This is a genomic window from Streptosporangium sp. NPDC049046 (genome assembly GCF_040649155.1).
Classification (GTDB): Bacteria; Actinomycetota; Actinomycetes; order Streptosporangiales; family Streptosporangiaceae; genus Streptosporangium.
The window spans coordinates 173,015-229,149 of record NZ_JBEZEZ010000009.1; the positions used below are offsets into that span (position 1 = coordinate 173,015).

At 70.0% G+C, this 56,135-nt stretch carries 50 protein-coding genes and 2 pseudogenes (2 of these 52 running past the window's edge); 24 read left to right on the top strand and 28 right to left on the bottom strand.

The annotated features are described in order from the left end of the window. The 7 genes from AB0B96_RS15125 to AB0B96_RS15155 form a co-directional block, all read right to left on the bottom strand. Positions 1 to 628: the 5' portion of a succinate dehydrogenase/fumarate reductase iron-sulfur subunit gene (locus AB0B96_RS15125; protein WP_350947944.1), read on the bottom strand. It extends 134 nt beyond the left edge of the window; 628 of the gene's 762 nt are visible here — the first part of the coding sequence; the start codon lies at positions 626 to 628; its stop codon lies beyond the left edge, outside the window. A gap of 2 nt (positions 629 to 630) precedes the next feature. After that, entirely contained in the window at positions 631 to 2,538 is a 1,908-nt protein-coding gene (locus AB0B96_RS15130) for a fumarate reductase/succinate dehydrogenase flavoprotein subunit (RefSeq protein WP_350947943.1), read from the bottom strand. A gap of 9 nt (positions 2,539 to 2,547) precedes the next feature. Next, on the bottom strand, positions 2,548 to 3,333 hold the full coding sequence (locus tag AB0B96_RS15135) for a hypothetical protein (protein WP_362898988.1): 786 nt from the start codon (positions 3,331 to 3,333) through the stop codon (positions 2,548 to 2,550). Between the two features lie 394 nt (positions 3,334 to 3,727). Next, entirely contained in the window at positions 3,728 to 4,177 is a 450-nt protein-coding gene (locus tag AB0B96_RS15140; protein ID WP_350947941.1) for a response regulator, read from the bottom strand. Beyond that, a complete protein-coding gene (locus AB0B96_RS15145; RefSeq protein ID WP_362898991.1) occupies positions 4,170 to 5,825 on the bottom strand; it encodes an ATP-binding protein in 1,656 nt (551 codons plus the stop codon). Before AB0B96_RS15145 ends, AB0B96_RS15140 begins: the two co-directional genes overlap by 8 nt. Then, complete coding sequence (locus AB0B96_RS15150) at positions 5,825 to 6,976, bottom strand: SpoIIE family protein phosphatase (protein ID WP_362898993.1); 1,152 nt, start codon at positions 6,974 to 6,976, stop codon at positions 5,825 to 5,827. Before AB0B96_RS15150 ends, AB0B96_RS15145 begins: the two co-directional genes overlap by 1 nt. 162 nt (positions 6,977 to 7,138) lie before the next feature. Then, on the bottom strand, positions 7,139 to 8,071 hold the full coding sequence (locus AB0B96_RS15155) for a LysR family transcriptional regulator (protein WP_362898995.1): 933 nt from the start codon (positions 8,069 to 8,071) through the stop codon (positions 7,139 to 7,141). Between the two features lie 282 nt (positions 8,072 to 8,353). On the opposite strand from AB0B96_RS15155, the gene AB0B96_RS15160 reads away from it, so the two are divergent. From AB0B96_RS15160 to AB0B96_RS15170, 3 genes are all read left to right on the top strand, one after another. Beyond that, a complete protein-coding gene (locus AB0B96_RS15160; RefSeq protein ID WP_350947937.1) occupies positions 8,354 to 9,118 on the top strand; it encodes a succinate dehydrogenase cytochrome b subunit in 765 nt (254 codons plus the stop codon). Between the two features lie 139 nt (positions 9,119 to 9,257). Next, positions 9,258 to 11,204, top strand: a complete 1,947-nt coding sequence (locus AB0B96_RS15165; protein ID WP_362898997.1) for a fumarate reductase/succinate dehydrogenase flavoprotein subunit — start codon at positions 9,258 to 9,260, stop codon at positions 11,202 to 11,204. After that, on the top strand, positions 11,201 to 11,938 hold the full coding sequence (locus AB0B96_RS15170; protein WP_350947935.1) for a succinate dehydrogenase/fumarate reductase iron-sulfur subunit: 738 nt from the start codon (positions 11,201 to 11,203) through the stop codon (positions 11,936 to 11,938). Before AB0B96_RS15165 ends, AB0B96_RS15170 begins: the two co-directional genes overlap by 4 nt. Positions 11,939 to 12,104: 166 nt before the next feature. Here AB0B96_RS15170 and AB0B96_RS15175 read toward each other — a convergent pair whose 3' ends face one another. From AB0B96_RS15175 to AB0B96_RS15185, 3 genes and pseudogenes are all read right to left on the bottom strand, one after another. After that, positions 12,105 to 12,419, bottom strand: coding sequence for a Clp protease N-terminal domain-containing protein (locus AB0B96_RS15175; RefSeq protein ID WP_362899198.1), 315 nt, complete (start codon positions 12,417 to 12,419; stop codon positions 12,105 to 12,107). An 81-nt stretch (positions 12,420 to 12,500) separates the two neighbouring features. Continuing rightward, a pseudogene (locus AB0B96_RS15180) lies at positions 12,501 to 12,686 on the bottom strand (Clp protease N-terminal domain-containing protein); the annotation flags it as partial. 2 nt (positions 12,687 to 12,688) lie between these two features. After that, a complete protein-coding gene (locus tag AB0B96_RS15185) occupies positions 12,689 to 12,922 on the bottom strand; it encodes an RNA polymerase subunit sigma-70 (protein ID WP_329085846.1) in 234 nt (77 codons plus the stop codon). A 115-nt stretch (positions 12,923 to 13,037) separates the two neighbouring features. Between AB0B96_RS15185 and AB0B96_RS15190 the strand changes: the two genes are divergently transcribed. Together AB0B96_RS15190 and AB0B96_RS15195 are read left to right on the top strand one after the other, a co-directional pair. Further along, positions 13,038 to 14,726 (top strand): ABC transporter ATP-binding protein, encoded by a 1,689-nt coding sequence (locus AB0B96_RS15190; RefSeq protein WP_362898999.1) that lies wholly within the window; start codon positions 13,038 to 13,040, stop codon positions 14,724 to 14,726. Continuing rightward, a complete protein-coding gene (locus tag AB0B96_RS15195) occupies positions 14,726 to 16,471 on the top strand; it encodes an ABC transporter ATP-binding protein (RefSeq protein ID WP_362899001.1) in 1,746 nt (581 codons plus the stop codon). The genes AB0B96_RS15190 and AB0B96_RS15195 overlap by 1 nt, the downstream gene beginning before the upstream one ends. 404 nt (positions 16,472 to 16,875) lie before the next feature. Here the strand turns inward: AB0B96_RS15195 and AB0B96_RS15200 are convergent, their stop codons facing one another. Beyond that, the gene (locus AB0B96_RS15200) at positions 16,876 to 17,397 is read right to left on the bottom strand and encodes a hypothetical protein (RefSeq protein WP_362899003.1); all 522 of its coding nucleotides are present in this window, start codon (positions 17,395 to 17,397) and stop codon (positions 16,876 to 16,878) included. 68 nt (positions 17,398 to 17,465) lie between these two features. After that, a complete protein-coding gene (locus AB0B96_RS15205) occupies positions 17,466 to 17,858 on the bottom strand; it encodes a VOC family protein (protein ID WP_362899005.1) in 393 nt (130 codons plus the stop codon). 60 nt (positions 17,859 to 17,918) lie between these two features. Between AB0B96_RS15205 and AB0B96_RS15210 the strand changes: the two genes are divergently transcribed. Continuing rightward, a complete protein-coding gene (locus AB0B96_RS15210) occupies positions 17,919 to 18,542 on the top strand; it encodes a TetR/AcrR family transcriptional regulator (protein ID WP_362899007.1) in 624 nt (207 codons plus the stop codon). A 225-nt stretch (positions 18,543 to 18,767) separates the two neighbouring features. On the opposite strand, the gene AB0B96_RS15215 is transcribed toward AB0B96_RS15210, so the two are convergent. Then, positions 18,768 to 20,828, bottom strand: a complete 2,061-nt coding sequence (locus tag AB0B96_RS15215; RefSeq protein ID WP_362899009.1) for a prolyl oligopeptidase family serine peptidase — start codon at positions 20,826 to 20,828, stop codon at positions 18,768 to 18,770. A gap of 106 nt (positions 20,829 to 20,934) precedes the next feature. On the opposite strand from AB0B96_RS15215, the pseudogene mshB reads away from it, so the two are divergent. The 4 genes and pseudogenes from mshB to AB0B96_RS15235 form a co-directional block, all read left to right on the top strand. After that, a pseudogene (mshB, locus tag AB0B96_RS15220) lies at positions 20,935 to 21,426 on the top strand (N-acetyl-1-D-myo-inositol-2-amino-2-deoxy-alpha-D-glucopyranoside deacetylase); the annotation flags it as partial. Between the two features lie 539 nt (positions 21,427 to 21,965). Beyond that, on the top strand, positions 21,966 to 22,676 hold the full coding sequence (locus AB0B96_RS15225; protein WP_362899011.1) for a DUF6113 family protein: 711 nt from the start codon (positions 21,966 to 21,968) through the stop codon (positions 22,674 to 22,676). Positions 22,677 to 22,741: 65 nt separating this feature from the next. Further along, positions 22,742 to 23,176 (top strand): hypothetical protein, encoded by a 435-nt coding sequence (locus AB0B96_RS15230; protein ID WP_362899013.1) that lies wholly within the window; start codon positions 22,742 to 22,744, stop codon positions 23,174 to 23,176. A gap of 58 nt (positions 23,177 to 23,234) precedes the next feature. Continuing rightward, positions 23,235 to 24,542, top strand: a complete 1,308-nt coding sequence (locus tag AB0B96_RS15235; protein WP_362899015.1) for an MBL fold metallo-hydrolase — start codon at positions 23,235 to 23,237, stop codon at positions 24,540 to 24,542. Between the two features lie 218 nt (positions 24,543 to 24,760). On the opposite strand, the gene AB0B96_RS15240 is transcribed toward AB0B96_RS15235, so the two are convergent. The 3 genes from AB0B96_RS15240 to AB0B96_RS15250 all read right to left on the bottom strand — a co-directional run bounded on the left by AB0B96_RS15240 (position 24,761) and on the right by AB0B96_RS15250 (position 29,246). Then, the gene (locus AB0B96_RS15240; RefSeq protein ID WP_362899200.1) at positions 24,761 to 27,301 is read right to left on the bottom strand and encodes a penicillin acylase family protein; all 2,541 of its coding nucleotides are present in this window, start codon (positions 27,299 to 27,301) and stop codon (positions 24,761 to 24,763) included. Positions 27,302 to 27,519: 218 nt separating this feature from the next. Further along, on the bottom strand, positions 27,520 to 28,437 hold the full coding sequence (locus AB0B96_RS15245) for an aldose 1-epimerase family protein (RefSeq protein ID WP_362899017.1): 918 nt from the start codon (positions 28,435 to 28,437) through the stop codon (positions 27,520 to 27,522). A gap of 248 nt (positions 28,438 to 28,685) precedes the next feature. After that, positions 28,686 to 29,246 (bottom strand): hypothetical protein, encoded by a 561-nt coding sequence (locus AB0B96_RS15250; protein WP_362899019.1) that lies wholly within the window; start codon positions 29,244 to 29,246, stop codon positions 28,686 to 28,688. A 652-nt stretch (positions 29,247 to 29,898) separates the two neighbouring features. On the opposite strand from AB0B96_RS15250, the gene AB0B96_RS15255 reads away from it, so the two are divergent. The 3 genes from AB0B96_RS15255 (at position 29,899) to AB0B96_RS15265 (ending at position 32,026) form a co-directional block, all read left to right on the top strand. Then, on the top strand, positions 29,899 to 31,251 hold the full coding sequence (locus AB0B96_RS15255) for a helix-turn-helix transcriptional regulator (protein WP_362899021.1): 1,353 nt from the start codon (positions 29,899 to 29,901) through the stop codon (positions 31,249 to 31,251). Between the two features lie 113 nt (positions 31,252 to 31,364). Beyond that, positions 31,365 to 31,601, top strand: coding sequence for a hypothetical protein (locus AB0B96_RS15260; RefSeq protein ID WP_362899023.1), 237 nt, complete (start codon positions 31,365 to 31,367; stop codon positions 31,599 to 31,601). Further along, positions 31,598 to 32,026, top strand: coding sequence for a type II toxin-antitoxin system VapC family toxin (locus AB0B96_RS15265; RefSeq protein WP_362899025.1), 429 nt, complete (start codon positions 31,598 to 31,600; stop codon positions 32,024 to 32,026). Before AB0B96_RS15260 ends, AB0B96_RS15265 begins: the two co-directional genes overlap by 4 nt. Before the next feature lie 69 nt (positions 32,027 to 32,095). Here AB0B96_RS15265 and cysS read toward each other — a convergent pair whose 3' ends face one another. From cysS to AB0B96_RS15300, 7 genes are all read right to left on the bottom strand, one after another. Beyond that, positions 32,096 to 33,484 (bottom strand): cysteine--tRNA ligase, encoded by a 1,389-nt coding sequence (gene cysS / locus AB0B96_RS15270; RefSeq protein ID WP_362899027.1) that lies wholly within the window; start codon positions 33,482 to 33,484, stop codon positions 32,096 to 32,098. 136 nt (positions 33,485 to 33,620) lie between these two features. After that, positions 33,621 to 35,450, bottom strand: coding sequence for a sigma factor-like helix-turn-helix DNA-binding protein (locus AB0B96_RS15275; protein ID WP_362899029.1), 1,830 nt, complete (start codon positions 35,448 to 35,450; stop codon positions 33,621 to 33,623). A gap of 61 nt (positions 35,451 to 35,511) precedes the next feature. Continuing rightward, positions 35,512 to 37,569, bottom strand: a complete 2,058-nt coding sequence (locus AB0B96_RS15280) for a UvrD-helicase domain-containing protein (protein ID WP_362899031.1) — start codon at positions 37,567 to 37,569, stop codon at positions 35,512 to 35,514. 3 nt (positions 37,570 to 37,572) lie between these two features. Next, a complete protein-coding gene (locus AB0B96_RS15285) occupies positions 37,573 to 40,134 on the bottom strand; it encodes a hypothetical protein (protein ID WP_362899033.1) in 2,562 nt (853 codons plus the stop codon). A 111-nt stretch (positions 40,135 to 40,245) separates the two neighbouring features. Further along, positions 40,246 to 40,998 carry a methyltransferase domain-containing protein gene (locus AB0B96_RS15290; RefSeq protein ID WP_350947919.1) on the bottom strand — a complete coding sequence of 251 codons (753 nt, stop codon included), beginning with the start codon at positions 40,996 to 40,998 and terminating at the stop codon, positions 40,246 to 40,248. 137 nt (positions 40,999 to 41,135) lie between these two features. Then, positions 41,136 to 42,197, bottom strand: a complete 1,062-nt coding sequence (locus AB0B96_RS15295; RefSeq protein WP_362899035.1) for an ABC transporter substrate-binding protein — start codon at positions 42,195 to 42,197, stop codon at positions 41,136 to 41,138. A 268-nt stretch (positions 42,198 to 42,465) separates the two neighbouring features. After that, positions 42,466 to 42,666 carry a hypothetical protein gene (locus tag AB0B96_RS15300; protein ID WP_350947917.1) on the bottom strand — a complete coding sequence of 67 codons (201 nt, stop codon included), beginning with the start codon at positions 42,664 to 42,666 and terminating at the stop codon, positions 42,466 to 42,468. 160 nt (positions 42,667 to 42,826) lie between these two features. On the opposite strand from AB0B96_RS15300, the gene fdxA reads away from it, so the two are divergent. The 3 genes from fdxA to AB0B96_RS15315 all read left to right on the top strand — a co-directional run bounded on the left by fdxA (position 42,827) and on the right by AB0B96_RS15315 (position 45,173). Further along, positions 42,827 to 43,153: a ferredoxin gene (gene fdxA, locus AB0B96_RS15305; RefSeq protein WP_344902423.1), complete on the top strand. Its 327-nt coding sequence runs from the start codon at positions 42,827 to 42,829 to the stop codon at positions 43,151 to 43,153. A gap of 251 nt (positions 43,154 to 43,404) precedes the next feature. Then, positions 43,405 to 44,484, top strand: coding sequence for a succinyldiaminopimelate transaminase (gene dapC, locus AB0B96_RS15310; RefSeq protein ID WP_362899037.1), 1,080 nt, complete (start codon positions 43,405 to 43,407; stop codon positions 44,482 to 44,484). A gap of 11 nt (positions 44,485 to 44,495) precedes the next feature. After that, positions 44,496 to 45,173 carry a DUF4178 domain-containing protein gene (locus AB0B96_RS15315; protein ID WP_362899039.1) on the top strand — a complete coding sequence of 226 codons (678 nt, stop codon included), beginning with the start codon at positions 44,496 to 44,498 and terminating at the stop codon, positions 45,171 to 45,173. Between the two features lie 177 nt (positions 45,174 to 45,350). Here AB0B96_RS15315 and AB0B96_RS15320 read toward each other — a convergent pair whose 3' ends face one another. Continuing rightward, the gene (locus AB0B96_RS15320; RefSeq protein WP_362899041.1) at positions 45,351 to 46,175 is read right to left on the bottom strand and encodes a hypothetical protein; all 825 of its coding nucleotides are present in this window, start codon (positions 46,173 to 46,175) and stop codon (positions 45,351 to 45,353) included. 68 nt (positions 46,176 to 46,243) lie between these two features. Between AB0B96_RS15320 and AB0B96_RS15325 the strand changes: the two genes are divergently transcribed. The 4 genes from AB0B96_RS15325 (at position 46,244) to AB0B96_RS15340 (ending at position 50,000) form a co-directional block, all read left to right on the top strand. Continuing rightward, positions 46,244 to 47,092 carry a 2,3,4,5-tetrahydropyridine-2,6-dicarboxylate N-succinyltransferase gene (locus AB0B96_RS15325; RefSeq protein ID WP_362899043.1) on the top strand — a complete coding sequence of 283 codons (849 nt, stop codon included), beginning with the start codon at positions 46,244 to 46,246 and terminating at the stop codon, positions 47,090 to 47,092. A 210-nt stretch (positions 47,093 to 47,302) separates the two neighbouring features. Further along, positions 47,303 to 48,364: a succinyl-diaminopimelate desuccinylase gene (gene dapE / locus AB0B96_RS15330; protein ID WP_362899045.1), complete on the top strand. Its 1,062-nt coding sequence runs from the start codon at positions 47,303 to 47,305 to the stop codon at positions 48,362 to 48,364. Positions 48,365 to 48,580: 216 nt separating this feature from the next. Further along, complete coding sequence (locus tag AB0B96_RS15335) at positions 48,581 to 49,375, top strand: TIGR00730 family Rossman fold protein (protein ID WP_362899047.1); 795 nt, start codon at positions 48,581 to 48,583, stop codon at positions 49,373 to 49,375. 37 nt (positions 49,376 to 49,412) lie between these two features. Further along, positions 49,413 to 50,000 carry a TIGR00730 family Rossman fold protein gene (locus tag AB0B96_RS15340; RefSeq protein ID WP_362899049.1) on the top strand — a complete coding sequence of 196 codons (588 nt, stop codon included), beginning with the start codon at positions 49,413 to 49,415 and terminating at the stop codon, positions 49,998 to 50,000. Here AB0B96_RS15340 and AB0B96_RS15345 read toward each other — a convergent pair. Further along, a complete protein-coding gene (locus tag AB0B96_RS15345; protein WP_362899051.1) occupies positions 49,977 to 50,555 on the bottom strand; it encodes a hypothetical protein in 579 nt (192 codons plus the stop codon). The genes AB0B96_RS15340 and AB0B96_RS15345 overlap by 24 nt on opposite strands. A gap of 41 nt (positions 50,556 to 50,596) precedes the next feature. On the opposite strand from AB0B96_RS15345, the gene AB0B96_RS15350 reads away from it, so the two are divergent. Both AB0B96_RS15350 and AB0B96_RS15355 read left to right on the top strand, forming a co-directional pair. After that, complete coding sequence (locus AB0B96_RS15350; RefSeq protein ID WP_362899053.1) at positions 50,597 to 51,346, top strand: hypothetical protein; 750 nt, start codon at positions 50,597 to 50,599, stop codon at positions 51,344 to 51,346. Between the two features lie 50 nt (positions 51,347 to 51,396). Then, positions 51,397 to 51,981: a DNA-3-methyladenine glycosylase I gene (locus AB0B96_RS15355; protein WP_362899055.1), complete on the top strand. Its 585-nt coding sequence runs from the start codon at positions 51,397 to 51,399 to the stop codon at positions 51,979 to 51,981. Positions 51,982 to 52,101: 120 nt separating this feature from the next. On the opposite strand, the gene AB0B96_RS15360 is transcribed toward AB0B96_RS15355, so the two are convergent. Further along, positions 52,102 to 52,884, bottom strand: a complete 783-nt coding sequence (locus tag AB0B96_RS15360; RefSeq protein ID WP_362899057.1) for a PaaX family transcriptional regulator C-terminal domain-containing protein — start codon at positions 52,882 to 52,884, stop codon at positions 52,102 to 52,104. Between the two features lie 190 nt (positions 52,885 to 53,074). Between AB0B96_RS15360 and AB0B96_RS15365 the strand changes: the two genes are divergently transcribed. Both AB0B96_RS15365 and AB0B96_RS15370 read left to right on the top strand, forming a co-directional pair. Then, positions 53,075 to 53,242, top strand: coding sequence for a DUF3117 domain-containing protein (locus tag AB0B96_RS15365; protein ID WP_084195322.1), 168 nt, complete (start codon positions 53,075 to 53,077; stop codon positions 53,240 to 53,242). Between the two features lie 207 nt (positions 53,243 to 53,449). Then, positions 53,450 to 54,949 carry a leucyl aminopeptidase family protein gene (locus AB0B96_RS15370; protein WP_362899059.1) on the top strand — a complete coding sequence of 500 codons (1,500 nt, stop codon included), beginning with the start codon at positions 53,450 to 53,452 and terminating at the stop codon, positions 54,947 to 54,949. Positions 54,950 to 55,155: 206 nt separating this feature from the next. Here the strand turns inward: AB0B96_RS15370 and AB0B96_RS15375 are convergent, their stop codons facing one another. After that, positions 55,156 to 55,380 carry a hypothetical protein gene (locus tag AB0B96_RS15375; RefSeq protein WP_350947904.1) on the bottom strand — a complete coding sequence of 75 codons (225 nt, stop codon included), beginning with the start codon at positions 55,378 to 55,380 and terminating at the stop codon, positions 55,156 to 55,158. 337 nt (positions 55,381 to 55,717) lie between these two features. Further along, positions 55,718 to 56,135: the 3' portion of an O-methyltransferase gene (locus tag AB0B96_RS15380; protein ID WP_350947903.1), read on the bottom strand. The gene runs 233 nt beyond the window's last position; only the last 418 of its 651 coding nucleotides appear in the window; its start codon lies beyond the right edge, outside the window; its stop codon occupies positions 55,718 to 55,720.

Below are 56,135 nucleotides of genomic sequence, written 5' to 3' on the forward strand. Positions count from 1 at the left end.
CGGTGCAGCACTTGGTGATGTTGCAGTAGCCGAGGCCGTGCTCCTCCTGGGCGGAGTCCTTGCGGTCGGCCACGTCGTACGGGTGCATGTCCAGCTCGGCGATCCGCATCAGGAAGCGCGGACCGGCGAAGTTGGTCTTGTTCTCCTCGTGGTCGCGGATGACGTGACAGACGTTGTTGCACATGAAGCACTCGATGCACTTGCGGAACTCCTGGGACCGCTCGACGTCGATCTGCTGCATGCGGTACTCGCCCGGCTTCACGTCGGCCGGAGGGGTGAAGGACGGGATCTCCCTGGCCTTCTGGTAGTTGAACGACACGTCCGTGACGAGGTCCTTGATCACCGGGAACGTCCGCATGGGCGTCACGGTGATCGTCTCCTCCTCGGTGAAGGTGGACATCCGGGTCATGCAGCCCAGCTTCGGCTTGCCGTTGATCTCCATCGAGCACGAGCCGCACTTGCCGGCCTTGCAGTTCCAGCGGACGGCGAGGTCGGGAGCCTGGGTGGCCTGCAGCCTGTGGATGATGTCGAGGACGACCTCGCCCTCGTTCACCTCGACCGTGAAGTCCTCAAGCTTGCCCTCGCCGCCCTCGCCCCGCCACACGCGGAACTTCGCCTTGTAACTCATGGTTACTCCTCGGCCAGCGCGTCAAAGGCGGCCAGCTCTTCCTCGGTGATGTACTTCTTCAGCTCGTCCCGGTCGAACAGCGTGATGAGGTCGTCCCGCATCGGAGGCTGCACCTTCTCCTCCACCGTGATGCCGGAGGCGTCCGGGGTGAGGGAGCAGCGCAGGATCTTGGCCCGCCACTCGGGCGACATGCCGGGGAAGTCGTCGCGGGTGTGACCGCCGCGGCTCTCCTGGCGCAGCAGCGCCGCCTTCGCGACGCACTCCGAGACCAGGAGCATGTTGCGCAGGTCGAGGGCGAGGTGCCAGCCCGGGTTGTAGATGCGGTTACCGGCAGCGCCGACGCCCTGGGCCCGCTCCTTGAGCTTCTCCACCGCCTCCAGCGCCTCGGAGACCTCCTCGGCCTTGCGGATGATGCCGACCAGCTCGTTCATCGTCCGCTGCAGCTCGTGGTGGACCTCGTACGGGTTCTCGCCGGTGCGCTCCAGTGGGGCGAGCGCCTCCGCGCTCGCCTCGGCCACGGACTCCTCGGAGATCGTCGGCCGGGCCGCGAGACCGTCCACGTACGAGGCCGCTCCGGCGCCCGCGCGGCGGCCGAACACCAGCAGGTCCGACAGCGAGTTGCCGCCCAGCCGGTTGGAGCCGTGCATGCCGCCGGAGACCTCACCGGCCGCGAACAGGCCGGGCACGTCCGCCGCACCGGTGTCGGCGTCGACCTCGACGCCGCCCATGATGTAGTGGCACGTCGGGCCGACCTGCATGGCCTCCTTGGTGATGTCGACGTCCGCCAGCTCCTTGAACTGGTGGTGCATCGACGGCAGCCGCTTGACGATCTCGGCGGCCGGGAGACGGGTGGAGACGTCGAGATAGACGCCGCCCTGGGGTGACCCGCGGCCCGCCTTCACCTCGGAGTTGATGGCCCGCGCGACCTCGTCGCGGGGGAGCAGCTCCGGAGGGCGGCGGTTGTTCGCCTGGTCGGTGTACCAGCGGTCGCCCTCCTCCTCGGTGGTGGCGTACTTGTCCTTGAACACGTCCGGGATGTAGTCGAACATGAAGCGCTTGCCCTCGGAGTTTCTCAGCACCCCGCCGTCACCGCGGACGGACTCGGTGACGAGGATGCCCCGCACCGAGGGCGGCCAGACCATCCCGGTGGGATGGAACTGGATGAACTCCATGTTGATCAGCTTCGCGCCGGCGAGCAGGGCGAGCGCGTGGCCGTCGCCGGTGTACTCCCACGAGTTGGACGTGACCACGTACGACTTGCCGATGCCGCCGGTGGCGAGCACGATCGCGGGGGCGTCGAACAGGATGAGCTTGCCGTTCTCCCGCCAGTAGCCGAAGGCCCCGGAGATCGCGCCGCTCCCGCCGGGACCCGTCTCCTTGAGCAGGCGGGTGACCGTGCACTCCTGGAAGACCTTGATGTACGCCTCGGCGTCGCCGTGGGTCTTCTCGTCCTCCTGCTGCAGCGCGACCACCCGCTGCTGCAGGGTGCGGATCAGCTCCAGGCCCGTGCGGTCGCCGACGTGCGCGAGCCGCGGGTACTCGTGCCCGCCGAAGTTACGCTGGCTGATCTTGCCGTCCTTGGTGCGGTCGAACAGCGCGCCCCACGCCTCCAGCTCCCAGACCCGGTCGGGGGACTCCTTGGCGTGCAGCTCGGCCATCCTCCAGTTGTTGAGGAACTTGCCGCCGCGCATGGTGTCGCGGAAGTGCACCATCCAGCTGTCGTCGCTGTTGACGTTGCCCATCGCGGCGGCCGCGCCGCCCTCGGCCATGACCGTGTGCGCCTTGCCGAACAGGGACTTGCAGACGATCGCCGTCCGCTTGCCCTGCTGGCGGGCCTCGATGGCCGCCCGCAGCCCCGCACCGCCGGCGCCGATGACGACGACGTCGTATTCGTGACGCTCGATTTCCACAGGTGATCCTTATGCGAACGGGAAGGCGATGATGCCCTTGGCGACCAGGCGCACGTACAGGTCGGCGCCCATGACGGAGAACATGGAGATCAGCGCGAGCTGCGAGTGCTTGGCGTTGAGCTTGGAAACGAATCCCCAGGCCCGGTAACGGATCGGGTGCTTGGAGAAGTGGTTCAGGCGCCCGGCCGTGATGTGCCGGCAGGAGTGGCACGACAGGGTGTACAGGTTGATCAGCACCGCGTTGACGACCAGGATCCAGGTGCCCAGACCGCCGGGCCTCTCGATCAGCGACTTCACCGCGTCGTGCGCGAGGACGAGGCCGATGACGATGGCCGCGTAGAAGAAGTAGCGGTGGACGTTCTGCAGGATGAGCGGGAAGCGCGACTCACCGGTGTACTTGCTGTGCGGCTCGTTCACCCCGCAGGCCGGGGGCGAGAGCCAGAACCCCCGGTAGTAGGCCTTGCGGTAGTAGTAGCAGGTGAAGCGGAAGCCCGCGGGAAGGCCGAGGATGAGCAGGCCGGGAGGCAGGGTGTACCAGTCGCCGAAGGGCGCGAGGCCGAACAGTCGTGCGCCCGGCGGACAGCTCGTCGCCAGACAGGGCGACGCGAACGGCGCGTGGTACGGCGCCGTGAAGTAGCTTGTATCGAAGATCGCCCACGTGGCGTAGACGAGGAATGCCGTGAAGATGATGAAAGTGACCAGCGGATAGCGCCACCACTGGTCCGTTCGCAGAGTGCGCTCCTTGATCTGCGCACGTTGCCTTCTGGCCGGGCTCTCGGCCGTTGTCTGGGTCATCGAGACCTCTCCACCTCCCGCGGACCCCGCTCGCCCAGGTGTCCGGGTTGTATCAGTCGTGCCGCGTGTCCGGGCCATCGTCGCGCCGGGCTCACACGTGCGCGCGCTTATTGGTGGGGGATACGTTACGACGGACCCCAGGGGTTGTGTGCAAGGGGTCTCTCACAATTTCACTACCCCGGTGTGATTCCTGTCACGTTCGTCTGCCAAGGGTACCTCGCCTGCGACGTCTCACGAGGTGGACGATCACAGGGAGGTCTCGGCGGGCCGGAGGCACAGGTGTGGCGAAAGGACAACCCCTGACTTCGTCCATCCCCGCGCCCTCGCGGGCCGTCGGACGGGTACGCGGCACCGGCGACCGATGCGATCCCCACGCCCGCGCCCTCGCGGGCCGTCAGTAGTGCTGGTTGGAGCTGGGCAGTTTGACGACGGTCACGAAGAAGTCGTCGATCCGCCGGACCACGCTGATGAACTGGTCGAAGTCGACCGGCTTGGAGACGTAGGCGTTGGCGTGCAGGTTGTAGCTGCGCAGGATGTCCTCTTCGGACTCCGACGTGGTGAGCACGACCACCGGGATCCCGCGGAGCTTCTCGTCGGCCTTTATGTCCTGGAGCACCTCCCTGCCGTCTTTTCTGGGCAGGTTGAGGTCGAGCAGGATCAGGTCGGGCCTGGGTGCGTCGGCGTAGTCGCCCTCCTTGCGAAGGAAGGCCATGGCCTGCTCGCCGTCGTTCACCACGTGCAGCTTGTTGCGGACCTTGTTGAGCTCGAACGCCTCCCGCGTCAGCAGGACGTCGCCCGGGTCGTCCTCGACCAGGAGCACGTCGATCCAGCGCAGGTCATTCATCCAAATCTCCTGTGGGAAGGGTCCAGCGGAAGGTCGTACCCCGTCTCGGGGCCTTCTCGACGTTCTCACCGGGCTCGGTGACTTCGGTGGTTCCGGCGCTCTGGGTGCTTCCCCCGTTTTCCGAGTCGACCCAGATCCGGCCACCGTGATATTCGACGATCTTCTTGCAGAGTGCCAGCCCGATGCCCGTGCCCGCGTACACGTCCCGTCCGTGCAGGCGCTGGAAGATCAGGAAGATGCGGTCAGTGTACTTACTGTCGATGCCGATGCCGTTGTCGGTGCAGGAGAACTCCCACATGTCCCCGTCGCGCCGCACCCCGATGTGGATCACCGGTGGGTCCTGCGAATGGAACTTGATCGCGTTGCCGATGAGGTTCTGGAAGAGCTGGGTCAGCTGAGGGCGGTTGCCGAGCACCTCGGGCAGCTCGTCGTGGGTCACCGTCGCGTCGCTGTCCTCGATGGTCGCGCCGAGGTTGTTCAGCGCGGCCCTGAGCGGCACGGTGGCGTCGATCCTGGTGCGCTCGCCGCCCATCCTGCCGACCCTGGAGAAGTCGAGCAGGTCGTTGATGAGCATCTGCATGCGCTTGGCGCCGTCGACGGCGAAGGCGATGTACTGCTTGGCGCGCTCGTCGAGCTGGTCGCTGTAGCGCTGGTCCAGCATCTGGGTGAAGCTGGCGACCTTGCGCAGCGGCTCCTGCAGGTCGTGGCTGGCCACGTAGGCGAACTGTTCGAGCTCGCCGTTGGAGCGCTTCAGCTCCGCGGCCTGGTCCTCCAGCTTGCGCTGCGTCTCCGAGGACAGGCGCCACTCGGCGAGGATGCGGCGGCGCATCGCGTCGACGTGGCCCGACAGCTCCGACAGCTCGGCGGGGCGCTCGACCTTGAGCCTGTGGTCGAAGTCTCCCTGGGCGACCGCGCGGACCTGCTGGTTCAGCTCCGCCAGCGGGCGGAGCACCGCGTACCGCACGATGAGCACCGCGGCGATCCCGGCCACGACGAGTGCCGCGGCCACCCCGACGAGCGCGACGTAGAGGGCCTGCCAGCCGGCGTCGAGCCGTACGACACCGGCGTCGTGCAGCTGGTTCAGGTGTCTCTGGAGCACCGCGAGGGACTGGCGCACCTCGTTGAAGCGGGTGGCGTTGACGGGGGCGTTCTGCCGGGCCGCGTCGGTCTTGAGGGTCGGCACGGCGGCGATGACCTTCTCGGCGTAGTCGCGCCGCCAGGCGTCTCCCGCGGCCTTCAGCCCGGCCACCTCGGCGCCGACCGCCTGCCCCTCCGGCATCCGGGGGAGCAGCGCGGTGAGGGTGCCCAGCGCGCTCTCCTCCGCGGTGATCGCCTTGCGGTATTCCTGGAGGGAGATCTCCTCGTTGGTCCTGCCGTAGGCCCGTACCGAGCTCTCCTGCGAGGTCAGGGTGTTGGAGATCTCCAGCAGGCGCAGCGCCGCCGGGTCGACGACGTCGACCAGCGCCTCCTTCGCCTCCCGTGTCTCCTCGATCGCGTTGACCGTGACGGCGGCCGAGATCATGAAGACCAGTGCGACGCCCACCCCGGCGAACGCGAACCAGCGTCCGACCGGCAGGTTCCCGAACCCGCGACCGGGGGTGAACGCGGGCAGGGGACGCGGACTCGAACGGTCGGAGCGGTCGGCCATCACTTCCCGTTCCTGGAGATGAGCACGGTCGCCAGGTCGTCGCTGAGCGCGTCGCGGTTCAGCTCGACGACGCGCTCGATGAGGCGGTCGAGCTCGATCCCGCCCTGCTCCTGGACGAGGCTGAGCAGGCCCTCGGTGCCGAGCAGGTCGGGTCCGCCGCCCACGGTGGCCTCGATCAGGCCGTCGGTGTAGAGCAGCAGCGACCAGTCGTCGCCGAGTTCGACGTCGATCTCCGACCACTCGATGCCCTGGAAGATCCCCAGCGGAGGTCCCGAGGGGGTGCCCGGCACCACGCCGATCTCGCCGTCGCGGATGAGCAGCGGCGGCGGATGGCCGACCACGTGCATCCGCGCGGTGCTGAGCGTGGGATCGATCGTGGCGATGCACAGGGTGGTGAAGATCTCCGCGGACTTGCGTTCCAGGCGGAGCACCGACTCCAGGGTGGTGAGCAACTCGTTGCCGGTGTGCCCGGCCAGGACCAGGGTCCGCCAGGCGATCCTGAGCGCGACCCCCAGCGCGGCCTCGTCGGGGCCGTGCCCGCACACGTCGCCGACCACCACGTGGACGGCGCCGTCGGGGCTCTGCACGGTGTCCCAGAAGTCACCGGCGAGAAGGGCGCGTCTGCGTCCTGGCAGGTAGCGGGCGTGGTGGTCCAGGACCGTGGTGGTGAGCAGCGGGACCGGCAGCAGCCCGCGTTCGAGGCGGGAGTTCTCCTTGGTGAGCAGCTCGGCCTGCACCAGCTTGCGCTGGGCGAGGTCGGCGCGCTTGCGCTCTATCGAGTAGCGGATCGCCCGCGCCAGCAGGCGGGCCTCCACATCCTGCTTGACCAGGAAGTCCTGCGCGCCGGCGGCGACGGCCTCCACGCCGACGTGGGTGTCGTTCAGACCGGTCAGCACGAGCACGGCGGCGTGCGGCGCCATCGACAGCACCTGTTCCAGCGCCTCAAGACCGGTCGCGTCGGGCAGGGAGAGGTCGACGAGCACGCATCGCACGTCCTCGGTGAGGCGCTCCCGGCTCTCGGCCAGGCTGCGCACCCAAATGATCTTGGGTGGGTTGTCCGCCTCGCTGAGCAGCTCCTCCACGAGGAAGGCGTCGCCCGCGTCGTCCTCGATGAGGAGGAGCGTGAGCGTTTCATTGGCGGGGGCGGTCACTGACGCCTCTTCGTTGATCGGGAGAACCTGTCGACGCTACGTAGAATAGTGCGACACCGGCACTTGGAGGGTGTTGATCAGTCACCTTGATCCACCGGCCGCCGTCGTGCCTGCTCCGCACATGGGAACGCGGCAAAGCGCCCGCCTCCTCCTCCCGCACCGTCAGCTCTCGGTGATCAGGTCGACCCCCTGCGGAAGGCTGCCGTCGCGGGCGGCCTCGGTGAGGAAGCGGAGCAGGGTCGCGCGGAAGGCCTGGGCGGCCCGGGTGGGCTCGACGTCCTTGCGGTGCGCGATCGCTATGGTGCGGCGCAGTCCGGGGGGCGCCAGGGGGGTGCCCGCCAGTCCGGGACGACCGTCCAGCACCATCGAGGGGACCAGGGCGACGCCCAGCCCGGCCTCGACGAAGCGCAGCACGGCGTCCATCTCGCCGCCCTCCACCGCGAACATGGGCTCGAACCCGGCCTGTCTGCAGGCGCTGAGCGTGGCCTCCCGCAGGTCGTACCCGCGCCTGAACATCACCATCGGCCGCCGCCGCAGCTCCTCGATGCGCGCGTACGGCTTGCGGGGGTGGTCGTTGGAGGGGGAGGCGACGACGAGGTTCTCCCGCAGGATCTCCTCGGTGACGAGGGCGGGATCGTCGTTGTGCAGCGGCATGATGATCAGCGCCAGGTCGAGCTGGCCCCGGGCGAGGGTGCGGACCAGGTCGCGGGAGCCGCCCTCCTCCACGAACAGCTCGATGCCGGGGTAGGCGTGGTGGAACCTGGCCAGCGCGTCGGCGAGCAGCCCGGCGCAGAGCGAGGGGGTCGCGCCCAGCCGGACCCGGCCGCGGCGCAGTCCCACCAGCTCGCCGACCTCGCTTCTCGCGGTCTCGGCGTCGGCCAGCATCCTGCGGGCCAGCGGCAGCAGGGCCTCGCCCGCGGGGGTGAGCGTGACGTTCCCCCGGGCGCGGCTGAACAGCGACGCGCCGAGTTCGGCCTCCAGGGCCTTGATCTGCTTGCTCAGCGAGGGCTGGGCGACGCGCATCCTCTCGGCGGCCTGGGTGAAGTGGCGGGCCTCGGCGACCGCCACGAAGTAGGCGAGTTGCTGGAGCTGCACGTTTCCCAAGCGTAGGGGGTCGCCGGGGGCGGATGCCTGCCGGGACATATCGGACGCGCGGGTATTTATAGCGCATGGATCCTCCGGCCTTGGATCCGGGGCCGATGGCGACACGGGAGAAAATGGGAGATTGCCCCATAAGGAAGTTGTGAGATTGCTCGCACAGCGGGGCGGTCGCGCCTCCGGAAGCAGCAGAAGCGCAGAGGTGATAGCCACAGGCTATGGAAACCACATCCTCGATGACTTGGACGGTGGTAAACCCTCCTACCTAGCGTGATGGACGTGACTGCCACGATTGAGCGCGGATCCGCCACCGCGCCGGTGAAACCTTCGGCGGACGCCCCCGCGAAGTCGACGCGACCCAGGCGGCGGGGCGGTTTCCTGGGTTCCACCAACGGCAAGAAGGCCGTGATGGCCGTCACGGGTGCCGTGATGGTGCTCTTCCTCGTCGGGCACATGGCCGGAAACCTCAAGAGTTTCTTCGGCGCGGAGTCCTTCAACTCCTACGCGGCCTTCCTGCGGACCATGGGCGAGCCGATCCTCCCGCACCGCACCCTGCTGACCGTCGTCGAGATCGGACTGGTCGTCGCGGTCGGCCTGCACATGTGGGCGGCGATCTCGCTGGCCAGACGGGCGCGCAAGGCCCGCCCGGTCAGGTACGCGGCGAGGCGCAAGTCCCGGGCGAACGGCTACGCGGTCCACACGATGCGCTACGGCGGCGTCGTCATCGTGCTGTTCGTGGTCTACCACCTGCTCGACCTGACGTTCGGCGCGGCGAACCCGGCCGGTGCCGGCTCCACCCCGTACGAGCGCCTCGTCGAGGGCTTCGCGCCATCCCGCTGGTGGGTCACCCTGTTCTACGTGTTCGCGGTCGTCATGGTCGGCCTGCACCTGCGCCACGGCCTGTGGAGCGCCTTCCAGACGCTCGGCCTGGCGAGCCGCCGAGGCTACCGCTCGCTGAGGGCCGCCGCCACGGGGCTGTCCGCCCTGCTGGTCGTCGGCTTCCTCGCGGTCCCGGTCGCGGTCGCGGTCGGAGTGATCAAGTGAGCGGAGCCGGGCGTGGCGGCGTACGGGGAGCCGATCTCCGGTGCGACGGACGAGAGGCGGGTCCTTCGCGGGGTGTGCGGGGAGCCGGCGTACGAGGAGCGGATCTTCCGCATGGTGAGCGAGGAGCGGTGAGCGGGGCATGAGCACGGGACACGCGGGATATCCGGGATATACGGAGGGCGCGCCGATCCGCGACACCAAGGCTCCCGAAGGCCCGATCGAGGACCGCTGGGAGAAGCGCAAGTTCGGCGCCAAGCTGGTCAACCCGGCCAACAAGCGCAAGCTCAACGTCATCGTCGTGGGCACGGGGCTCGCGGGCGGTTCGGCCGCCGCGACCCTCGGCGAGCTGGGCTACAACGTCAAGTCCTTCTGCTACCAGGACACGCCCCGCCGCGCGCACTCCATCGCGGCCCAGGGCGGCATCAACGCGGCGAAGAACTACCGGGGCGACGGCGACTCGATCTACCGGCTGTTCTACGACACGGTCAAGGGCGGCGACTTCCGCGCCCGCGAGTCCAACGTCTACCGGCTCGCCCAGGTCAGCGTGAACATCATCGACCAGGCCGTGGCCCAGGGCGTGCCGTTCGCCCGCGAGTACGGCGGCCTGCTCGACACCCGCTCCTTCGGCGGCGCGCAGGTCTCCCGCACCTTCTACGCGCGCGGCCAGACGGGCCAGCAGCTCCTGCTCGGCGCGTACCAGGCGCTGGAGCGGCAGATCGCGGCGGGAACCGTCGAGATGCACACCCGCCACGAGATGCTCGACCTGATCGTCTCCGACGGCCGGGCGCGCGGCGTCATCGTCCGCGACATGGTCACCGGCGAGATCGAGCGGCACCTGGCCGACGCGGTCGTGCTGGCGAGCGGCGGGTACGGCAACGTGTTCTTCCTCTCGACCAACGCCAAGGGCTGCAACACCACGGCGATCTGGCGGGCGCACCGGCGCGGCGCGATGTTCGCCAACCCCTGCTACACCCAGATCCACCCGACCTGCATCCCGGTCAGCGGCGACTACCAGTCGAAGCTGACGCTGATGTCGGAGTCGCTGCGCAACGACGGCCGCGTGTGGGTGCCGCTGGAGCGGGGCGACAGCCGTCCGGCCTCGGAGATCCCCGAGGAGGAGCGCGACTACTACCTGGAGCGCATCTACCCGGCGTTCGGCAACCTGGTCCCGCGCGACATCGCCTCCCGCGCCGCCAAGAACGTCTGCGACGAGGGTCGCGGCGTCGGCCCCGGCGGCCTGGGCGTCTACCTCGACTTCGCCGACGCGATCCGCCGCCTGGGCCGCGACGCGGTGGAGAAGAAGTACGGCAACCTCTTCGAGATGTACGAGCGCATCACCGGCGAGGACCCCTACGCCCAGCCGATGCGCATCTACCCGGCCGTCCACTACACGATGGGCGGTCTGTGGGTGGACTACGACCTGCAGTCCACGATCCCCGGCCTGTTCGTGATCGGCGAGGCCAACTTCTCCGACCACGGCGCCAACCGCCTCGGCGCGTCCGCGCTGATGCAGGGCCTGGCCGACGGCTACTTCGTGCTGCCGACCACGATCGGCGACTACCTCGCGAACGGTCCGTACGGCGAGGTCGACGAGGAGGCCGTGGCGGAGGCCGAGGTCGCGGTGCGCGAGAAGATCGCCAGGCTGCTGTCGAACGACGGCGACCGCACCGCCGACTCCTACCACCGCGAGCTGGGCAGGCTCATGTGGGACCACTGCGGCATGGAGCGCACCGAGGAGTCGCTGCGCAAGGCCCTGGAGCGGATCCCCGAGCTGCGCGAGGAGTTCTGGAAGAACGTGAAGGTCTCCGGCGAGGCCGGGGAGCTCAACCAGGCGCTTGAGCGGGCCGGGCGGGTGGCCGACTTCTTCGACCTGGCCGAGCTGATGTGCATCGACGCGCTGCACCGTACCGAGTCCTGCGGCGGCCACTTCCGCGCCGAGTCTCAGGACGCCGACGGCGAGGCCCTGCGCGACGACGAGCACTTCGCCTACGTCGCCGCCTGGGAGTACGGGGAGCAGGGCCCGATCCTGCACAAGGAAGATCTCGACTACGAGTACGTCAAGATGAGCCAGCGGAGTTACAAGTGAACCTCACTCTCAAGATCTGGCGGCAGAAGGGGCCCGAGGACAAGGGCCGTATGGTCAACTACCGGGTCGAGGACGTGTCACCGGACATGTCCTTCCTGGAGATGCTCGACGTCCTCAACGAGCGGCTCATTCTGGAGGGCGACGACCCGATCGCCTTCGACCACGACTGCCGCGAGGGCATCTGCGGCATGTGCGGCATGGTCATCAACGGGGTCGCGCACGGCGAGCAGGTGGCCACCACCACCTGCCAGCTGCACATGCGGCACTTCGAGGACAACGCGGTCATCACCATCGAGCCGTGGCGCGCGGCGCCCTTCCCGGTGGTGAAGGACCTGGTCGTGGACCGCTCGGCGTTCGACCGGATCATCCAGGCGGGCGGCTTCGTCTCGGTCCCCGCGGGATCGGCCCCCGACGCGCACAGCGTCCCGGTGAAGAAGGACGACGCCGACTCGGCGTTCGACGCGGCCACCTGCATCGGCTGCGGCGCCTGCGTCGCCGCCTGCCCGAACGGCTCGGCCTCCCTCTTCACGGCTGCCAAGATCACCCACCTCGCCCTGCTGCCGCAGGGCCAGCCCGAGCGCGACTCCCGCGCCAAGGCGATGGTCGAGCAGATGGACGCGGAGGGCTTCGGCGGCTGCACCAACACCGGGGAGTGCACGGCGGTCTGCCCCAAGGGCATCCCGCTGGACACCATCGCCCAGATGAACCGCGACTACCTGCGAGCCGCGAAGTAGATCTCCCGGAAGCGGGAGCCGCCCCACACCGGGCGCGGCTCCCGCTTTCCCGTTTTCCCTGACCGGTGTGGTTTCCGCCTTTACCGTTCCAGGCCGTCGGTGTCCGGGTGTGGCCGCCTTCACCGTCCCGAGCCGGTGACGTGCCGGGTGTGGTTTCCGCCCCCCGTCAGGGCCGGTGTCCTCCGGGTGGCCGGCCGAGCTCGCTCACGATCTCCCGTCGCAGGGTCGCGGCGTCGATGCCCGCGTCGGCCAGCACCTCGCCGCCCCGCCCTCCGCCGTCGCGCAGGATGCCCAGCAGGATGTGGCCGTCGCCGATGTAGTTGTGCTTGAGGTTCACGGCCTCGCGCAGGGACAGCTCCAGGGTCTTCTTCGCCCGAGGACTGAAGGGGACGTGGAAGCCGAACAGCCGGCCCCGCCGCTGGATGTCGGGTTTGCGGTCCAGCGCGCCGGGTCCGAAGGTCGCCTCGACCTTCTCCCGCACGGCGGACAGGTCGATGCCGATCGACTCCAGCGCCTCGGCGTCGAGCGCGTCGCCGGGCTTCTGGGGGGTGAGGCGGGTGACCGACCGGTAGGCGCGGGCGTGGTCGAGGCCGTGGCGGCCGAGCACCCGCGCCGAGACGCTTTCCGGCTGGGCGAGCAGGCCGAGCAGGATGTGCTCGGTGTCGATGACGTCGTGCCGCAGTTTGCGGGCGTTCTCCTGGGCGAGGACCACCGCCTGGCGGGCATCGTGATGGAACCGTTCGAACATCGCTATCTCTCCCGTCTCAGTAAACCTCGGCCACCCGCGTACTTCTTGTGCACCGCCTGCCGGGTGACCTCCAGGCAGTGCGCGATCTCCTGCCAGGACCAGCCCTGCTCGCGTGCGTTCTCCACCTGGAGTGCCTCCAGCCGGTCGACCAGTGTCCGCAGCGCTCGCACGGCCCGCAGGCCGACGGCAGGATCGCGGCTGCCGGCGTCGGATGCCAGTTGTGCCGTATCGCTCATGTCTGTCAATTTAGGTTGACGTGATGCGCCTGTCAACCCCAATTGACGGCGACACGCCGGGAAGGCCGAAAATGGTTTGCCGGGCCTGGTCGAAGTTTGTGACCCTTGCTGTGAGATGCGCTCCCTACCTGTCGCCGACCCCGGCGTTCCCGATGCCCGCAGCCCTTTCGGATACCTGTGGTGGGTGGCCCGCGCGCAGATGGGCCCGCTGCTCCTCGGCATCGCCTACGCCATCCTGTGGTGGCTCGCGATGGCCCTCGTGCCGTACGCCATGGGCAAGGGGATCGACGCCATCACGGCGAAGGACGTGCCTTCCCTGACCACCTGGGGCGGGGTGGTGCTCGCCCTGGGCATCACCCAGGCCGTCGCCGGCATCCTGCGCCACCGGATGGCCGTCTACAACTGGCTCGCCGCCGCCTACCGGACCGTCCAGGTCACCGCGAGGCAGGCGACCAGGCTGGGCGCGACCCTGCCCAAGCGCATGTCCACCGGCGAGGTCGTCAGCGTCGGCAACTCCGACATCGCCCACATCGGCAACACGATCGACATCCTCATCCGGGGCGGCGGCGCGGCCGTCGCCGTCGTCGTCGTGACCGTCATCCTGCTGAGCAGCTCGGCGCCGCTCGGCCTGATGGTGCTGGCGGGCCTGCCCGTGATGGCGGTCGCCGTCGCCCCCCTGCTCAGGCCGCTGCACCACCGCCAGAACGCCCACCGCGACCTGCAGGGCGACCTCTCCACCCGCGCCGCGGACATCGTCTCCGGCCTGCGGGTGCTGCGCGGCATCGGCGGCGAGCGGGTCTTCGCCGACCGCTACGGCGCCGAGTCCCAGCGGGTGCGGCGGGCGGGGGTGCGGGTGGCCTCGGTGGAGTCGATGCTGGAGGGCGCGCAGGTCCTGCTGCCCGGGCTGCTGGTCACCGCGGTGACCTGGCTCGGCGCGACCTTCGCGACGCGCGGCGAGATCAGCGCCGGCCAGCTCGTCGCCTTCTACGGCTACGCGGCCTTCCTCATCGCCCCCGTACGCACCCTCACCGAGGCCGCGGACAAGCTGACCAAGGGGCACGTCGCCGCCCGCAGGGTGGTGCGCATCCTCTCGCTGAGGCCGGAGGTGGAGGGCGGCACCGGCCGCTCGGAGGGCGGCCTGCTGCGCGACGTCGCCTCCGGGGTCGCCGTGCGTCCCGGCATGCTCACCGCCGTCGCGGCGGCCGTCCCCGAGGAGGCCGAGGCCATCGCCGACCGGCTCGGCCGCTACGGCGAGGGCGACGTCGACTTCGGCGACGTGTCGCTCGCGACCCTGCCGGTCTCCGAGGTGCGCCGCCGGATCCTCGTCGCCGACAACGACGCGAGACTGTTCGCCGGAGTGCTCAGGGACGAGCTCGACGTCACAGGCCGCGCCACGGACGAGGAGCTGGGCCGGGCGCTGTGGGTCGCGTGCGCCGAGGACATCGTCGAGGCGCTGCCCGGCGGCCTCGGCGGGCGCGTCGCCGAGGCGGGCCGGGAGTTCTCCGGCGGCCAGCAGCAGCGGCTCCGGCTCGCCAGGGCGCTCACCCTCGACCCGGAGGTGCTCATCCTCATCGAGCCCACCAGCGCGGTCGACGCCCACAGCGAGGCGCGCATCGCCGACCGGCTGGCCAAGGCACGCGCGGGCAGGACCACGCTGGTCTGCACGACGAGCCCGCTGGTGCTCGACCGCACCGACCACGTCGTCTACGTCGAAGGAGGCGTCGTGCGCGCCCAGGGCACGCACCGGGAGCTGCTCGCCGCCCACCCCGGTTACGCCGCCGTCGTCACCCGGGGAGAAGCGTGATGAGCAGGCAGATCCTGCCTGTCGCCGACCAGTCGCAGGTCCGCGCGTACGCCCGCAGGCTCACCCTGAAGTACCCCCGCGACCTGACCGTGGCGCTCCTCCTGCACGCCCTCGCCGCCGTCGCGGGCCTGACGGCGCCGTGGCTGCTCGGTGGCCTCGTCCAGGGCGTCCACGACGACTCGGGGATCGACGTCACCGGGGTGTCGCTCGCCATCGGCGGCTTCGTGGTCGCCCAGGCGGTGCTGGTCAGGTTCGCCGTCTACTTCTCCTCCAGGCTCGGGGAGAAGGTCCTCGCCGAGCTGCGCGAGGAGTTCGTCGGGCGGGTGCTCGGCCTGCCGCTGTCCACGGTCGAGCGCGCCGGATCCGGCGACCTGATCTCCAGGACCTCCCGCGACGTCGACTCGCTGTCGCGCACCGTGCGGCACGCCGTGCCGGAGACCCTGATCGCGCTCGTCACCTGCGTGATCACCGTCGGCGCGCTGCTGCTGGTCGGGCCGCTGCTCGCGCTGCCCTCGCTGCTCGCCGTCCCCGTCCTGTGGATCTCCACCCGCTGGTATCTCAAGCGGGCCAGAGACGGATACCTGCGAGAGAGCGCGGCGTACGCCGACATGACCGACGGCCTCGCCGAGACGGTGAACGGCGCCCGCGCCGTGGAGGCCCTGGGCCTGCAGGACCGGCGCCACCGCCGCACCGACGCCGACATCGCCGAGTCGTGGGCGGCCGAGAGATACACGATGGGGCTGCGCACGGTCTGGTTCCCCACGGTCGAGCTCGGCTACGTGATCCCGATCGTGGCGACGCTGGTCATCGGCGGCCTCTTCTACACCCGGGGCTGGGTATCGCTGGGGCAGGTCACCGCCGCCACACTGTACGTCCAGCAGCTCATCGACCCGCTCGACCGGCTACTCATGTGGATCGACGAGCTCCAGGTCGGCGGTGCCTCCATGGCCCGCCTGCTGGGCGTCGCCGAGGTGCCCGACGACCGCGAGGCCACCTCCGCCGCTCCCGAGGGCAGCGAGCTGAGGGCCGACGACGTCCGCTACGCCTACCGTGAGGGCCACGACGTGCTGCACGGCATCGACCTCACGATCAGGCCGGGGGAGCGGCTCGCCATGGTCGGCCCCTCGGGGGCGGGCAAGTCCACGCTGGGACGCCTGCTCGCGGGCATCCACGGTCCCCGCACCGGCTCGGTCGCGGTCGGCGGCGTCCCGCTCGTCGAACTCCCCCTGGACGACCTGCGCGGCCACGTCGCCCTGGTGACCCAGGAACACCACGTCTTCCGCGGCACCGTACGCGAGAACGTGCTGATCGCCAGGCCCGACGCCGACGACGCACGGGTCCGCGAGGTGCTGGAGGCCGTCGACGCCTGGGAGTGGGTCGAGGCCCTGCCCGAAGGGCTCGACACGGTCGTCGGCTCCGGCGGCGAGGCCGTCCCCGCCGCCCAGGCGCAGCAGCTCGCCCTGGCCCGGTTGGTCCTCGCCGATCCGCACACCCTCGTCCTGGACGAGGCCACCTCGCTGATCGACCCCCGCGCCGCCCGCCACCTGGAGCGCTCACTCGCCGCCGTCCTCGAAGGACGTACGGTCATCGCGATCGCCCACCGCCTCTACACGGCCCACGACGCCGACCGGGTCGCGGTGGTGGAGGACGGCCGCGTCAGCGAGCTCGGCTCGCACGACGAGCTGGTCGCGGCCGGAGGCTCGTACGCGGCACTGTGGAGCAGCTGGCACGGCACCTCCAGGTGAGAGCGTGTCCCTGCGGCTCTCACCCGGAGGTCGCGGGGACGGGTCCTTGCCACACCTTGGTGAGCGGCGGAACGCGACCGTCGGGTCGTTCCTGCCGCGCCGGAGACCTCCGCCCCCGCCAGGCGCTCCTCGGCGCTGAAGACACCGGCGTCGCAAATCGGGTCGAGCTGGACGTTGGTGGCGTTCTGGTCACGGGTGACCGCTCCGCCATAGCCGGTCATGACGATCTGGGCGTGGGGGCTGCGGCGCTTGATCTCGGTGAGGAGGCCGCTCAGGGGCTGCCTCAGTGCGGGAATTCGGTCGAGGATCGCCGTGGTGGGCGCGCTCGTGCAGTCGGCCTGGATGCACACGCCGCCATACCCGGCGAAGCCGATGTCGTTGCCGCCCCCTACCTTCCCGCTCTCTCAGGGGTAGCTCACGTAGAGGGTCTTCCACCCGCTGTCCTCCAGGCAGTGCAGCGATGGCTTGGTGCCTTCCGGGCGCTTGCCGTCGGTGCACGCTTTGGCTTCGAGCCGGTGGACATTCGGGTGGGAGAAGTCGAAGGCCAGCTTGGTCTTGCCCTTGCAGTTCCGGTAGTACTTCATGGTGGAAAGCAGGTTTCCGTCGGTGGCGAGATAGGTGATGCGGAAAAGTCCGAAGGCGCAGCGAAAGTCGCCCGCGACCTGGTTGATCACATTTCCTTTAACGTGGGCGGTGCCTACCGGCTGGAAGAGGTCGGGATGGATGTCGGTGATTTCGTAGGTGCCCTTCATCGAGGCCTCGAACTTGCCCGTGGCGAGATTGTGGTCGTACCTGAGGAACGAGCCGGATTCCGGCCAGTTGGCCGTCGCGGCCAGGCGCTGTGCGTCCGCGTGGGCGGTGACGGGCGCGGGTGCGATGATGGCCGCAGCCATGGCGAGCCCGGCAAGGAGGGGGGTGCCGATCATGGTAGGTCCTCTTTTCTATGGCTTGGGGATACGCCGATAGCCGGCCCCTACGGGCGGATGGAAAGCGTTCATGGCCGCTTCTGCTGGGTGTAGAGCCGGATTTCGATGCCGTCGGGGTCGATGACACCGCCGATCAGCCATCCCACGCTCCCTTCGGCGATGCCGGAGTGATTTACGCCGAGGGCATCCAGATGATCGGACCAGGCGTGGAGCGCTTCCACGGTTGGCACGGCCAGTGCGACCGGATCGAACCCGCCCAGGGTGGCGGCCCGCTCGGGCTCCTCGCGTAGCGCGAGCATCAGCGTCTGGTCCGTGTCGTTCAGCGCCACGCCGCGCAGCACGCCGTCCTCGACGAACTCGATCGCCACCTCAAGGCCGAGCACGCGCCGGTACCACTCCAGACTCTTGTGCACGCTCGAGACGGGCAGCTTGACATGGTGGAATCCACCCAGGGCGATCATGAACCATCTCCTTTTATAGTGATACTTTAAGGTGCCACTCTAAAGTGGTACTCTAAATGAATGGAAGACGTCAAGAGCCCCAAGCGGCGTTCGGCACAAACCAGAAGCCGTATTGTGAACGCCGCGAAAGGGCTGTTCGTGGGGCGCGGCTATGCCGGGGCGACCTTCCAGCAGATCGCCGACGCGGCCGAGGTGTCGGTGCAGACGGTTTACTTCCACTACGGGACCAAGAGCCAGCTACTCAAGTACGTGGTCGATGTCGCCTCCACCGGAGACGAGGAGCCCGTGCCGCTGCTGAAACGGCCCTGGTTCGCCGCCTTGCAGGCGGAGCAGGATCCGATGGCGGTGGTGCGGGGATGGGTGCACCATAGCGGCGTCATCCTCGACCGGGTCGCCCCCGTCCTCGCGGTAGTCCGCGACGCGGCGGCTGGCGACCCCGACATGGCCGCTCAATGGGCCGCCAACAGCGAACAGCGGCACACCGCTCACGGGGAGGTCGTCACCATCCTGGCCCGCCTGCAGGCCCTGCGGCCCGGCCTGACCGAAAGCCAGGCCACCGACATCACGGTCGGGCTGCTGTCGCCGGATCTGTTTCTGGTGATGACCCGTGAATGCGGGTGGACCACGGCGCGGTGGCAGGACTGGAGTGCCGACCAACTGTGCCACGGGCTGCTGTCACCCTGACGGTCGGGGGTGCGCGGCGTGCCGTACCGGACTCGCTCAGCGTACCGGGTGGCCTGACCGCTGCCCTGGTGCCGTGCCTGACGGTCGCGACCGGCCTTCACCGCTCGGTGGAGGCGGTGCGCCGACGACGGTGACCGGTGGCTTAGGACAAGATCGTCCGGAGGGAAACTCAGGACAGGCTCTGCTTCGGGAAGGCCCTGAGCAGAGGGCCTTCCCGAAGAGAGCTCAGGACAGAGACTTTTTCAGGAAGTCGACCTGGAGGAGCAGGAGGTTCTCCGCCACGGTCTCCTGCGGGGTCATGTGGGTCACCCCCGACAGCGGCAGCACGTTGTGCGGGCGGCCCGCGGCCAGCAGGGCGGAGGACAGGCGCAGGGTGTGCGCGGCGACCACGTTGTCGTCGGCGAGGCCGTGGATCAGCAGCAGGGGGCGGTCCAGCTTCTCGGCGTCGGCGAACAGCGACGAGGAGTCGTAGTGGCCCTCGTCGGGGTGGCCGAGGTAGCGCTCGGTGTAGCAGGTGTCGTACAGGCGCCAGTCGGTCACCGGGGCCCCGGCGACGGCCGCGTGGAACACGTCGGGGCGGCGGAGCACGGCGAGGGCGGCCAGGTAGCCGCCGAACGACCACCCCCTGATGCCGACCCGCGACAGGTCCAGGTCGTCGGGGAACCGCGCGGCGGCGCCGTGCAGGGCGTCGATCTGGTCCTCCAGGATCGGGGTGGCCAGATCGTGCAGGACGGCCCGCTCGAACTCGGGGCCGCGCCCCGGAGTGCCGCGGCCGTCGGCGACGACCACCGCGAAGCCCTGGTCGGCGAACCACTGGCTGGTCAGGTGCGCTCCGCTCGCGGCCAGCACGCGCTGGGCGTGCGGTCCGCCGTACGGGTCCATGAGGACCGGCAGCCTCGCCGAGCCCGGCACGTGCCCGGCGGGCAGGAGTACGGCGGTGGCGAGGTCGCGCTCGCCCGCCTTGATCAGGGAGACCCGCAGGTCCAGGGTGGGACGTTCGGCGTGGGAGGTGATGTGGCCGCGGGGCGTGCCGTTGTGCAGGACGCGGGTGACCGAACCCTCACTGCCGAGGGTCTGGCCGGTGATCACCAGGGTGCCGCCCGCGGTGTGGCCGCTGTAGACGCCGCCCTCGGTCGGGCTGACCAGGGTGATCTGGCCCCGCCGGTAGGCCCAGACGGCGATCTCGGTGGGCTCACCGCTCGCGCGGAAGAGCACGGTCTCGCCGTCGATGTCGAGGATCTGACGGACCTGGAGGGTGGGCGGCGTGACGGGGGAGTCGCCGACGATCAGGCGGTGGCCGCCCTCGGCGGTGGCGGCCCAGACGAGGCTGCCGTCGGACAGGTGGCCCGGAACGCCGGTGACGACGTCGACCCAGGCGGGGTCGGTGTCCTCGCGGACGAGCGTGGAGGTGCCGGTGGCGGGGTCGACGTCGAACAGCCGCATGGTCCGCTGGTCGCGCGTCATGGTGACGATCGAGAGGCCATGGGCGTCCCAGCCGGCGTTGACGAGGTATTCGTCGTCGAAGGGCACCGGGACGCGGGCCCCGTCGAGGGTGAGGACGAAGAGCTCGACCCCGGCGTTGGGCGTCCCCGCGGCGGGGTAGCGCTGCTCGGTGGCGGGGCGGGCCGGGTTGGCGGGGTCGGCGATGTGCCAGTGCTGCACCGGCGACTCGTCGGCCCGCTCGACCAGGATCGCCTCACCCGACGGCGACCACCAGTAACCCCGCATGCGGTCCATCTCCTCGGCGGCGATGAACTCGGCGAGGCCGTACGTCACCTCGGGAGACTCGGGACGGGCCAGCGCGTGGTCGACCTCGTCCTCCAGGTCCTGGATGTGGAACGCGCCGCCGGTCACGTAGCCGACGTGGACGCCGGTGGGGGACATCCGGGGGTCGATCACCGGCCCGGAGGTCGTCAGCCGCCGTATGTGCCTGGTCTTCAGATCGACGACGTAGAGGCCACCGGAGAGAGCGAAGGCGGCGACGGTCACCGCCGAGTCGGTGCTGTATCCGACGATGCCCCCGGCCTGCTCCCTGCTCCGCTCGCGGCGCGCCCGCTCCTCGGGCGGCAGGTCCTCCTCGTCGGCCGCCAGCGCGCGAGGGTCGGCGATGAGCCGTTCCGTGCCGCTGAGGACGTCGTACTCCCACAGGCAGGTCACCGGGTCGAAGCCGCTCCTGGTCCGGAGGAAGACGACGCGGTCACCGCCCGGGGCGATCGTGAAGCCGCGCGGCACCCCGAGAGTGAATCGACGGGTTCTGGCGTGCAGGCGAGGGAAGCTCTCACTCATACCAGCCATCTTGCCAGTTCCGCATCGAGTGTCTTGTTTTCCAGGGGCCGCCGGGAAGGGAATTCGGAGGTTCTGGGCGATGCCCGGCATCGATACCCTCGGACGCATGACTGATCGGCGCCTCATGCTCGTACACGCCCACCCGGACGACGAGACGATCGGCAGCGGAGCCACCATGGCCAGGTACGCCGCCGAGGGCGCGCACGTCACGCTGGTGACCTGCACGCTGGGGGAGGAGGGCGAGGTCATCCCCCCGGAGCTGGCCCACCTGACCGCCGACCGCGACGACACGCTGGGCGAGCATCGCGTCGGGGAGCTCGCCGCGGCCTGCGCGGCGCTCGGCGTCACCGACCACCGCTTCCTGGGCGGCCCCGGCCGCTGGAGGGACTCGGGCATGATGGGCGCCGCCTCCAACCACAGGGAGAACGCCTTCTGGGGGGCCGACCTGGACGAGGCGGCGGGCGAGCTCGCGAGGATCATCCGCGAGGTGCGGCCCCAAGTGCTCGTCACCTACGACGAGAACGGTTTCTACGGCCACCCCGACCACATCCAGGCCCACCGCGTCGCCTGGCGGGCCGTCGAGCTGGCCGCCGACCCGGGGTTCGGGGTGCTCTCGGGCTCCGTGACCCGCTCGGAGGGCGCTTCCGCGTCCGGGGAGGCCCCCGGTGGAGGGGGCGGGGAGGTGCCCGACGAGAGGGCCGGGGGGACGTCCGGAGAGGTGCTCGGCGGGGACGGGCCGTGGCGGGTCGCGAAGTTCTACCACACAGCCGTCCCCAGATCCGTGCTGCACAGGAGCGAGGAGGCGATGCGCGAGAGCGGCACCCCCTTTCTCGTCGAGCCGGTCGACGACCTGCCGTTCGGTTGCGCGGACGGGGACGTCACCACCGAGATCGACGCCCGCGCCCACATCGGCAGGAAGACCGAGGCGTTGCGGGCGCACGCCACCCAGATCAGCGTGAGCCCGCCCTGGTTCGCCCTGTCCAACGACGTCGGCCAGGAACTCCTCGGGGTCGAGCACTTCATCCTCCGCTCCGGTGTACGGGGTCCCGCGGGCCCGGGAGCGCCGATCGAAATGGGCGGGCTCGGCGAGCCGTACGACCGTGAGGACGATCTCTTCGCCGGGATCCACTAGCCTCGATGCTTGTGATGGAGCAGGTCCCGGCTGTGCGCGCGCCCTCGGAGACGGTTGTCGCCGTGGCGACGAACGCCGTGCTCTTCGTGCTCGGGCTGCTGCTGGGTGTTCTGGGAGGCTTCCAGCACTCCTGGTACATCAGGCCCGTCCCGGTCTCCGCCGTCGTCTGCCTCGCCCTGCTGTTCGCGATCCCCTACGGGGCCGGCCGGATGACGCACGGCAAGTCCGCGGCCGTGGCGTTCGTGGCGGGCTGGGCGCTGATCACCATGATCTGGATCTCCGGACGGCCGGAGGGCGACCTGGTCATCGCCAACGACCTGTCCGGTTACCTTTACCTCTACGGAGGGCTCGCGGCGGTCACGGTGGGGATCATGCTCTCGCCGTCGGCCACCCTGGGCGGGACGTGGCCGCCCACCTCGGACGGCTACCGTTCCGGTCCCGAGTCCGCGCCGATACCGTCGGATTCCCCGCCTCCGTCCGGTTCCCCGCCCGGTTCTCCGCCCTCGCCCGCGACGTCCGACCCGGGGATTCCGCCGGGCCCGGCTCAGTCCGGCGCGGTCGCGTCCGGCTCGGCCCGGTCCGGTGCGGTGCCGCCCGACTCGGTCGTGCCCGGTTCCGTGCAGCCCGACCGGACCGGGCCGGATCAGACCCCGCCCGGCCGGGTCCCTCCCGGCTCCCAGACCCCACCCGCACCACCGGGCACGTCCGCTCCCTGACGCGGCCCCCGCTCGGCGTCCCGGGGCGTCTGTCGCTCGCCGCCCCGATGGCGGACAATCCGGGTATGCGGCGGTTACATCGAGTACGGCGAACCCTCAACTACATCAACCTGTCCACACCGCTGGGGCTGCTCCTGGCGCGCGTCGGCCGCGCCCGGGTGACGCCCGGGCCCGACGGGCTGCTCCTGGCGTACGGCTACCGCTTCGGGTTCCCGATCGCCTCGGCGTTCACCGTGGGGAACGTGGTGCTGACCAAGCACCCGGAGGGCTTCCTCGCCGGTGCCCTGCTCAAGCATGAGGACCGGCACGCCTCCCAGTACATGTGCTGCGTGGGCCTGCCGATGCTCCCGCTCTACGTCGTCGCGGTGGTCGTCTCCATGATGATCTGCGGAAACCAGGCTTCGTGGAACCTTTTCGAGCGGCTGGCGAACCTGGAGGACGGCAACTACGTCCGAAGGTCGCCCTGGTGGCGTAACACCAGATCCCCACAAAAGGAATGAATCCCGCTGTGGGGGGATCTACAAGGGGTGAGCTGTCGATGACCGAAGGGGGCCGCCCATGTCACAGACCTCCCACCCAGCAACCGCCTCCCACCTGCCCGCGGAATTCGACGGCCTCGTCGCGGTGCCTCCATGGCGTCCCGGATGGTCGGCCCGCTTCACCGCGCGACCGGCGCGAGCCCTCAGGAAACTGGGCCGCACCGCCGGCCGGGCGGTGCGGGATCGCCCCTCAGGACCGCGTACGGCCATCGCCGAGGCGGCATCCCGTTCCTCCGTGCTCTCCGCTCCCTCGACGGCCCCCTCGTTGGCTCTCTCGCCGGCTTTCTCGACGGGAACCTCGACGGGGGCGGAGTTCCCCGTACGGTTCGGGACCTCCGTGCGACCCGCGCCTCCCGTACCGCCCGCGCCGCCGAGGCGGCCGGAGCCCCTGCCGAGACGGTCGTGGCCGGATGGCTTCAGGGACCGGCTGACCTCGCCGATCCCGACGTTCCAGGAGTTGCTGGCGGTCGCCTGGCACGGCACGCTCCGGCCCGATGTCGGGGACGCGGACCGCATCCCGGTCCACAGGAACGGGCTCCCACGGCCGACGGGGACCGAGGCGGTCGTCACCTGGGTGGGACACGCGACGTACGTGGTGCAGATCGGCGGGCTCACCATTCTCACGGACCCGGTCTGGGCGAGGAAGATCGTCGGTGTCCACCGACCCCGCCTCACCCCGCCCGGCGTCGCGTGGGCGGACCTGCCCAGGATCGACGCCGTGGTGATCAGCCACAACCACTACGACCACCTGGACGCGTGGACGGTGCGGCGGTTGCCGCGCAGCACGCCCGTCCTCGTACCGGCCGGGCTCAGGTCCTGGTTCACCCGGCGCGGATTCCGTGACGTCACCGAGCTCGACTGGTGGGAGAGCACCCGGGTGGGGGACGTCCGCTTCGACTTCGTCCCCGCCCACCACTGGAGCCGCCGGTCGATCTGGGACACCTGCAAGACCCTCTGGGGCGGCTGGGTGATCGCCTCCGACGACCAGACGATCTACTTCGCCGGGGACAGCGCGTACGGTGAGCGCTTCGCGCAGATCGGCGCCCGCTACCCGGACGGCATCGACCTGGCTCTGATGCCGGTGGGGGCGTTCGAGCCCCGCTGGTTCATGCAGGCCGCGCACGTCGATCCTGAGCAGGCCGTGCGGGCGTGCCAGGACGTGGGGGCGCGCCGGATGGCGACCATGCACTGGGGCACGTTCGTCCTGTCGGGGGAGTCGCTCCTCGCGCCGGTGGAGGAGGCGAGGGTGGCCTGGGCACAGGCCGGACGTGACCGCGCCGACCTGTGGGACCTCGCCGTCGGCGAGTCCCGCGTCCTGACGCCCTGACAGCGCCTCGGGGAGGCGGGAGGAACGGGGATCCGGGCCGCGAGGGCTCGCCCCGCGCCCAGAAGCGGCCCGGAAGCGGCCCGGAAGCGGCCCGGAAGCGGCCCGGAAGCGGCCCGGAAGCGGCCCGGAAGCGGCCCGGAAGCGGCCCGGAAGCGGCCGTCAGGGGTCCCGGAGGCGCAGCCCTCGCCTCTCAGGGGCCACGCCTCGGGGACCGAGCGTCAGGGGATGAGCGTCAGGGTGTGGGTGGCCGCCTTCTTGACGGCCTCCTGGCCGGCGAGCATGGGGGTGGTCTCGCCGCGCGCCCACAGTGGCGCCTGGTCCCAGTAGTTGTCGTGGAACGCGTGGCCGGAGGCGCCGGTCAGGTTGATCCATCGGGACTTGTCCGGGTTCGCCAGGTCCACCACCATCCGCATGGACGGCAGCCAGCTCACCGCGTAACCGTCCCGCACGTCCCACCCCGCGGCGTTGACGGCGTCGTCGCTGCCCGCGACCGGGAACGGACCCCGGTTGAACAGCCACTCGATCGGGCCGATCCCCGAGGTGCCGAAGGTCTGGTGGACGAGCTCCAGGGAGTGCAGGTCGCCCCAGCGCCAGTCCTTGACGTCCGGGCCGAGCAGGCCGTTCAGCTCGTCGTAGGCCCTCGCCATCGCCCGTCGCAGCATGTCGTCGCGGGTCTCGGCGCGTGGGGTGGTCGTGTCGTCCCAGAACGCCTCGTCCGGCTTGTCGAGCATGACCCGTACGACCTCGAACCAGCGGTCGCCGCCCTGGGGCCAGGCGCCCTCGGGGAGATCGTCGTTGAAGGTCTCGATGAGCAGGTGCCGCCAGACGGCGTTGAAGTACATCGCGGGAGCCGAGTCCGCGCCCTGCCCGTGGTCCCAGTCGCGCAGCAGCTCGCGGGCGTCCTTGGCGGGCCCGGCCATCTCGACGTCGAGCAGCCTGGGCACCAGGAAGCGGGCGAGGCCGTTGTCGCTGTCCTGCTGCAACGCGCTCATCGCCGCCACGTCCACCTTGCCGTCGTCCTTCAGCGCCTCGCGGAGGCGCTGAAGGATGCGCTGGGAGCGGTATCCGTACGCCCAGTCCTTGGTGAGGTTGTACGGATATCGGGCGGGGTCGATGACCGCGTTGTTGGCGGTCACGATGTAGCCCTCCGGCGGGTTGTAGAGGCTGGGCAGCTCGTTGAAGGGGATCGTCGACTGCCAGGCGTACTCACCGGTCCAGCCGGGCACCGGCCAGGTGCCGTCGCCGCGGGTCCGCACCGGGATCCGCCCGGGGGCCTGGTAGCCGATGTTGCCCTCGGTGTCGGCGTAGATCAGGTTCTGCGCGGGCACCTCGAACCTGCTCGCCGCCGCCCTGAACTCCTGCCAGTCCTGCGCGACGTTCAGCGAGAAGATAGCGTCGGCGGTCCTGCCGGGCTCCAGGGCGGTCCACTTGAGCGCGACCGCGTCGCCTTTCTCCTCGAAGACCGCGTCCATGCCGGGCAGCGTGTTCTTCGCGCTCTCCAGGACGTCGGAGATGATCGGCCCGTGCATGGTGTCGCGCACCGTGAGCCGTACGTCGTCGCCCCCGGCCACCTTGATCGTCTCGGTCCTGATGGTCATCGGCTTCCACTCGCCCATGAGCAGGTACGAATCGTCCTTGATCCGCTCCAGGTAGAGGTCGGCGACGTCCGGGCCGAGGTTGGTGAAGCCCCATGCGATCTTGTCGTTGCGGCCGATGACCACGCCGGGTACACCGGAGAAGGTGAATCCGGTGACGTCGAACGGGCACTCGGGGCTCTTGACGCGGCAGTGCAGCCCGGCCTGGTACCAGACCGAGGGCATGCCCGGCCCCAGATGGGGGTCGTTGGCGAGGATCGGTTTGCCCGACTCGGTGTGCTCGCCGCCGACCACCCAGGAGTTCGAGCCGATGCCCCTGCCGCCCGCCGGGTCGCCCATCAGGCTCGGCACCGCGCGGATGGCCTCGGCGGCCCGGGTGAGCGCCCCGGTGGCGGGCGCCACCCCCGACGGCTCGGGCTCGGCCGTCTTCGGCTCCTCGTCCTGGCGGAACCCGCGCTCGCCGACCGAGCCCCGGGTGACGATCGGCTGGTTGGTCTCGTACGGGTAGTCGGGCCAGAGCTGCTCCACCCGGCCGCGCGGCAGCTTGCTCGCCGCGAGCGCCCGGCCGATCTCGTCGGTCATGTTGGAGCGCAGGTCCCAGGCCATCGCCTTGAGCCAGGCGAGCGAGTCGGCCGGGGTCCACGGCTCGGGCCGGTAGTCCGGGCTGGTCGCCCGCAACAGCACGTACTCCAGGCTCTTGTCGGCGAAGCCGTCGTTCCGCTTCATCCAGGCGTTCACCCCGCCCGCGTAGGCGTCCAGGTAGCGCCGGGTTCGCTCGTCGAGCAGGGGGAGTTCCTTCTCGGCCACCTTCCGCCAGCCCATGGTCCTGATGACCCTGTCCTCGGTCAGCGTCGCCGAGCCGAACATCTCCGAGAGCCGTCCCGCGGTGACGTGGCGGCGGAAGTCCATCTCGAAGAAACGGTCCTGGGCGTGGACGTAGCCCTGGGAGAGAAAGAGATCTTCTGGGGAGTCTGCGTATATGTGCGGGATGCCCGTCTTATCGCGATATACGGTGACTTTTCCCTTCAAGCCGTCCACCTTGAGCTCGCCTTCGAGCTGCGGGAAGGACGCTCGTACGCTCCATACGCCCGCTCCGGCGAGCAGCAGCCCGAGCACCAGAAGAACGGTGAGCACCCGCGCCAGCCACGTGAGTGGGCGGGGCATCCAGGCGTACGGGCGGAACCTCACAAAAACCTCCTAGGCGACATGCTTCCGCAAGTGTGGCACCACCCCCATGGGGTCGGCACCGACGTCAGGGCGAAGATGCGCGTATGAGACTTTTGCTACCGACCTGGTCAACGCCCACGGCACGGTGGCCGCGAGCCGTCTGACCCGGTTCCGCTCGTACGACCCGAGCCCTCAGAGGCGGGCCGGGACGCCGGTCAGATCGGGCCGATCCCCCAGTGGTGGACGGCGCGGTCGCCGGGGGCGAGCCTGATGACGTCCTCACCGCTGCGGAAGGCGTTCGGCGGGCAGGTCATCGGCTCCACCGCGAGCCCCAGACGGCGGTGACCCTCCGGCAGGGTGTCACCGGTGTAGAGCTGGAGCCACTCGATCCCCTCGCCTGCCCACAGCTCGACCCCGGTCCCGTCGGGGGCCGCCAGCGTGACCCGCACCCGGCCGTCGGCGCCGCGCTCCAGACCGGTGAACGCGGTGTCGAGCTCCGTCCCGCCGATCGGGCGGGGGACCCTGAAGTCGTACTCGGTGCCCTCGACGTCGTGGCGGCCGGTGGGGATCTTGCGGTCGTTCACCGCGATCCACTGGGCCGCGGGGAGCTCCAGGAGGGCATCGTCCAAAGCGCAGAGGGTGCCCAGGGACAGGTAGGGATGAGCCCCGAAGCCGTACGGCGCGTCGGTGGCGCCGACGTTCTCCACGCTCACCTCGACCTCCAGGCCGGCCGAGCCCAGCGCGTACCGGACGGAGAAGTCAAGGACGTGCGGGTAGCCGAGCTGGGGGAACAGCCGCATCCCCAGTCGGATCGAGCTGTCGTCGTGGAAGAGGACCGTCCAGGGGAACGACCGGGAGAAGCCGTGGATCGCGTTGCCGATCTTGGGCTCGCTCAGCGCGAGCTGCCGCTCCTCGCCGTCGAACGTGTAGCGGCCGTCCTCGACCCTGTTCGGCCAGGGAAGCAGCGGCAGCCCCGCCCCGCCGAGCGGGGGCTCGTCCTCGGGAAAATCGATGACGAGCGGACGGCCGTCCAGGGTGAGACTCCGTAGTCCTGCTCCGAGCTCGGTGACGACGGCCTGGAAACCGCCGTCCGAGATGGTGTGTTGGGCCCCTGTGGGCGCGATGTTTTTCACCCGGCAATTCAACACCTCCTGCTGCCGCCCCCCATCCACCAACCACCGCGCGGCTGAAAGAGAATGATGACCGGAAACGGCCCCCACGGGTCACTTGCTTTCCTCTAATCGCTCCTTGTGCGCGCGTGGAGAGATATCCCCAGCCTCGAAACCGGATGCTCCGTTGGTTGAGGACGTGGCGGCGCTGCTCCTTCAGGATCGTGCCGCCGCGCCGGGCTGTTAGGTGAGTTCGAACCAGACAACGGTTCCTATGAGGTCGCGGTGGAAGCCCCAGCGGGTGGCGAGGTCGTTGACGAGGAGGAGTCCTCGGCCGCCGGTGGCATTGGGTCGGGGATTTCCGGTGTGGGGATCCGGGTGAAGCCGGGGTCCTGGACGGTGACGATGACGCCGCGCAAGGTGAAGGCCACCGTGACGACAAACTCCCGTGGCCGGTCGACCGGTGTGACGTCCGCGCTTCCGGCGTTCGAGGTTCCGGTGTCGGCGGGTTCGGTGCTGGTCAGTCCGCTGGAGTGTTCGATGGCGTTGGTGGCGAGTTCGCTGGTCAGGAGCACGGCGTCGTCGCGGAGCGGGTGATCGTCGCCGAGGATCTCGGCGACGAAGTTCCGTGCGGGCCTGACCTGGTCGGTGGTGGCCGTGAACCGCTGGGAGATGACGGGAGCGTGGTTCGGCGTCGTCGACCAGCCGGGTATCCGGCCCGGGTCCGGCGACCAGAGCGCGGCCGGGTGAGCCGGTCGGGTGGCGTCGCCGGTCGTGGTCCGGAATCGGTCGGCGAGCACGCCGACGAGGACGGACAACAGTCGTACGGTCATCCCGGTCACCTCCCTTGCTCGTGTTGTTCGGAGTGGGGGTGGAAGTCCTCGATGTGCTGCATCCGTGCGGCGAGTTCGGCGGGGGTGTCGGCCTCGACAAGGCCGATGTGTTGCCGGTACCGGATGGGGGAGAGCGCCCACCAGTGTCCGGTGGTCTTGCCGTACCAGGGACATCAGTCGGGGAAGCGGAGCGTCAGCGTGCGCAGTGCCCGGAGGTCTTCGCCGGGCTCGTGCCGGAGGCTCTCCGCGTCCGCCTCGATGAGGGACATGCTCATGCCGTCGCCCCTTTCTGGTACGCCCCGCGCCTGCCGGGCCGCACCCCTGGCGGCGACTTCCGCCCGCACGATGTCACGGCCGCTCGCGAGTCGGGTTCTGTCCCGGCCTGCGACGTGCCCTGAGGGAACGGCTCTTGGCGTACGGCCCGGAAACGGCCTCGGCCACTGATGATCAACCGCCGTCCCGGGATGACGGTTGCGGGCACGGTGGCCCTGGCGTCGCTCATGGATCGCGACTCCTTTTCGATCAAGGAACTCCGCACGGCCTGATCCGCCTGCGGCATTCCGCTTTACGTGACGCTGACTGGCGCCCATAGTTGAAGTCACGGATAGTGTTCAATAAGACACAGTGCGTCGCATCGATGCTCGTGCGACGTATGCGACGGATCACGAGGGCAGACGTGACTGGACAATCAACAGCGAATGCCTCGACGGAGTGGCAGGAGTTCGGTCGCACTCTGCGAGCGTGGCGGGAGCGTCGTGAGTTGAGCCTGCGCGATCTCGCCGAGCGGGTCCGATGGCACTTCTCATTGATCGGCAAGTGGGAACAGGGAAAGAACCGCCCGCCTGTCGAGGCGATCACGGCTCTCGACGCCGCACTCGACGCGGGAGGCGAACTCATGAAGCGGGCACTTCGTGCGGCCATGGTTGACGCCGATCAGTTGCGGAAGAGTACCGTCGAGGTAAAGACCTCAAGCTGGGACGAGGGCGAGGATATGGAGCGCAGACGGCTTATCCGGGATGCCGCTGTCGTTGCCGTCGGTGGTGCCGTGGCGCCTGCGCTGGCCGCTCTGACGGATGCTTGGCAGGCGTCTGAGCCTCGGATCGCCGGTGCGAGCGTGTCGGGGGTGATGATCGACGATTGGGAGGACGCCGCCGCCGCGCACGCGAAAACCGCCCGCACCGAACCGCCCGCAGTCGTCCTCACCGCGCTCGCCGCTGACTTCGCTGAGATGGCGCCCCACCTTGCCCGTAAGCAACCCGACGCTGTACGACGAGATCTGACCCATGCCGCCGCCCGACATGCCGCTTTGATCGCTGGAAAGTGGACCGACATGGGCAATCGCCGACAGGCGCGCCGCTGGTGGAGAACAACCAGAGCGCTCATCGACGAATCCGGGGATCGGTTGCTCGCCTCCTGGTTGCGTAGCCGCGAGGCGCTCCACAGGCGAAGTGATCCAGCCGAAGACCTCACGGAGGTTCTCAAACTCTCCCAGGAGGCTCGCCGTCTGGCCGGTCAGCAGCCAACTGCTCCGCTTGTGGCCGCCTTGACCGCAGAGGCGAAAACACTCGCGGCGATGGGGTCTCACATGGACGCAGTCGGCACACTGCGAGAAGCCGAGAAGATGTTCGACCGGCTTCCGGCCCTGACCGGCGCGTTTCACAGTCTTGGCGAACGCGGACTGTGGTTCGATCGGAGCCTGATCTACACCCTCGCGGGTGATGTGAAGAACGCTGCTCAGTCGCAGGACGCCGCCGAAGGTCTGTATCCCGTTAGCGATCAGACGTTGCCCCGGATTCGATTGCACCGTGCCGCGCTGCATGCTCGCACCGATCCAGAGCAGGCCGCACAAGAGGCCTTCAAGATTGTCGATGATCTTTCCATCGAGCGCTGGATGACCCGCTATGCGATGGATGCAAAACTCGTGCTCGGCGCTCTACCTGAGCAGGCCCGTGCTCTGCCTGCCGCTCGTGAGCTACGCGCGCTGACTGCCAGCCGGTCGGTCTGAATCGAACACGACGCCTCGGCTTTCGGAGGTCAGGATCGAGGCAGCCGAGGCCACGAGCCTGCACCCACAGTATTTCCAGCCGCTTGGGCAAGAGTCGTGCGTACACTCAAGGCATGACCGCCGCCCATGACTACGACGACGTACACCACCTCGTCGAGCAGCTGACCCCCGACCAACTGGTCGAGGTCCGCGCCCACGCGCTCCGGCTGGTCACCGGCCGCCAGACCTTCGTGCCATGGAACGAACTCAAGCGGACAGCTGCTCACCTGCCGCGCATCGACTACGCCGAGTTCCGCAGCGACGTCGATGTCGCGATCGATCAAGACACCCTGCTCGGGGACGTTCGGTGAGCGACCAGCACAGCCTCTTGCTGGACACCTCCGCCGTCATCGATCTCGAACGACTCGACGAGCAGCGCATCGCCGACGTTCTCGGCTGCCGTCCAGGCGATTTGCGTCCGGCGATCAGCTCCATCTCGATGGCCGAACTCGCGGCAGGCCCGCACGCGGCCAAAGCCGCCGACACACGAGCCGTACGGCAGGCGGTACTGCAGTGGGCGGAGTCCACCTTCGATCCGATTCCTTTCGACACCGACGCAGCGCGTGCCTACGGAATCATCTACGCCCTCGTGTTGGACCTCGGCCGCCAGCCACGTAAGCGACTCGCTGATCTGTTGATCGCATCGGTCGCTGCAGCCAACAGCCTCCCCTTGGTGACCCGGAACCCCGACGACTTCGCCGGGCTAGAGTCCCAGATTCAGGTGATCGCCGCCTGAAACGGCCACCTCAAGGAGGGATGGACGGGTTGTAAAGACGACGCCCTCAGAACGATATTCGCCTGATCGTCAGGACCAGGTCTGGCCCTCGGGGGTGTCGACGACCTTCACGCCGAGGGCGGCGAGCTCGTCGCGGAGGAGGTCGGAGGCGGCCCAGTCCTTGGCGTCGCGGGCTCGTGAGCGCCGATCGAGCAGCTCAGCGGCGCCTTCGGGCAGGGTCTTCGGCCTGACCGCTTTGCCGATGTCGAGGGAGAGGTCCAGGGCGAGGATCTGGTCGAGGTGCAGGAACGCCTCGAAGCGTGAACCGGGGGAGATCGAGCCGTCGCGCTCCAGTTCGCGCATGAGCCGCAGCGCGAGCGGGGTGTCGAGGTCGTCGTCGAAGGCGGCCTCGATCCTGGAGACCCGGTCGGCGGGCATCGGGCCGCTCGGCGACTCCGACCACTCGGCCACCTGGCCGCGCCAGCGCCGCAGGGTCTTGTCGGCGGCCCGCAGGGTGTCCCAGGTGAGGTTCATCTGCTGGCGGTGGCGGTGCTCAAGCAGCGCGAGCCGTACGGCCAGCGGGTCGAGACCGGCGTCCGCCACGTCCTTGAGCAGGACGACGTTGCCGGTGGACTTCGACATCTTGCGCCCGTCGAAGAGCAGGTGCTCGCCGTGCACCCAGTGCCGCACCACCTCGTGCCCGGCGGTGGCGTCGGACTGGGCGCGCTCGTCGTCGTGGTGCGGGAAGCGCAGGTCGATGCCGCCGGTGTGCAGGTCGATGTTCTCGCCGAGGAAGCGCAGTGACATGGCCGAGCACTCGATGTGCCAGCCGGGGAAGCCGCGGCCCCACGGAGTCTCCCAGGTCAGCCCCTGCTCGGAGGGCTTCCACAGCGCCCAGTCGGCGTGGAAGCGCTTGCGCGGGTCGACGGCCTCGATCCGGTGGCCCGGCCTCAGCTGGTCGAGCCGGTTGCCGGAGATCTCCCCGTACGTCGGGAAGGAGGCCGCGTCGAAGAAGACCGATCCGTCGGGGGTCGCGTACGCGTGCCCCTTCTCGATCAGCTTCGCGATCATCTCGATCATCAGGTCGATCGACTCGCTCGCCCGGGGCGAGTGCTCGGGCGGGCGGATGTTCAGCGCGGTCGTGTCCGCCACGAAGGCGTCCTCGTAGAAGCGCGCGACCTCGAGGATGCCCCGCCCCTCGGCCCTGGCCTGGGCGAGCACCTTGTCCTCGCCGGAGGGGTCGATCTCGGTGTCGTCCACCAGGTGCCCGACGTCGGTGATGTTGCGGCAGGCCACCACCCGGACCTTCTGCCGCTCGCTGACCCGCCTGATCAGGTCCGCGAGCAGGTACGAGCGGAGGTTGCCCACGTGGGCCGACCTGTAGACGGTCGGGCCGCAGGTGTACATCCGCAGGGAACGGCTCCCCTCGGGGACGATCCGCTCGACCCGGCGATTCCGTGTGTCATACAGGCGCAGCATGTGTCGAGCCTACGCAACGATCGCGCCCGATCCCACGGCGCCTGAGCCGCCCCGGGCGCGACCGGAGCCGGGACGGGCGCAGCCGCACCCACTCTCTGGGCGCGTGGCCGCGCCCGTACCGGGGGGTACGGCGAGATCACCCTTCGAGGAAGGCGAGGATCTCGCGGTCGCCCCGGTCGCGCAGGCGGGTGATCACCTCTTCGCGGGTGCAGCCCTCCGACAGGCCGATGCGGGCGCCGATCAGGCGGATGCCCTCCGCCTCTGAGGCCACCGGCGCCGTGTAGCCGATCAGGTGCAGTGCCCGGTTCAGGGCGGGCAGGGTCGGTGAGGCGGCGGGCAGGTAGCGGGTGAGCAGCTCGCCGCCGTCGGAGACCGTGAGGAAGACGTGGTCGCCCTCGGAGGCGTTGGCGGCGATCAGGACGGGACGGATGGAGCCCATCGTCGGCTGGTTGTGCCAGCTGATCACCACGTCGCCCGAGGGGGTGGCGGCGGTGAGCTGGCCGCCGGGGGCCATGCCCAGGTGCGCGGCGAAACCGGTCGGCAGCGGCGAGCCCGAGCCGCGCAGGTGCTCGGCGTTCACGTCCACCCGGTGCCACCAGCGCCCGTCGCGGCTGCGGAAGCAGCGCCGGGTCTCGGAGACGTCCCTGCGCGGCTGGTAGTCGGCCTGCTCGGCTCCGGCGACCCTGATCCACCCGCGCTGCGTACGCTCGAAGCCGGGCCCGCCCGCGTACGCGCGGACCGAGCTCTCGCTCACGTCGTAGCGTTCGGTGAGGTTGGTGACGATCGTGTTGACCGACGCCTCGCCGTTGGCCCGTTCGATCTCCCGGACGATCATCTCCCGGATGCCCAGATACTGCTCGCCGCCCCAGCGCGCGAGCCCGTACTTGTTCCGGTCGACCCGCAGGAAACGGTCGTCGGCGGTGAGCTGGTTGCGGATGCCGACGAGGCTGTAGTCCTCGCCGATGCGTTCCTGGATCTCCTCGGGGGTGAGCGGGCCGCCCGCCACCGCGAGCACGGCCTCGGCCTTGTCGTTGACGCTGCGCGGCCAGGGCACCACGTGGTTCTCCAGCACGCGCAGCTGGGGCACCGCGATGAGCCAGCGCTCGGCGACGTCCTCGCGGATGCCGAGCTGGCTGGCGAGCGTTACGGCCTCGTCCATCGGGCGGGGCCCGTCGGTGAACAGCTGCCGGGTCTTCTCCCTGAGCTCGTCGGCGCCTCCGGCGACCAGCCAGCCGTCCACCTGCTCGTAGCCGGTGAGCAGGGTCCGTACGAACCGCCAGGAGGGGATGCCCAGGGTGGCGAGCTCGGTGCGGTGCCAGGGGACGGCGGCGGCGAGGTCGTCGGCGGGCACGGCGGAGCCCAGCCGGCCCCGCAGCCACGACACGTGGGCGATGAGCGGCGCCGCGTCCTCCTTGGCGAGCCAGGCCTCGACATGGTCGCGCAGGTCGCGTTCGATCTGCCGGATGCGCTCCCTGGTGACCGAGAACCGCTGGGCCAGGTCGTCGAGGGTGGCCCGCTGGGAGGCGTACAGCCGGTCCCTGGCGATGGCCCGCTGCCGCTCGTCCAGTGCGGTGAAGACCTCGTCGATCAGCTCGGGCAGCGGCCGGTCGGGCCGGGAGGGGCGAATCCTGGTGACGCTCTCCTCGGTGATCGGTTCGAGGAGCCGTTCCAGCACCCCGGTGAACAGCTTGTGCACCACCTCGCGGCCGAGTCCTTCCGGCGTGCGGGCGCTCGCGGCGGGGTCGGCGAACCTGAGCAGGGGGAGGACGTCACCGAGCATCAGGTGGCCCCAGCACGCCAGGGCGAGGTCGGCCAGGCGACCGGCCACCTCGGACGTCCCGATGGTCGAGCAGGCGGTGTCGAGCGGGAGCGCCTGCCACCACGCCTCGGGGAGGCGGGGGTCGGTCGCGATCGGCGCCACCTGGCCGGGAGAGGTCCAGCGCAGAGGTGGCGCGATGTCGCTCAAACTGAGGTTCATTGAGGTCCAACCGGCAAAGGGGAATATATCCGCATTTCAGACTATGTGGTCAGGTAGGAAGGAATGGACTTGCCCGTCCGTAATGAGAAACGTAAAGAAGTTCCCTGGCCCGGGTGCAGGCCACATACAGCAGGCCGCGTTCCCGCTGGAGGTCGTGTGCCCTTGCGGCGGGGTCCTCGCCGATCGGGGTGAGGGAGTCGAGGTCGGGGACGATCCCCTCGGTCACGCCGATCACCGCGACCCGGCGGAACTCCAGTCCCTTCATGCCGTGCAGCGTCGTCACCCGTACCCCCAGATCACGCAGAGCGGCCCGCGCGTCACGCACGAGGCCGGCGGTCCTGGCAGCCACCGCTATCTCCTCGGGCGTCACACCCTCATTCACCCACTGTCCCACCTGTGCCACCAGACCCGTCAGTTCGTCCTGCGGTGAATCGTAGGCGCGGACCATCGGCCGGAGCCCGTGCCGGGTGCCCCTGAAGCCGTAAAGCTCCTGCACACCCTTGACGAGCCCGTCGGCGGGACCGCCCCCGCGTAATCGGACTCCCCAGGACAGGATCTCCCGTGGGAGCCGGTACGACACTCGCAGACGCTGCTGGATCGCGTCGATTCCCACGGCGCCGAGCGTCACCCGCGTGTCGAAGATGCGCTGGTGCGGGTCGCCCACGATGAACAGGTCGTCGCGGGCGTGCGGCACCGCCGCCCGCAGCAGCCGCCACTGCGCCGGGTGGAGATCCTGCGCCTCGTCCACGATGATGTGCCGGTACGGCTCCCGCGCGGGCTCCGCCTCCTCCAGCAGGTCCCCCGTCGTCTGGCCGAGCAGCACCGACGCCTCGGAGGCGAGCTGCAGCAGGGTCCGCTTGCCGCGTACCCGCAACTGCTCGGTGACGTGCTCGACGGCCCTCCACACGGCGGCGCGCTCCTCACCGGACAGCTCGACGCTGCGGCCGGGGCGGGGGGCCGCCAGATACTCGTCCAGGGTCCGCAGGTTCTGCGCCAGGACCACCTGCTCCCACTCGCGCAGCAGGAACGCCGGGCTGTGACCGGTCTCGGTCTCCTCCCAGAGCGCGGTCAGCTCGGCGGCGCCGATCAGCGAGGGCGGGCGTCCCTCGGCCTCGGCGACGACGCGGTGGGCGAGCCGGTCCACGTTGCCGACCTCGATCCGCTTGCGGACCACCTCGTCCTCGATCAGCAGGTCGAGCCTGGTCGCGAGCTCGGCGCTCAGCCCCTGGGAGAAGGTGACGAGCAGGATCTGCCCGCTCGCGCGCCTGGCCAGGTAGGCGGCCCTGTGCAGGGCGACGAGCGTCTTGCCGGTGCCCGCGCCTCCGGTGACCAGCGTCGGCTGCTGGTAGGACTCCCAGTACGCGAGCCGGTGCTGCGGCGGGTGCAGGAACACGCACCAGCCGGGCGCGTCGAGCACGCGGTTCAGCTCGCGCGGATCTTCGACGAAGACGGCGCGGTCGGGGCTGCGTACGAGCGCGGCGCCGAAGTCCTCGGGATTGATCGGCTCGGGGCCCGCGGCGACGGCGCGGCAGTTCTCCAGCTCCCGCCACGCCCCGGCCATCGACTCGCCCCTGGCCAGCGCCGCCAGCGGCTCGTACTGCGTCGGGGGCAGCAGCGGCTCCAGCGCCTCCAGGGTGAGCTGGTCGGTGATCTGCCTGACCAGCGGCAGGAAACGACCGTCGACCCCCAGTTCGGCCAGGTCGCTGTCGCAGATGTCGACGAACAGCCGCGTCGCGGACGCCTCGGCCGCCCGGCGCACCGCGGGCCGCACCCGGTCCAGCGCCTCGGCGTCCCACATCTCGACCACGCCCAGCGCCGTGTTCACGCCGAACCGGTAGCGCTGCGCGTACGCCCACGCCTCCGCGTCCGGCAGCACGGTGAGCAGCCAGTACACGTCCCGCTGCTTGACCACGACGCCCCGGTACCGCTCGGCCAGCCACAGGGTGGCCACCCGGGGGTCCCTCGCCCCCCTGACCCGCTCGGGGTGCGGGGCGCCCGCGACGTTCTGAAGGAACCTGCGCGTCGAGACCACGATGTCCCTGCGCACCGGCTGGGCCAGGGCGCCGAGTTCGACGGGGAAGTCGGGGGAGATGGCGAGGCGGGGCATGGGTCAGGCCAACAGGGACAGGAGATCGCGGTCCCCGCGTTCTCGAAGCCTGGTGAGGAGTTCCGGGAAGCCCACGGGGCCCGTCATGCCGACCCGGGTGGCGATGACCCGCCTCGCCTGCTCGGGAGTGCCGCCGGCCGCGGTGTAGCCGACCAGCCGCAGCGCCCGCGCCGTCGTCTCCACCTCCTCGCCCGCGAGCGGCAGGTGCCTGGCCCGTAGGACCCCCTCGTCGGACAGGGTGAGAAACAGGTGACTGCCCTCCTTGGCGCCCACGTCCTCCAGGAGCGTCCTGAGCGACTCCAGCACGGGCCTGTCGTGCCAGCTGAGTACCAGTTCGCCGACCGCGCTGCTGACCGTGCGGCCCTCGCCCGGCGACATCCCGAGGTAGGCGGCGAACCCGCTGGGCAGCGGGCACTCGGTGCCCCCGAGGTGTTCTTCGGTGACGTCGATCCTGAGCCACCAGCGGCCGTCCGGCTGCCGGAAACAGCGCCTGGTGAGCGAGACGTCCTTCAGCGGGCGGAACGGGGCCTTCCTCGGCTCCCCGCCGCCCGGCGGCTCGCCGGTCCCGTCACCCGGCTTCTCCACGGTGAGGGCCGGGGCGCCGTTCGAACGCTGGGGAGACCGCTCGCCCGCGCCGAGGATGCGGAGCTGCGGGACGTTCTCCAGCCACTCCTTGGACACCTCGGGGTGGATGCCCAGCGAGGAGACCATGTCGAGGGCCTTGTTGATCGTGAGCGGCGGCTTGGCGCCGCTGATCATGTCGCGGGTACGGTGGCGCAGCTCGGTGATGTCGCCCTCCACCAGCCACTCGTCGACCAGGTGGTAGCCGGGGAGGGTGGCCAGCACGAACTGCCAGGCCGGTACGTCCAGGGAGTGCAGTTCCCCGGTGTGCCACTCGGCCGCGTTGATCAGACGCTCCCTCGGCGCGGCCTTGCCGAGGATCCTCTTCACCCCCTCCAGGTGCTCCCGGTACGGGGCGGCCTCGTCGGAGGCGACCCACTCGGCGAGTTCCCGGCGCAGATCGGCCTCGATCTCGCTGATGACCTCGGGAGACACCGCGAAGAGCTTGGCCAGCGCCTCCACGGTCGCCGGGGCGTCGCTGAACAACCTGTTCTGCGCCACCGCCCAGCGCTTGTCCTCCACGTTGGCGAAGACGCCGTCCAGCAGCGCGTGCAGGTTCTTCCGCACCGGCCGGGCCTCGTCGTCGTCGCGGCCCTCGTCGCCACCCTCGTCACGCCTGTCGGCCTCGTCGCTCTCCGCGACCGGCTCGGGGGCGTCGGGGAGTGCGCGGGCGTCCTCGGAGTCGTCCTCGTGGGCGTCTTCCGCGCCGGTCTCAGCTGTCTCGGCGGCGGGCTCCACGTCCGGCTCGGAGGTTTCCGCAGCTCCGGCCTCCGTAGATCCGGCTCCTGCGGCTCCGGCTTCCACGGCCTCGACTTCCGAGGGGTCAGCCGTGGTTTCCACGGCTCCGACTCCGGTTTCCGCGGGTCCGTCCCCGGTTTCCGCGGCTCCGGTTTCCGTGGCCTCGACTTCCGAGGGTTCAGCCTCCGTTTCCACAGGTCTGTCCCCGGTTTCCGCGGCTTCGACGTCCGCGGGTTCGGCCCCGGTTTCCACTGGACCGGCCCCCGCGGGCTCGGCCCCGGTTTCCAGGAACCCGGCTCCGGTTTCCGCAGGTCCGGCTCCGGAGGCGGGCTCCGCCTCCCCGGGAGCGGGCGCGAACCGGTCCTCCGGTACGAACGCGCTCGCCCCCTCCCACGGGAAGGCGTCATCCCGCTGGAAGGTGCTCGCCGACGGGCTCTTCCTCGTCGAGGCGGGCTGGAAGAGCGATCCGGGGGCCTCGTCGGGGCGGCGGGCGTCGGTTACCGGTGGCTCCCGGCGGGCCTTGCGCTTCGGCAACACCATCGGCTGCACGGGGGCCTCGGGCTCCGGCGTGGGAACGTTCTCGGCCTCTTCCGGCACGGTCTGCGCGCGGAGGTCCGCCACGACGGGCGGGCCGTCCGGCGCCCGGAGCCCTCCGGCGACGGACCCGCTCTCGGCTCCCTCGCCCGCGAGGGCTCCACGCGTGGCGGCACCGTCCGCGACGGGCCCGTGAGCGGCCCCGGCCGCCCTGGAGGACGCGGCCCCGGAGGACGCGGCCGCGTGCGCCGGCGGGATCGCGTGGGCGGGGACCGCCAGGCGCGTGAAGACCGCCGTGAACAGGACGTGCAGCAGGGGGACCGGCTGGATGAACGGCTGGTCGCGCAGGTCGTGGCCGGTCAGCGCGAGAAGGCCTGACCAGGACCCGGCGCGGTCGAGGGCGATGGCCGTGGAGGGCTCGTCGGCCTCGTCCGGGTCCAGGACGTGCAGGGCGGGGAGCACGTCACCCAGGGCGGCGGCGGGCCAGTGGTTCAGGACGATCGAGGCGAGGATGTCGGCGAGCCTCTCCGGACCCAGCACGGCGAGCACGCGGGCCATCGGCAGGCTCCGCCACCAAGCGTCCGGTAGGTCGGGCTGTTCGCGCAGAAGTGGGATCGTGGCCGCGTCGCTCCAGCGCAGCGGCGGCACGAGGTCACTCAGACAGAAGTTCATCCGTTCCCTTCACCAGCCCCTCAAGCCGCCCGAGTCACCCCATGTGGCCGGGGAACGAGACTCATGGAACAGACCATAGTCTGGCAAATTACCTCGGCGCATTGGGTGAGTTCAGCGGCGTACGGCCGCGAACCGCAGTCTCACGTAGTCGGCCATCCACCCGCTCTCCCGACGCAGGGCGGGGGCGGCCAGCTCGTTCACCCGCCGGAGCAGCGGGTCGACCATCTCCGCGGGCACCTCCTTGAGCAGCGAGCCGGCGAACATCCGCACCCAGTCGGCCGCCCCGCCGGGGCACTCGTCGAGCGGGGTCGGCCGGTCGAAGTATTCCAGCAGGCGGACGGTGAAGCCGCCCTTCTCCAGCCGCGTGGCGTATTCGGCGGGGGTGGGGAAGTACCAGGGCAGGCCGGGCTCGGGCAGCCCGTACTCCCGCCAGGCGGTGGACAGTGCCGCCGTCAGCGCGGCGCAGTTGCCCGCGCCGCCCATCTCGGCCACGAACCGCCCGCCGGGCGTGAGGGCCTCGCGGACCCTGCTGATCACCGCGTCCGGTTCCTGGCCCATCCAGTGCAGGGCGGCGTTGGAGAAGACCGCGTCGTAGGGCTTGGCCACCGTGAAGCTTCGGCCGTCGCCGACGACGAAGTCCAGCCCGGGATGCTGCGCCTGGGCCTTCTCGATCATCGCCTGCGATCCGTCGATCCCCAGGACGTAGGCGCCCCGGGAGGTGATCTCGGCCGCGAGCATTCCCGTGCCGCAGCCGAGATCCACGATGCGCTCCCCGGGCTGCGGGTCGAGGAGGTCGACCAGGGGGGCGCCGTGCGCCGAGACGTACCCGAAGCTGTTGTCGTAGGCGCGAGCGTTCCACCTCATCAAGCTCGGGGTGTCGTATCGCAAGACGATCAGCTCACATTCTGAGACGCGAAGCCTCTTATCGGTACTCTCCAGACACTTTAGAGCCTCTGGGAAGTCGCGACATATCAGTCTCAGCAGCCTCAGCAGCCTCAGGGCTATCTCACCTTGTCGGCCCACTCGCGCTGGAGATAGGCCCTCGCCGTGTCGATCTCCGGGATGGTGAGGACCACCGGCCTCGCGTTGGTGGCGGGGAGTTTCGCGGCCAGCTCCTGGTCGAGGGTGCCGCGCATCTGGAGGGCCTCCATCCTCGCGGGCCTGGCGTAACCCTTCAGGAACAGGTTCTGCCCCTTGTCGGAGAACAGGAACTCCTGCCAGAGCCTGGCCGCGGCCGGGTGCGGGGCCCGCTTGTTGATGGCCTGCACGTAGTACGCGCCGAGCACGGCGTCGCCGGGAATCATCACCTTCCACGTCTTGTCGGCGGCGGCCCGCTCGGTGTTGTTGTAGTCCCAGTCGACGAGGACCGAGGCCGCCTTGGGGGTGGCCGCGAGGTTGCCCGCCTTCTTGAGGCGGTGGAAGAACTCCACGCCCCGCTCCGCCCGCGCCTCGCCGCCCCGCAGGGAGGTCGCCATCACCCCGTTGAAGGCCGCGGAGACCTCTCGGGGGTCGCCGGGCAGCGCGACGCTGTGGCGCGGCTTGAGCAGGTCGGAGAAGGACGCGGGGGCCGTGACCCTGGTCGGGTCGTAGCCGATGGACATGTAGCCGCCGTACCCGGCGTACCAGAAGCCCCTGTGGTCCTTCAGGCGGTCGGGGATGTCCTGCCAGCCCTGGACCCGGTACGGGGCGAAACGGGCGGCGTTGGCCGCGGCGACGTCCATGCTCAGGTCGAACACGTCCGGTTTGAGGTCGTCCGCGGCCGCGATCTCCCGTGCGCTTCCGGCGTCGGGCTCCAACTGGTGCACCTTGATCCCGTACTCCTCGGAGAAGGTGTCGATGATCTCGCCGTAGTTCACCCAGTCGCGCGGCAGCGCGATCACCGTGAGCGCCCCCTCCTGCCTGGCGGCCTCCACGAGGCGCTCCATCGTCGAGAAGCCCTCCTTGAGGGAGGCGGCCTGCACGTTGAGAGGCGGGAATTGGACGTTCTGAGGAGCCGGGGCGCCACATCCGGCGATCGTGGCCGTGAGGATCACGGCGGCTGCGGCGCTGGTACGTACGGTCACGAGCGGAATGCTCTCCGCTGTCATTCCCCTGGTCGAGCAGGCGCGACGCTTCTTAGCGAACGGCTTACACGTGTCTTGGCGAGCGGCTTACCCACCGGGCGCCCATCCTGACCGGCCAAGGGTTCCGAGAGTCCCGGCGAGACTCCGGTGAGGTCTGTGGCTTACCCGCAGGGCGCCCGTCCTGACCGGTCGGTGGCTCCGAGCGTCCCGGCGAGGCTTGAGGTCCCCGGAAGTCCCCTGGAGTCCTTCGGAGTCTCTGTGCCGCCGTTCACGCGCCGGTGCGAGGCCCCCGGGGCCGTGGAGACTCGGGAACGACCTTCGCCGCGGCGAGCGTCTCCTCGGCGATCTCCACCAGGACGCCGTTCCGCCTGCGCACACCGAGCACGCCGTCCCGCCAGAACTCCAACTCGCCGACCGCGTCGCGAAATCCCTCGGGGACCCTTCTCCGAGTGGTGACTCTTTTGCCCACGTCGGAAGGGGTTATGGTGATGCTCAGGCGAGCGCTGACATGAAAGGCCACCGGCTTTTGCCCCCTCCCGTTTCAGAGACGCGGCGGGCACGGCAATACTAGGGCTTAGCAACTCGCGGTCGAAGTCGTGCCTAGGTGCGTAAAGAAGAAGGAGCCCGAGGTGACCTACGTCATCGCGCAGCCTTGCGTGGACGTCCTGGACAAGGCGTGCATCGAGGAGTGCCCTGTCGATTGCATCTACGAGGGTGAGCGGATGCTCTACATCCACCCCGACGAATGCGTCGACTGCGGCGCGTGCGAACCGGTGTGCCCGGTGGAGGCCATCTTCTACGAGGACGACCTTCCCGAGCAGTGGAAGGACTTCTACAAGGCGAACGTGGACTTCTTCGAGGACCTGGGGTCGCCCGGCGGCGCCTCCAAGGTCGGCAAGATCGAGAAGGACCACCCGGTCGTCGCGGCCCTGCCCCCGCAGGCCGAGAGCCACTAGGAGTCGGTGTCCGAGGGGGCGGCCGCGACGGCCGTCCCCTCGCGCCGCCGTCGCCGGACCCCGCTCCGGCGAATCACACCGCCATCGCCGGACCCTGTTCCGGCGAATCACACCGCCATCGCGGGACCTCGTTCCGGCGAAATCCCTCGCCATGTCATCGGCGGGCCCAGTTCCAGTGAAAGACGACGGCTGATCACCATGAACGCCACTCCCGACCGGTCAGCGGCTTCGAGTGCCCCGGCGAGGCTCCGATGAACGGCCTGCCGGACTTCCCGTGGGACCGGCTCACGCCGCTGAAGGAGCTCGCGGCGTCGCACCCGGACGGGATCGTCGACCTGTCGGTGGGCACGCCCGTCGACCCGGTGCCCGCCATCGTGCGGCAGGCTCTCGCGGATGCCTCCGACAGTCCCGGATACCCGCTGACGTACGGCACCGAGCGCCTCCGCTCGGCCGCCGCCGGGTGGCTGCGACGCAGGCACGGCGTGATCCTCGACCAGGCGAACGTGCTGCCGCTGATCGGTTCCAAGGAGTTCGTGGCCTGGCTGCCGACGTTGCTCGGTGTCGGCCCGGGGCAGCGGGTGATCCTGCCCGAGCTCGCCTACCCCACCTACGACGTGGGAGCGCGGCTCGCGGGCGCCGAGCCGTACGCCACCGACGGGCTGCTCGCGCTCGGTCCCGAGCGGGTGCCGCTGGTCTGGGTGAACTCCCCGTCCAACCCGACCGGCAGGGTGCTGCCCGCCGAGCACCTGCGCAAGGTCGTCTCGTGGGCGCGTGAGCACGGCGCGGTCGTGGCCTCCGACGAGTGCTACATCGAGCTGGGCTGGGAGGAGCGGCCGGTCTCGATCCTGCACCCGGACGTCTGCGGCGGCTCGCACGAGGGCCTGCTCGCGGTGCACTCGCTGTCCAAGCGCTCCAACCTGGCCGGTTACCGGGCCGGGTTCGTCGCGGGAGACCCCGCGCTGGTCAAGCGGCTGCTGGAGATACGCAAGCACGCCGGCATGATCATGCCGGCGCCGGTCCAGGCGGCGATGGCCGTGGCCCTGGACGACGACGAGCACGCCGAGGAGCAGCGGGCCCGCTACGCCGCCCGCCGTGCGGCGCTCCGCCCCGCCCTGGAGGCGGCCGGCTGGAAGATCGAGCACTCCACCGCGGGCCTGTACCTGTGGGCGTCCAACGGAGCCGGCTGCTGGGACCAGGTCCGCGCGCTGGCCGGGAAGGGAATCCTGGTCGCGCCCGGCGACTTCTACGGGACCGCGGGCGAGAGGCACATCAGGATCGCCGTGACGGCCGACGACGAACGCGTCGCTGCGGCGGTGCGGCGCCTCCAGTAGGATCGCGCGGCATGACCCCCGAGGTCGTCGTGATATTCGGACTGAGTGTGGCCACGCTCGTCCTGCTGTTCGTCGCGTTCCTCGCGACGACGCGTCAGGACGGGGAGGCCGACGAGTCCGAGCGCTCCGGCGAGACGCCCCTCCCCTCGGTTGAGGCCGCGCAGCCGTCGGCCCAACCGTCCGCGGGCCATGTCGGCATCGACTACCCCGACCCCCGCACGATCAGGGTCGGCGACACGATCGAGTGCCAGGGGGTCCGCAGCAGGGTCCTCGGCGCCCTGTACCTGTCGTGGCAGGGCACCCAGTGGACCGAGTACCGCCTCGACGACGGCACCCGCCGTCCCCAGTGGCTCTCGATCCAGATGCGCCCCGGGCTGGCCACCGATGATCCGCCGCACCTTGAGGTGCTGCTGTGGACGCAGGTGCCCACGGAGGGCATGATCCCCGCCAAGGCCACGCTGAGCGTCGAGGGAGTCGACTTCTTCCCCGTCGACCGGGGCACCGCGGCCTTTCGGGGCGAGGGGGTCACCTCGATGCCCGAGCGGGGCCTGCTCGACTTCGCCGACTACCGGGCCGCCGACGGCCGCTTGCTCAGCTTCGAACGCCTCCAGGGCAAGCGCTGGAGTGCCTCCCACGCTCAGCCCCTCGCCCCCGGCACGATCAAGATCGAAAAGAAGAAGGGCAGCTAGGCCACACGCCTCCGATCACTCCGACGCCCTGTACGTCGACCCGAACCCGACCTGTCCGGTCGCGATGTGGACGCACTCGTCGCGTAGCGAGTCGCGGTGGGGCCCGCCGGGCTCCTCACTCACGGTGTACGAAATGCGGGGTGTGCGGGGCCGCCGTCCCCGACAGGTCGCGGACGATCAGGACAGATCGACTTTCCTGGCGGAGGCTTTCGGGTCGGCCCGCCAGCCGTCGTGGCTTTTCGCGGCCGTCCATGCCTGGCCGTCGTAGCGGATCCCTCCCAGCCCGAACTCCTTGGCGTGGGCGATCGACCAGGCGGCCACCAGCCAGCCGCGCTTGCGCGAGGAGGGCTCGAAGGCGCTGCCCGCTCCGAACGCCCTGGCGAGCTCGCGCGCGGCCCTCCGCTCGTCGGGGAGCGGGGTCTTGCCCGTCGGGGCGGGGAACCAGCAGTGCACCGCCTTGGGCACGCGCCCGGTGAACGCCGCCGCGAGAACCTTCCCGTCCTCCTCGTGCTGGGCGTACGCCGACCCGTCCGCCGAGCGCTGCACGGCCTGGGCCGCCTCGTGGAGCGGCAGCTTGCGGTAGTTTCGCACCTTCACCAGCGCGGAGAAGAACCTTCCCGAGGCGTAGACGGGGTCGACGAGCTGCTCGGGCCTACCCCACCCCTGGGAGGGGCGCTGCTGGAACACGCCGACCGAGTCGCGGTCGCCGCCCGTCAAATTCTCCAGCTTGGACTCCTGGATGCCGGTGGCGTAGGCGATCACCACGGCCCGCTCGGGCAGCTTTCTGCGGGCCGCGACGGCCGCGATGATCGCGGCCACCTTGGCCTGTTCGAGGTCCAGCTCCAGAGAGCCCTCGGGCGTAGTGATCTTGCATCCCTCACCGAGGTCGACGAGCGGTGTCACCTTTCTGAGAAGGCTGAGAAGACCCACGGTGATGGCCACCGCGAGCACGGTCACGATCGCGATGATCGCGATGACCCCTTTTGAGAAGCGCCGTCGCACGGTCAAGAACCTACAGGTCCCCAGCGATTGCGCGGTCTGGTAGAACGCCGCGAACGTAGGCTCCGGCCATGACCCAGAGCGATGCCGGCCCGCTGCCCGCGGCCGTCGACGAGCTGTGGCGGCGCAGGGCCGAGTTGAGCCCCGCCGACACCGAGGCCCGCGCCGTCGTCGTGAGCGCGGTGGACATGCTCGACAGCGGCAAGGTCCGGGTCGCCGGGGTCTCCCGCGCCGGCGAGGTGGTCGTGGACGAGCGCGCCCGGCGGGCCGTCATGCTCGCGTTCCTGGTGCTCGGCACGTACAGGTCCCAGGTGGGCGACTTCCACCACCACGACCGCGTTCCGCTGAAGGCCTCCGTCGAGGGGGTGCGCGTCGTGCCGGGGGCGATCGCCCGCTGGGGCTCCTACCTGGCGCCGGGCGTCGTGCTGATGCCCTCGTTCGTCGACATCGGCGCCCACGTGGACGAGGGCAGCACGGTGGGCACGTGGGCCTCGATCGGCTCGTGCGCCCAGATCGGCAGGAACGTCCACCTGTCCGGAGGAGTCGGCGTCGGGGAGAGCGGCGACCCCGGCGACGAAGAGGCCTTCCTCGCCGCCGAGGAACGGACGGTGCCCGCGATCGTCGAGGACGGTGCGATGATCGGCGGCCGGGCGGTGATCGCCGATGGAGCCCGGGTGGGACGGGGTGCCGTGGTCGGAGCCGGGACGATCCTGTCGGGCTCGACCCCGGTGATCGACGTGCGGACGGGCGAGGAACTGGAGCCCGGGCGCGTCCCCGACTGGTGCGTGGCGACCGGAGGCACCCGTCGGCGCGAGTTTCCCGGCGGCGCCTTCGACCTGGGCTGTGTCCTGGTGCTCGAACGCCTGAAGGACGGCCACAGACCAGGCAGGGCCGAACTCGACCGCGTCCTGCGCGGATAGGGTCGTCGGCGCCCGGACCGGTGGGGGCGCGGGTGGGACGGGAGGACCGTTCGGATCCGGCGCGGGCACGGCGGGTTTCCCACGGGGCGGGACCTCGTGCGGGCTCCCGGGGCGCGGGATCTCGTGCGAGCTCCCGCGGCCTGGGCGTGGGATCTCGTGCGGGCACCCGGGCGTGGGCGTGAGACTCGTGCGGGCACTAGGGTCGCGGGCATGAGTACGCGTCTGGACCTCACGCAGGATGTCGGGGAGCTCACCGCCAGGATCGTGGACGTCGAGTCGGTCAGCGGCGGCGAGAAGGCCCTGGCCGACGCCGTGGAGGAGTCCCTGAGGCCGCTACGGCACCTCACCGTCGAACGCGACGGCGAGTCGATCGTGGCCCGCACTCATCTGGGCCGCGGCGAGCGGGTGGTGATCGCCGGGCACCTCGACACCGTTCCCGTCGCGGGCAACCTGCCCAGCCGGGTCGAGGGAGACCGGCTGTACGGCTGCGGCACCTCGGACATGAAGGCCGGTGTCGCGGTCGCGCTGAAACTCGCGGCCACCCTTCCCGAGCCCAGCAGGGACGTGACCTACGTCTTCTACGACTGCGAGGAGATCGAGGCCGAGCGTAACGGGCTGCTCCGCCTCAGCCGCACCCGTCCCGACTGGCTCGCGGGTGACTTCGCCGTGCTCATGGAGCCCACCGACGGCGTGATCGAGGGCGGCTGCCAGGGCACGCTCCGAGCCCAGATCGTCATCCGGGGCAGGCGCTCGCACAGCGCCAGGTCCTGGTTCGGGATCAACGCGATCCACGCCGCCCAGCCGGTGCTCGCGATCCTGAACGCCTACGAGGCGAGACTTCCCGTCGTGGACGGCCTGGAGTATCACGAGGGACTGAACGCGGTGGGCATCGGCGGCGGCATCGCGGGCAACGTGATCCCGGACGAGTGCGTGGTGACCGTGAACTACCGCTTCGCTCCCGACCTGTCGCTGGACGAGGCGCGCGCCCACGTACGCGAGGTCTTCGACGGGTACGAGGTCCGCTTCACCGACGGCGCCGCCGCCGCGCGGCCCGGCCTGACCCATCCGACGGCGTCGGCCTTCGTCGAGGCCGTCGGCGGCACGCCGCGGGCCAAGCTCGGCTGGACCGACGTCTCGCTCTTTTCCGGCCTGGGCGTGCCCGCCGTCAACTACGGTCCCGGGGATCCGAACCTGGCGCACCAGAAGGAGGAGTTCGTCTCGTTGGCGAAGATCGCCGACTGCGAGCGCGGAATGCTCGGCTGGCTGTCGTGAGGGCTTGTTCGCGGCGTGCGCGGGCCTCGACGAGCGAGAGCCTGGAGGGGCGGTGCAAATGAAAGTGGCTTTCCTCGCCGGCCATTTGGCGGGGAAAGCCACTTTCAGTCCCGAGCAGCACCCTCGTTCGGTTAGACGTGAGCTGTTCAAAGTCCGGTTCCATGTTTTCATGGAGATTTTTCAAGATTTTTCTGAGACGACGCTACGGTGGCCCGCATGAAGAAAACACGTCCGGAGCGTCGCCAGGGGGCCGCCGTGGTCCGTGGTGACCTCGTCTCCGAGTCCACCCACGACCAGCGGCTTCTTGATCGGAGGGGTCCCGCCGACTGGCTGCACATGGATCCGTGGCGGGTGATGCGCATCCAGGCCGAGTTCGTGGAGGGCTTCGGTCACCTCGCCGAGCTGCCCCAGGCGGTCACCGTCTTCGGGTCCGCGCGCACCCCCGAGGGCACCCCCGAGTACGAGATGGGGGTTCAGCTGGGCAGGAAGCTGTCCGAGGCGGGCTACGCCGTGATCACCGGTGGCGGCCCCGGCTGCATGGAGGCCGCCAACCGGGGAGCCGTGGAGGCGGACGGCGTCTCGGTCGGCCTGGGCATCGAGCTGCCCTTCGAGCAGAGCATGAACGAGTACGTCGATCTCGGCATCGAGTTCCGCTACTTCTTCGTCCGCAAGACCATGTTCGTGAAGTACTCCTGCGGATTCGTCACGCTGCCCGGCGGTTTCGGCACCATGGACGAGCTCTTCGAGGCGCTCACCCTGGTCCAGACCCGGAAGGTCACCTCCTTTCCCGTGGTGCTGATGGGGACGGAGTTCTGGGGCGGCCTGATCGACTGGATCAAGAACACCCTCGTGGCGACGGGCAAGATCTCTCCGGTGGACGTGAATCTCATCCACGTCACCGACGACGTCGACGAGGCGGTCCGGATCATTGTGGACGCCGACAGCAAGAGGGGCCGCCTACTGGAGGACGAACGGAAGGCGGCCATGTCCACAGTCGGTGACGCCGAATAGTTGGCGCGTGTTCGGCCACGCCGAATAGGGTCGGCGCGTGTTCATTTGCATATTCCTCGCGTCGAGTCAGAAGATCGACAAGAAGTATCTGGAGCTGGCGGAGCAGGTCGGCACCGAGCTAGCCAGGCGCGGCCACTCCCTGGTGAGTGGCGGGGCCAGGGTGTCCTGCATGGGAGCCGTGGCCCGTGCGGCCCGTGCGGGCGGCGCCCGGACCATCGGAGTGATCCCTCAGTCGCTGGTCGACATCGAGCTCGCGGACGAGAGCGCCGACGAGCTGGTGGTCACCACCGACATGCGTGAGCGCAAGGGCGTGATGGACGCCCGCTCCGACGCCTTCCTGGTCCTGCCCGGCGGCATCGGGACCCTGGAGGAACTGTTCGAGATCTGGACGTCCCGCACCCTGGGTCTGCACGACAAGCCGCTGGTGGTCCTCGATCCCTGGGGGATCTTCAAGCCGCTGCGGGAGCTGGTCGAGGGTATGGAGGAGGCGGGCTTCACCCGCCCGAACGTCTTCGACGCCATCTCCTGGGCCACCACGGTCGACGAGGCGTTCCGGCTGCTGGAGAAGTCGACCAGGCACCTGGAGCCGAGCGCGGAGGAGCTAGGCGAGGCCACGGCGGGTTAGCGCGGGCGGTCGCCGCCCGGCGAGGGCGTCGGTCATCTCGACCGCGAGCCGCACCTGCTCGACGCGGTCCGTACGGAAGACGCGGGCACCGGCCCACGCGCAGATCGAGGCCGCGGTGAGCTCGGCGGCCTCGGCGTCCCGCTCCCTCGCGGCGTCTCCGGCGGTGTTTCCGACGGTGTCCATCCAGGTCGCTGGGTTTCCGGTGGCGTTCGTCCCGGTCCTGGCGTTTTCTGCGCCCTTTCCCGAGGCTGCTGCGGCGTCCGGCCCGCCTCCGGTGTTGCCCGCGGCCGCTGTTGCGGCCCTGGCGTCCGCCCTTCCGGCGTTTCCGGCCGTGTCCGCCCCGCCCTCGGCCTCGTCGGACTCCCCGAGGTCGCCGGACGGTACGGGTGGTGCGGAGGTGACGCCGGCCAGCCTGGCCGGGGTGACGACCACGGTGCGCCCGGCACGGGCGAGCTCCTCGACCTCCCCGATCGAGGCGGCCTCGACCCAGCCGGGCTCGCCCGGGTCACCGGGACGGAGCACGACGAAGGCTGCCAAGCCGGGGGCGGACGTCATGATCCGATCCTAGGCCAGCGCAGATGTGGCACGATTCGTATGTGCTGGTCGTATTAGCTCTCGCTGCCGTAGCCGTTATCGCCGGTGTCACGGTCGTCGCCATGGGCCGGGGAGGGGAGCTGAGTGAGTTCGCCCCCGACGTGCCCCCGCTGAACCTGCCCCAGGCAGGTCAGCTCGGCGCGGTCGACTTCATGGCCCTCCAACTCCCGGTGAGCCTCGTCGGATACAACACGCAGAGCGTGGACGAGACGCTGAGCCGGGTCGCCGGGGCACTGAGCGAGCGTGACACCAGGATCGCCGTGCTGGAGCAGCGGGTGTCGGAGTTGCTCGCCGGCCGGCTCCAGGCTCGTCACGAGCTCAACCCCGGCTCCCGGACCTCGCCGCGCGGCCCCGAGGCGCCGTACGAGCTTTCCGGCGGGGACGGTTTCGGGCCGTCCGAGGAGTTGTCGAGTGGGTCGCGGGCGGTTTCGGGTGCCGAGAGTGAGAGGTCATCCGGGCCCTTCGGCGGGGACGGTTTCGAGGCGTCCGAGAAGCTCTCTGACGGGGCGAAGGCCGAGGATGAGCCCGAGGAGGCTGTGCCTTCCAAGGATTCCGAGCCGGAGGAGACTGCCAGGCCCGACGAGGCGTCTGAGTCATCCGGGTCATCCGGTGTGTCACCTTTCGCCAGGCCGTCCGAGCCGCCCCAGGTGCCGGATTCGTCTTCCTCGTCCGAGACTTCGGATTCGAAGAAATCGTCTCCCGGATCCGTCGGCCTCCGTACGGGGGAGCGGGAGACGGAGGACACCCGGTGACCGAGACCTCGCGAACAGTGGCTCCAGGCGCCCCGGTTCACGGTGAGCCTGTGACATCCGAGACTCTCGCGCAGCCCGTGGAATCGGCGGAATCCCCAGGGCTCGTGCGCTGCGGCTGGGCGACCTCGGCCCCCGACTACATCGCCTACCACGACGAGGAGTGGGGGCGTCCGGTCACCGGTGACGACCAGGTGTTCGAGCGGATCTCGCTGGAGTCCTTCCAGTCCGGCCTGTCGTGGATCACCATCCTGCGCAAGCGGGAGAACTTCCGGGCGGCCTTCGCGGGATTCTCCATCCCGGCCGTGGCCGCGTTCGGCGAGGAGGACGTCGATCGTCTGCTCGGCGACGCGGGCATCGTCCGCAACCGGGCCAAGATCGAGGCGACGATCGCGAACGCGCGGGCCGCGCTCGACGTCGACCTGTCCGACCTCGTCTGGAAGCACGCGGACCCCGGCGCGCCCGTACCGAAGATCCCCGCGGACGTGCCCGCCCAGACCCCCGGTTCCAAGGCGCTGGCCAAGGAACTCAAGGCGCACGGCTTCCGTTTCTTCGGCCCGACCACCGCCTACGCGCTGATGCAGGCCATCGGCCTGGTCAACGATCACCTGGCCGACTGCTGGATACGCCGGGCCTGACGTTTTCCCTCAGGGCTTGTGGCGCGGGGTCACCTTCTCACGCGGGGAGACGACGGTGCCCGGCGGCTTTTTCCTCGAGCCCCGTGAAGCGGGCGGACTCGGTGAACTCCGTGTGCGGTTTCAGACCTCGTTGAGCTGGCGGTCGACGAAGGCGGCGGCGGCGGGGAGCAGCCGCCCGGCCTCGTGCTCGAAGTAGATCCTCGCCTTCTCTCCCGGCCAGCCTCGCGGCAGGAGTTCGGCGGGGAGCCCGGGGTCGCGGAACAGGAAGTTGCGCCAGCCGTGCAGCAGCCTGCTCCGGGTGGCGAACACCTGGTCGCCGCCCGCGTTGTCGGGCAGCCCGCCGACCAGCTCCGTCGCCTGGGTCATCCACTCCTCGTAGGCGGCCCCGATGGCGTCCAGGTCCCATGTCCTGGCGACGAGCGCGGCGGGGTCACCGTCGAACACCGCCTCGAACCGGTCGGCGGCGAGATCCGCGCCTTCGAGGATCGCGTCGAGTTCCGGGGAGGGACGTGGTCCGATCCAGGTCGTCTCCGACAGGGAGGCGTATCCGATGAAGGAGAGATCCGAGCGCAGGCGCTCCCGTCTGGGACGCTCGCGCACGGGTTCCACCACGAGGATGTGCCATCGGCCGTTCCACGTGATCGTTCCGACTCGGTAAATTCTTAGCGCGGTTTCGTCGAGGCGGCGTACGCACTTGGGAGTGACCTCGTAGCCGGGTCCCCTGGGCAGCCGGGCCGGTGTGAGCCAGCCCTGCCGGACCATCCGTGAGATGGCGGTGCGGACGGCGGGAGCCGCGATGTCCAGCGGGGCGAGCAGACGAACGAGGGCGGCCACGGACGCGCGACCGCCTCGGGACCTGAGGTGGTCCCCGTACAGATCGAAGAGAGCGGCGCGGGCGTTCACGAGGACAAGTTTGGCCGTCTGAAGGGGGCTTGGACAACGGTCTTGATCGCCGGATGAGCCGACGCTGAGATTGATCGTTCCCATTCTCCCTGCGGAGGCGGGATAATAGGACATCACAGAAGACGTGAATGCGTCGGCCACCCTCGGGTCAGTCGGAGATCCGGAGCCCGAAGCAGGAAGGGATACACGCATGGCGGCTATGAAGCCGAGGACCGGTGATGGTCCGCTGGAGGTCGTCAAGGAAGGCAGGGGCATCGTCATGCGGGTTCCCCTGGAGGGTGGCGGCCGCCTTGTCGTCGAACTCTCGGCGGACGAGGCAAGTGCCCTCGGTGAGGAACTGAAGAAAATCGTCGGTTGATCCCGATCTAAACCAGAAGTGGTGGAGCCGGGCCCTATTTGAGCTTGCTCGGGAAGCATGACACCTGCGACGGCCCGCGAGACCGACGATGGACAGACGACGACACGGCCCTGGCCGTCGGACCGCCTCACGGTGGCTCGCGCCAGGGCCGTGGTGTTCTCCCCGGTGCCTCTCCCCACGCCGGGCCTGATGACTGGAGTTACCGCTATGCCCATCTCCCCCCATCTGCTCCTGCCGCGCGTTCCCTACGCGCAGGGGCTGTCCGTCGCGTCCTCGGAGGGCGCGGAGCCGGCCGCAGGGGAGGGGGCCGGGACCACGCTCCCCGGTGACGCCGAGTTGCTGGCCGTCCCCTTCGCCGAGGACCTCGCGCCCGATATCGAGCTGCCGGTTCCGGTGGCGGCGCTGCTCGCCCATCACAAGGTCAAGGGTGAGGCGGGCGAGATCGTCGAGGTTCCGGTCGCGAACGGCGACGCCGTCGGCCGGGTGCTTCTCTACGGGGTCGGCGACGGTTCGCCGGCCACCCTGCGCAAGGCGGGCGCGGCGGTGGCGCGGCGCGGCAAGGGCAGGGACGCCATCAGGATCGTGCTCCCGAGCGGGCCGGTGTCCGCGTTCGTGGAGGGCGCGCTCCTGGCCACGTACACCTTCAGGGTCGGTGAGGTGAAGTCCTCCCCGGTCACGCTCGAGTTCGTCGGCGACGGGGTCGAGACGGAGGTCGCCGCCGCCGAGGTGGTGGCCGAGGCCGTGGCGCTCGCCAGAGACCTGACCAACACCCCCTCCTCGGTGAAGTCACCCGCCTGGCTCGCCGAGCGCGCCGCCGAGCGGGGTGTCGCGGTGCGGGTGTGGGACGAGCGTGAGCTGCGCTCCGGCGGGTTCGGCGGCATCCTCGCCGTCGGCCAGGGATCGGTGAGCCCGCCCCGGCTGATCCAGCTCTCCTACGAGCCCGAGGACGCGACCGGTCACGTGGTCCTGGTCGGCAAGGGCATCACGTACGACACCGGCGGCATCTCGCTCAAGCCGACGAGCAACATGGTGTTCATGAAGACCGACATGGCCGGCGGAGCCGTCGTCATCGCGGTCCTGGGCGCGCTGGCCGCGCTCGGCGTGCGGGTTCGGGTCACCGGCCTCGTCGCCGCCGCCGAGAACTCCTTCTCCGGCACGGCCCAGCGCCCCTCCGACGTGATCACGCAGTACGGGGGCCGGACGGTCGAGGTGCTCAACACCGACGCCGAGGGCCGTCTGGTCCTGGCCGACGCGCTGGCGTACGCCGACGCGGAACTGAAGCCGGACGTCATGATCGACATCGCCACGCTGACCGGGGCGATCGGCATCGCCCTGGGCAAGGATCTCGGCGCGGTCTTCGCCTCCGACGACGAGCTGGCCGACGCCCTGATCGGGGCGGGGGAGACGAGTGGGGAGCGGCTCTGGCGGATGCCCCTGATCGACGACTACGTTCCCGCGCTCGACTCGTCCGTGGCGGACCTGACCAACATCGAGGCGGGATCGACCTACGGCGCGGGTTCCGTCACCGCGGCGCTGTTCCTGCGCGAGTTCACCGGTGGACGGCCGTGGGCGCACCTGGACATCGCGAATGTCGGCCGCAGCGGCGCCGACGACGGCGTTCTCAGCAAGGGGGCCACCGGGTACGGCGTGCGTCTGCTGCTCGGATGGCTGTCGGAGCTCCAGGGAGCGCCGATCGGGGAGCGGTGACAGCCGCGCCGACCATGCCGACCATGTCGGCGATGCCGACCACGTGGCGCTGAGTCAGGTAGCGGTGACCGTCCGCGCCGATCACGTGGCGCTGAGCGGTAGGCCGGGAGCCAGGCCCGTGGGCCTGGCTCCCGGTCAGCCTGCGGTCGCGGGACCGGATCCCCCGAAGGGTCCGGTGCGGGCCGCCGCTCCCGCCGGACCAACTCCTACCTGCTCGCCTCCGCGAGGCTGACGATGGCCTCGGCGGCCCGGAAGTGCTTGTTGCGGCCGAGGTCGCCGATGGTCCTGATACCGAACGCCTTGGCCAGGTCCTGGGCGTCGCTCTCGCTCACCCCGGAGAGCGCGCTGACCGGCGCGTTGGCAAGCGAGTGAAGATCGGACCCCTCATACTCCTTGTCGAGCAGTTTGTCGAGCTTGGCGGCAACCGTCATGGCGCACCCCTGTGTATCGGTGATCGTGGGAAAGGCCCGCGTTGTGGCGACATGGCCTTATCGGCATCGTTTCCGGCCGATAGAGGATTGACGCGCGTCTCCCAGGATCTTGGTGATCGCTTGCCGGACCCGTGTGAACGGTATTGCCAGGTTTCGGGGTGTGTCGCGGGCGGTGACGGTCGAGACGCCGGCCGGTGGACGGGGTGGACCCGCCCCGACGGCACCGTGGACATCGTCAGGGCCGCCCGAGAACCGGCTCTCTCCATGACGAGGCGACCGTTCGGGCGCACCGGGAGCCGGCTTGAGCGTCTCGGCGCACGGGACGCCCGTAGCCGGCTCAGTCGGCGAGTTTGACGGCCGCCAGGATGCCGTCTCCCAGGGGCATCATCAGCGGGCGGAGCCGCTCGTCGGAGCGGACCAGCTTGCCCAGTTCCCTGATGACGACCGTTTCCGGATCCCGCTGCGAGGGGTCGGCCACCCTGTTGCCCCAGAGGGCGTTGTCGAAGACGACGATGCCGCCGACCCGCAGCAGGCGGACGGACTCGGCCAGGTAGTCGGCGTACTCGTGCATGGCGCCGTCGCAGAAGACCAGGTCGTAGCCGCCGTCGGAGAGACGGGGGAGCACGTCGAGGGCGCGGCCGGTGATCAGGCGGATCCGGCCACCGGAGAATCCGGCCTGGGCGAAGCTCTGCCTGGCCAGCCGCTGGTGCTCGGGTTCCACGTCCACGCTGGTGAGCGTGCCGTCCTGGCGCATG

Bases quoted from the DNA above. Each gene is read 5' to 3' on its own strand.
- AB0B96_RS15135 (WP_362898988.1), bottom strand. From the start codon at position 3,333: ATGACCCAGACAACGGCCGAGAGCCCGGCCAGAAGGCAACGTGCGCAG.
- AB0B96_RS15140 (WP_350947941.1), bottom strand. From the start codon at position 4,177: ATGAATGACCTGCGCTGGATCGACGTGCTCCTGGTCGAGGACGACCCG.
- AB0B96_RS15145 (WP_362898991.1), bottom strand. From the start codon at position 5,825: ATGGCCGACCGCTCCGACCGTTCGAGTCCGCGTCCCCTGCCCGCGTTC.
- AB0B96_RS15165 (WP_362898997.1), top strand. From the start codon at position 9,258: ATGAGCACGGGACACGCGGGATATCCGGGATATACGGAGGGCGCGCCG.
- AB0B96_RS15185 (WP_329085846.1), bottom strand. From the start codon at position 12,922: ATGAGCGATACGGCACAACTGGCATCCGACGCCGGCAGCCGCGATCCT.
- AB0B96_RS15190 (WP_362898999.1), top strand. From the start codon at position 13,038: ATGCGCTCCCTACCTGTCGCCGACCCCGGCGTTCCCGATGCCCGCAGC.
- AB0B96_RS15195 (WP_362899001.1), top strand. From the start codon at position 14,726: ATGAGCAGGCAGATCCTGCCTGTCGCCGACCAGTCGCAGGTCCGCGCG.
- AB0B96_RS15200 (WP_362899003.1), bottom strand. From the start codon at position 17,397: ATGATCGGCACCCCCCTCCTTGCCGGGCTCGCCATGGCTGCGGCCATC.
- AB0B96_RS15205 (WP_362899005.1), bottom strand. From the start codon at position 17,858: ATGATCGCCCTGGGTGGATTCCACCATGTCAAGCTGCCCGTCTCGAGC.
- AB0B96_RS15210 (WP_362899007.1), top strand. From the start codon at position 17,919: ATGGAAGACGTCAAGAGCCCCAAGCGGCGTTCGGCACAAACCAGAAGC.
- AB0B96_RS15215 (WP_362899009.1), bottom strand. From the start codon at position 20,828: ATGAGTGAGAGCTTCCCTCGCCTGCACGCCAGAACCCGTCGATTCACT.
- AB0B96_RS15225 (WP_362899011.1), top strand. From the start codon at position 21,966: ATGCTTGTGATGGAGCAGGTCCCGGCTGTGCGCGCGCCCTCGGAGACG.
- AB0B96_RS15230 (WP_362899013.1), top strand. From the start codon at position 22,742: ATGCGGCGGTTACATCGAGTACGGCGAACCCTCAACTACATCAACCTG.
- AB0B96_RS15235 (WP_362899015.1), top strand. From the start codon at position 23,235: ATGTCACAGACCTCCCACCCAGCAACCGCCTCCCACCTGCCCGCGGAA.
- AB0B96_RS15240 (WP_362899200.1), bottom strand. From the start codon at position 27,301: ATGCCCCGCCCACTCACGTGGCTGGCGCGGGTGCTCACCGTTCTTCTG.
- AB0B96_RS15250 (WP_362899019.1), bottom strand. From the start codon at position 29,246: ATGACCGTACGACTGTTGTCCGTCCTCGTCGGCGTGCTCGCCGACCGA.
- AB0B96_RS15255 (WP_362899021.1), top strand. From the start codon at position 29,899: ATGCGACGGATCACGAGGGCAGACGTGACTGGACAATCAACAGCGAAT.
- AB0B96_RS15260 (WP_362899023.1), top strand. From the start codon at position 31,365: ATGACCGCCGCCCATGACTACGACGACGTACACCACCTCGTCGAGCAG.
- cysS (WP_362899027.1), bottom strand. From the start codon at position 33,484: ATGCTGCGCCTGTATGACACACGGAATCGCCGGGTCGAGCGGATCGTC.
- AB0B96_RS15280 (WP_362899031.1), bottom strand. From the start codon at position 37,569: ATGCCCCGCCTCGCCATCTCCCCCGACTTCCCCGTCGAACTCGGCGCC.
- AB0B96_RS15285 (WP_362899033.1), bottom strand. From the start codon at position 40,134: ATGAACTTCTGTCTGAGTGACCTCGTGCCGCCGCTGCGCTGGAGCGAC.
- AB0B96_RS15290 (WP_350947919.1), bottom strand. From the start codon at position 40,998: ATGAGGTGGAACGCTCGCGCCTACGACAACAGCTTCGGGTACGTCTCG.
- dapC (WP_362899037.1), top strand. From the start codon at position 43,405: ATGAACGGCCTGCCGGACTTCCCGTGGGACCGGCTCACGCCGCTGAAG.
- AB0B96_RS15315 (WP_362899039.1), top strand. From the start codon at position 44,496: ATGACCCCCGAGGTCGTCGTGATATTCGGACTGAGTGTGGCCACGCTC.
- AB0B96_RS15325 (WP_362899043.1), top strand. From the start codon at position 46,244: ATGACCCAGAGCGATGCCGGCCCGCTGCCCGCGGCCGTCGACGAGCTG.
- dapE (WP_362899045.1), top strand. From the start codon at position 47,303: ATGAGTACGCGTCTGGACCTCACGCAGGATGTCGGGGAGCTCACCGCC.
- AB0B96_RS15335 (WP_362899047.1), top strand. From the start codon at position 48,581: ATGAAGAAAACACGTCCGGAGCGTCGCCAGGGGGCCGCCGTGGTCCGT.
- AB0B96_RS15345 (WP_362899051.1), bottom strand. From the start codon at position 50,555: ATGACGTCCGCCCCCGGCTTGGCAGCCTTCGTCGTGCTCCGTCCCGGT.
- AB0B96_RS15365 (WP_084195322.1), top strand. From the start codon at position 53,075: ATGGCGGCTATGAAGCCGAGGACCGGTGATGGTCCGCTGGAGGTCGTC.
- AB0B96_RS15370 (WP_362899059.1), top strand. From the start codon at position 53,450: ATGCCCATCTCCCCCCATCTGCTCCTGCCGCGCGTTCCCTACGCGCAG.
- AB0B96_RS15375 (WP_350947904.1), bottom strand. From the start codon at position 55,380: ATGACGGTTGCCGCCAAGCTCGACAAACTGCTCGACAAGGAGTATGAG.